The following is a 55610-nucleotide window of genomic DNA, read 5'->3' on the forward strand; positions in this document are numbered from 1 at the left end:
ACTTCAACTCCACTGACCTTCGGCGGCGTGGCTTGGCTAAGCCGTGCCGGCGTGGACAGCGGCTACCTCACTGACACCGCGCTGCCGATGGTGCTGATCCGCGCTGGCCAGGGCATCTGCTTTGGCCACTGACGGCGTCTGGCATCGCCCGCACGGCACAGCGGGACGCCGGCGCCGCCTCTGGCGCGGTGAACGTTGCGCACCAACTCGGCAACGCCGTGGGTCTTAGCCTGATGGCAGCGATCGCTGCCGCAGCCGAAACGGGCCTCACCGCTGCCTCGGCGATTGCCCAAGGTGCGGAAGCAGCCCTGACCGGCGCCAGTGCGTTGCTGCTGCTGGCGATCTCGGTGGCCTTGATGCTGATCCTGCCAGCCGGCGCGGTCGACGCAGCCAAGCCGTCGCCGAGCCGATTGAGCGATTCGGAAAGCTGTCAGGTGGCCGGTCGCAGAGCGCCCACAGGTTGTGCCCCGCGTGCATAGCCCTGATCCAGTGCCGCGATGGCGCCCTGCCGAGCCTGAGCTGCGCCTGATCGAGCTCTCCACGGTCGGGCTTGCCGGCACGCCGGACGAGGTGGCGAACGTCGGCGCGCTGCTGATGGGACCTGACGGCGGATTTACCACGGAGAACGCCGTGCTGACGCATGGGGCCGCCTCCTACTGGTTCGATAATCTCGCGCCTCGGTGATCGGACGGCGAATCCGCGCGTTCACACCGTCGGCCCTGCCGCGAGTGGCATTTCAAGACCGAAGAAGGATTTGATGTACGATGCAACATCCCGATGCACCCGCGGTGACCCGACGCGCCGCGATCACCGCCCCGGTCGCGTCCACGGTGGCCGCTTCTGCGGCGCCAGAAGCAGCTGCCCAAGGCATATCTGCGGGCGTTCCCGTCGCGGGAGTGCCTGCCCTTTCGCGGGTCTCACTCACCGTGAACGGCAAGGGCCGGACGATCGATCTCGATACGCGGACGACGCTGCTCGACGCCTTGCGCGAGCACCTGCAGCTCACCGGCAGCAAGAAGGGCTGCGACCACGGCCAGTGCGGCGCCTGCACGGTGATCGTGGACGGGCGGCGGATCTATTCCTGCCTGACCCTCGCCGTCATGCACGAGGGCGACGAGGTCACGACGATCGAGGGACTGGGTCAGCCTGGCAACCTCCATCCGATGCAGGCCGCCTTCGTGCGGCACGACGGCTACCAGTGCGGCTACTGCACGCCCGGCCAGATCTGCGCATCGGTCGCGATGCTGGAGGAGATCGAAGCCGGCATCCCAAGTCACGTCACCGCCGACCTGACGGCACCCCCGCGGCTCAGCGCGGAGGAAATCCGCGAGCGCATGAGCGGCAACATCTGCCGCTGCGGCGCCTATTCCAACATCGTTGACGCGATCACCGAGGTCGCGGGAAGGCCCGCATGAGACCCTTCACCTACGAGCGCGCGCGCAGCCCGGCCGAGGCAGCCTCCGCGGCGGCGCAGACCCCCGGTGCGCGGTTCATCGCGGGCGGCACGAACCTGCTCGACCTCATGAAGCTTCAGGTCGAGACGCCGGCCCACCTGATCGACGTGAACGGCGTCGGCCTCGACCGGATCGAGCCGACGCCAGAGGGCGGGCTGCGGGTCGGCGCGCTCGTGCGCAACACCGACCTCGCGGCGGATGCGCGGGTGCGGCGGGACTACGGCGTGCTGGCCCGCGCGCTGCTAGCCGGTGCGACGGGCCAGCTGCGGAATAAGGCCACCACTGCGGGCAACCTGCTCCAGCGCACGCGCTGCCCTTATTTCTACGATACCAACATGCCCTGCAACAAACGCCGGCCCGGATCGGGTTGCGCGGCGATCGGCGGCGCCACGCGGGGGCTCGCGGTCATCGGTGCGAGCAACGCCTGCATCGCGACGCATCCCTCCGACATGGCGGTGGCGCTCCGCGCGCTCGACGCGGTGGTAGAGACGGTCAAGGCGGACGGCACCACGCGGCGTATCCCGATCGCCGAATTCCACCGCCTGCCCGGCGACACGCCGCACATCGAGACGGCGTTGGCGACCGGCGAGTTCATCACCGCGGTCACGCTGCCGCGGCCGCCGGGCGGCACGCAGATATACCGCAAGGTGCGCGATCGCGCCTCCTACGCCTTCGCGCTGGTCTCGGTCGCAGCGGTCGTGCAGCGGGACGGCACGGGCCGCATCGCGCTCGGCGGCGTTGCCCATAAGCCCTGGCGGGTGGAGGATGCGGAGGCCGAGCTGCCGCGCGGCACCAAGCCTGTCATGGCGGCGATCCTGGCCGATGCGCGCCCCACCCGCGACAACGCCTTCAAGGTCATCCTGGCGGAACGTGCGCTCGCCTCCGTCCTGGTCGAGGCGAGGAACTGAGACGATGAGATTCGACACTCCCACCACCCGGAACCCGATCGACCAACTCCGCGTCGTCGGACGGCCGACCGACCGCATCGACGGACCGCTCAAGACCACCGGCACCGCGCCCTACGCCTACGAACGGCACGACGTCGTGCCGAACCAGGCCTACGGCGTCGTCCTCGGCGCAGCCATCGCCAAGGGCCGCGTGACAGCGATCGACACCGCGGCCGCCAGGGCCGCGCCCGGCGTGATCGCGATCGTCACCACGCTCGACATCGCCCCCCTGGCCAATGGGCCGATGAACGCCGCCGTCCTGTTCGGGGGTGCGGAGGTCCAGCACTACCACCAGGCCGTTGCCCTCGTGGTGGCCGAAAGCTTCGAGGAGGCCCGCGACGCCGCCGCCCGGCTCACCGTGGATTACGTCCGCGAGCCCGGGCGCTTCGATCTCGCCGCGGCTGCCAGTGCCGCCCCGCTGGTGAGCGGCGATAGCGGCGAGGGCAGTGGCGCACCGGCGGAGGACCGCATCGGCGACTTCGAGAGCGCCTTCGCCGCGGCGCCCGTGCAGCTCGACGCGACCTACACCACCCCCGACGAGAGCCACGCGGCGATGGAGCCGCACGCATCCGTCGCCGCCTGGGACGCCGGGAAGCTCACCGTATGGACCTCCAATCAGATGATCGCCTGGGCCAAGCGCGACCTCGCCAAGGCGCTCGGCATCGCTCCGGAGAACATTCGCGTCGACAGCCCCTATGTCGGCGGCGGCTTCGGCGGGAAGCTGTTCCTGCGATCCGACGTCGTACTCGCGGCGATCGGCGCGCGTGCCGCGGGCCGGCCCGTGAAGGTGGCGCTCACGCGCCCCCTCGTCGCCAACAACACCACGCATCGCCCGGCAACCATCCAGCGCGTTCGCCTCGGCGCGGGCCGGGACGGAAGGCTCACGGCCATCGCGCACGAGAGCACCTCGGGCAACCTGCCCGGGGGCAAGCCCGAGACGGCGGTGCAGCAGACGAAGCTTCTCTATGCCGGTGCCAATCGCCTGACCTCGATGCGGCTGGCCGAACTCGACCTGCCGGAGGGCAACGCCATGCGTGCCCCTGGCGAGGCGCCAGGCCTGATGGCGTTGGAGATCGCGATGGACGAGATGGCCGAGAAGCTCGGCATGGATCCCGTCGAGTTCCGCATCGTCAACGACACCCAGGTCGATCCGGAGCATCCGGAGCGGCCCTTCTCGCAACGCCAGCTCGTGCAGTGTCTCCGCCTCGGCGCCGAGCGCTTCGGCTGGCACGGGCGCAACGCCACGCCGGGTGCACGGCGCGAGGAGCGCCGGCTGGTCGGCGTCGGCGTGGCCGCGGGATTCCGCAACAACCTGCTGACGACGTCGGGCGCGCGCGTGCGGCTGGACGGTGCCGGCGTGGTCACGGTCGAGAGCGACATGACCGACATCGGGACCGGCTCCTACACCATCATGGCGCAGACGGCGGCGGAGATGATGGGCGTGGCGTTGGACAAGGTGGTCGTCCGGCTGGGCGACTCCGACTTCCCCGTCTCGGCCGGTTCGGGCGGGCAGTGGGGCGCCAACAACGCCACCGCCGGCGTCTATGCCGCCTGCGTGAAGCTGCGCGAGGAGATCGCGCGGAAGGTCGGCTTCAACTCGGCCGAGGCGGAGTTCGCCGACGGGCAGGTGCGGTCCGGCAACCGCGCCGTGCCGCTCGCGCAGGCCGCAGGCGAAGGCGGCCTCTCCGCCGAGGACGCGATCGAATACGGCGACCTCGCCCAGCGCTACCAGCAATCCACCTTCGCCGCCCACTTTGTGGAGGTTGGCGTGGACGCCTTCACCGGCGAGACGCGCGTCCGGCGCATGCTCGCGGTCTGCGCAGCCGGCCGCATCCTGAACCCCAAGTCGGCCCGCAGCCAGGTGATCGGCGCGATGACGATGGGCGTCGGCGCGGCCCTGACGGAGGCGCTGGAGGTGGACCGGCGCCACGGCTTCTTCGTCAACCACGACCTCGCGGGCTATGAGGTGCCGGTGCATGCCGACATCCCGCACCAGGAGGTAATCTTCCTCGACGAGGTGGACCCGATCTCCTCGCCGATGAAGGCGAAAGGCGTCGGCGAGCTCGGCCTATGCGGCGTGGGCGCGGCGATCGCGAATGCCATCCACAACGCTACCGGCGTGCGGGTGCGCGACTACCCGATCACGCTCGACAAGCTGATCGAGCGGCTACCCGCCGTCGCCTGAACCCCACACTGATCAGGAAGGCCATTTGAGGACTCCAGAGCGCAGACAGCGGCCGGACGCAACGCCGTCATGATTGTGCGCGACGGAACATCCGCGTGCCGGCGATCCCGTCCATGACCAGGGCCGCGGCGTCGCCTTCCGCGTCGCGGCCGAGCTCCTCGATGCAGCGCGCGTTGAAGTCGCGAACCGCCGCGCCGACCGGCATGGGCAACTCGCTCTCCGCGGCCAGCCGCGCCGCGGCACAGAGATCCCGGTGCATCACCTCGAGCGTGAAGCCTGAGGTGACCTCGCCGTCGAGCAGGCCGGAATTCGGTAGCGCTTCCAACCAGACGTTACGGCCGGCGCCGGCCAGCATGATCTCCACCGCGCGGCGCGGCGCGATACCGTTGCGCGCGGCCAGCGCCAGCGCTTCCAACGCCACGGCACGGTCGCTGGCCGAGACGACGTTGTTCGCGAGCTTCACGACATGCCCGGCGCCGACCTCGCCGGCATGGAACAGCTTTGGGCTGATGGCGCGCAGCACCGGCTCGGCACGCGCGAACTGCTCGGGGGAGGCGCCTACCATGATCCAGCGTTGGGTGCGCGACGGCTGGCTGAACGCGGCGCCGGGAAGGATGGTAGGGTTCGATTTCGTCGCGGCGCACCTCGCCGAGACGGTCGGCGTTTACGAGGTCAAGGCGCTGGCCTATGACAGCTATGGCTTTCGCAAGCACTTCGAGCCCGAGCTCGACGCGCTCGGTCTCGACCTGCTGCTGATGGAGCAGCAAGGCGGCAAGAAGAAAAGTGCGGAGACCGGGCTCTGGACGCCGGACAGCAAGCTGGCGCTCGAGCAGCTGATCCTCGAAGGTCCGATCCGGCTACGGCGCTCGCCGGTGCTGGTGGCCGCGATGATGTCGGCGCGATCGAATCGAACGCTGACGTGGGCGTCATCACGCAGGGCTTCGTGGCGCCTTGAGTCAGCCGACGTCGCGTCATTGGGAAGCCCACGCCTGTCCGGTGGCGTTCGGACTGACGCCGCCGGCGACGCTGCCAAGTGTCGCGCCGCGCAGCCGCCAGTCACGAAAGGAAGTCGAAATGGGTCTGTTCTCGAAGTCCATCAACAACCTGGACGATCTCTTCGTCCACACTCTGCAGGACATCTATTACGCAGAGCAGCAAATCGCGAAGAACCTGCCGACCATGATTCAAAAGGCCAGTGACCCGCAGCTGAAGCAGGGTCTCGAGCACCATCTCCGCGAGACGCAGAACCAGATCCAACGTCTGGAGCAGGTGTTCAAGATGCACGGCCAGACCGCGAAGGGCACGACCTGCGCCGCGATGGACGGCATCCTGGAGGAGGCGAGCGACATCCTTGGCGTCGCGAACGACAACGACGTAAAGGACGCCGCCATCATCTCGGCAGCGCAGGCGGTCGAGCACTACGAGATCACGCGCTACGGTACGCTGATCGCCTTTGCGAAGCAGCTCGGACGGCAGGACTGCGCCTCGGTGCTGCAGCAAACGCTCGACGAGGAGCATGCCGCCGACAGGAAGCTGACGCAGATTGCCGAAGCGCGCGTTAACCGGAAGGCCGCCTAACCAGCAAGGGGCGGCGCCGCGATTCAGCGCCGCCCCAAACTAAAGGATCAGCCTCGGCGACGGCGCTCGTTCTCGGGATGCGCGCCCGACGTTGGTGTTGGCGACCTCGTCGATGCCGCGGCTGAGCTCGGTGCCCGGCCATACGGTTCGGAGCAAGGCGAAGATGCGTGACAGCCTAGGGCTAGTTGCCCCGTGAGCGGGTATGGCCCTGGTCATCAAGCAAGAGGGCGAAGAACGGAAGGCGGGTTGCGGCAGCCGAACCTGAACCAAATATACGGCTTCCCCATGACACTGACGAAACTCGGGCTGTCGCTCTTCGCGCTGCTTTATATTCTTCCGCTCTGCATCGCTGCTGTCCTTCACCAGCGCACCAGCCTCGGCGCGGATTGGTGGAGCGCTGATCGCTCCAGCATCGGCCACCTTCCGCCTGCCGCTCAGCACTCGGCGGCCGTGGTCCGGGTGTTTGCGGCGCCGACGGTGAGCTGGCGCGGCGTCTTCGCCGTCCACAGCTGGATTGTCCTCAAGCCAGAAGGTGCGACGGAGTATATGCGCTACGACTACACGGCCTGGGGCGACCCGATCCGGGTAAACGGCTTCGCAGCGGACGGGCGCTGGTTCGGCCGCAACCCCGAGGTGATCTTCGCAGCGGATGGGGACACGGCCGCGGCTCTGATCCCGCGCATGCAAGCGACGATCGCGGGCTATTCGTGGCGCAATCGCGGTGACTACCGCGTATGGCCGGGGCCGAACTCGAATACGTTCGTCGCCGCGGTCCTCGATGCCGTACCTGAAGCGCAGGTGACGTTGCCTCCGACAGCCATCGGCAAGGATTATCCGCACGACGGCCGCTGGATCCGCCTCACGCCATCACGCACCGGCATACGCCTGACGATCGGCGGCTATGCCGGCGTCACGGTCGGCTGGGTCGAGGGCATCCAGGTCAACATTCTCGGCGGCGTTGCCGGCCTCGACTTACGGCGGCCGGCGCTGAAGCTACCGGGCCTCGGCCGCCCTGGCATGCCGAGCGCGTATCCGGCGTAATGCGCTGGAACCCATTCTCATAAATGGCCCGCGCCGTGGCGAACGCGCTCCATCACCTCGACCGTGATGCCCTGGCGCTTCGTCGGGCCGGCGAAAAGGCCTCGCACGGTGTGCTGCTGCCGACAACGACGCTTCGCTCCCTTCGCGCCATAAGGTGAGCTGATTGGGCGCAAGGCCGCTAGCTCGCCCCAGGGCAGAGTGAGGCAACCATGAAGCGCACGCTTGAAGCCGTGGCGGGCGAGCACCGCGCTGGCGTCATCGAGGGAGGTTGAACCGCCGGGCGTCGACGGTTGTCTGGTGCCGAAGCGTCGCGCGTGCCGGAGCTACTCCGCGGTCTGTAGCAGTGCGTGCCGGATGCGCGCGCCGGCGCTGCCCAGGACGAGGCCAATGGGTGTCAGCAGCAGGTAGCAGGCGGCACCGACCCACAGGCTCGCATTGATGGAGTGGAGGATGCTGATGCCGATCGCAACACTCGCCGCGAGCACGCCGGCGGCGCCGTTCACCGCCCAGAACCAGGGGGTGGGCCGATTGTCGATGGCATTTACCAGTCGCATCCCGGCCGGGAAGCCGAAGCCCATGAGGATCCCTGGCGGCATGATCGCGACCAGGGCCACGATGGCCCGCACCACCGTATTCTGGCCTTCAAAGGCCAGGACCAGGGCCGGGAACCACCACGTCATCAGCGCCACATAGGCCGCCAGCGTCGCCGCCCAGAGCGCGAAGCGGTTGCCGACATCGAGCGGCAGGCGCTCCGACAGCAGGCTGCCCAGCCCGGTTGAGAGGATGATCCCGAACAGGCCGATCGCCAGCCCGTAGATGGGATGGCCCAGAAAGACCGAAAGCCGCTGGATCAGCCCGATCTCGATGAACATAAAGCCCAGCCCGATCAGCCCGAAGTAGAGCGTGCCGAGCCAGGCTAGCTGCCCGGGCACCGCGCGCACCGTGGGAAGCGCCGGCACGACCATCGTCAACAGCACCAGGATCGCAGACAGCACGATGATGATCGCGACCGTCGCCGTGGCGAGCAGGTTGCCCCTGACGACGCCGCCGACCGCGCGTTGCGCGATGCGGATGGACTCGGGATCGGTGAGCACAAGCTGATTGAAGAAGAATGGACGGTCATCGGTCGGCGGCGCCATGTCCAGGTGATGCTGGCGCGACAGCGCGTGGTAGTCGGCGGGGGTGACGGCCTCGGCGATCTGCCGGAGCACGGCATTGCCCACGGCGCGGTCGGGGCTGAGCAGGACGGTGAAGCCCAGCTCCTGCACGCGCCGGTCGAGGACGGCCAGTTCCTGGCCCGTGAACGGCGCGTTCGAGACGATGAGCGTGGCGAGGTTGGACGATCCCGCCATGTAGACATGGCTCGCCGGCTGCGCGACGCCGCGGTCCCGCAGCGCGGCCATGGCGAGGCTCAGCAGGCGCCCGGTCTCGGTGACGTTCTGGGGATCGTACCAGCGGGAGACGGTGAAGACGCCGGCCGGAGCGAGCGCGCCCAGGAAATGCTGCCAGCCCTGGACGGTGTAGAGCCCGTTCTCGGACAGCGACATCGCGCCAGCACCGGTCGCGGCCCAGGTGTCGATCAGGCTCATCTGCACCACGTCGAAGCGTTCGGGCGTGCGGGCGAACCAGCTCCTCGCTTCGTCAACGATCAGGCGCATGCCCGGCAGGCTGGCTAGGCGGTTGTACTCGTGGAACCTGTTCCGTAGCAGGTCGATGAAGATCGGATTGAGCTCGACCCCCGTGACGTCGCGGAAGCCGAAGAGATAGGCCGAGAGCAGGTCGCGCCCGCCGCCGACACCGATGACGGCAGCGCGGCCTTGGTGCCGGATCGTATAGGCCAGGGTCGTCACGTCGTAGCGTAGGAAATCGACATCGGCGATATCGCCGCCGAAGCGATAGAGCGGCGTTCCCGCATCACCATCGATGTTCATGTTGAGCTGCGAGACCTCGCGCGGGGGCATGTTCGGCGACGCCCCCCACATCATCGGCGGGCCGTCCGACGGCCATTCCGCGCGAATGCGCGAGAACGAGTTCCAGTGCATCGCTGCGGGGAAGGTCATCTCGAGCCTGTTGTGCACCGAGGTGAGGACGAGACCGCGGGGATGAATGACGGCATTGATGCCGGCCGCCGCGACCAGGGCGACCGCCAGCCAGCCAGGACTGCGCAGGATTGCCATGCGTGCGATCGGAAGCTGCGCTGGTTGCCCTCCGCCGGCCCGTGCGGCCGCCGCAAAGCATACGGCCGCGACTGCGCCCACCGCGCCCACAGCCAGCAGCGTGGAGACGGCGTCCATCCAGGTCAGCAGCACGAGGACAAGCAGGCAGCCGCTCGCCGCCCCTAGCAGGTCCACCCCGTAGACGAGCCCGACCGGCCAGGGGCTCCTGGTAAGCGCGAGTGAGATCGCCATGCCGGCCAGGACGTAAGGCGGCAGCAGGATCAGGATGAGCTTCAGCCAAGCCAGGACCGTCATGACCTTGGCGCCGGACGAGGTGATCACGACCGTCGAGATTAGAAGGAGGCCGGAGGCGACAACGCTGATCGCGAAGGCCGAGGCGATCCAGGCGAGATTCGACAGCAGGCTGGCCGGTGCAAACCAATCGGAACGGAAGTGCATGAACAGCGCGCCAGCCGTCATGCCGAGCATAGCCATGCTGATGGCCAGGAATGCCAAGTGGTAGAAGGCGATCACGGAGAGCAGGCGCGTTTCCGTAACCTGGAGCATGAGCCCGCACATGCAGAACAGGAACAGTCCCGCAAGGAATAACCGCTTCGACGACTGCATCACGCCTTCCTTCCGGCAAACCTAGAGCCTACAGTCAGACGCGTAGGCGTGCGGGACTGCTCACGGGCTGTTGTGGGGAGCCTAAAGATGCGTCCTTGGGACGACGATGACGCTGCGCAGTCGCCGAGCTAGCTGGCGCGGCGCTAGATTGCCGTAAGACGACGGACACCCGAGAGAAATCAACGCGCATTGACGTGGGCGATGACTCGCGGCGGGCTTTCCCGACAAGCGCACGCTTGAAACGCGTCGCAGCTGCATCACGCTCGGCCCACTTTCGCACATTGCCGTGCCGCTGCTACTCGCCGTCGTTGCTACGATCGGTGACGCGTTCCTCGCCCTCCACCGCAGTGCCGCGGTGCTCGGGTAGCGGCGCGAGGATCGCGCGGCAGACACCGGTGATGAAGCCCGTCCAATCGCGACATCGCGATTGGAAGCAGGCTGCACCAGGCCGTCCGGTGGCCGCCGCGGCGGTCAGGATCTGCGTCCGGGTGTCCGTCAACTTCATCGTCGGGACTCCTGGTCGCGCACAACGGTGAGTCGGCGCCCTTCCCAACTTATTGGGTTGATGAATACGCCCTGGCGCCTGCCTGCCGTTGAGACGCTGCGCCCCTTTTGCGTGCTCCTACTCCGGCTCGAAGTTTGCGCTGCGCAGCAGGTCGGCGTTCCGGGCCACGTCGGCCGCGATGAAGCGACGGAACACCTCGCCACTTGCGTAGGTCGGCTCCAGGCCGAGTGTGGCAAGGCGCTCGACTGTCGCCGCCTCACGCATGATCTCCGCAACGTTGCCTTCCAGCACCGTCGTGACGGACGCCGGCAGGCTCCTGGGACCCCACAGACCGTACCACGACGCGAACTGCAGCCCCGACATGCCGGCCTCGGCGGCGGTCGGGATGGCCGGGGCGAGGGGGCTGCGGCGATCGGAGGTGATGGCGATGCCCTTCACGCCGCCGCTCTGCACCAACGGCAAGAGCGCGAGCAACGGGTCGATCATCATCTGCACGTTTCCGGCCGCGACATCCGTCAGGGCGGGGGCCGTGCCGCGGTATGGCGCGACGACAAGGTCGAGCCCGGCGAGCTTCAGGAACAGCACCGTCGCGAGGTGGCCCGCCGAGCCGAGCGCAGAGGCGCCGAAGGTCCAGCGGTTCGGGTTGCGGCGCGCATCGGCCACGATGTCGGTGATGTTCGATTGCGGCCGGTCCGGTGACAGGACGAGGAGGAGCGGCGCCGCCCCGACCTGCGCGATGGCTGCGAAATCGGCGACGGGGTCGTAGGGCGGGCGCCGCAGGACCTGGCGCGCCATCACGTGGGTGGAGGCAGAGAACAGCAGGGTGTAACCGTCCGGCGCCGCCGCCTGCACCGCTTGACCTCCGATGGTGCCGCTGCCGCCGGCGCGGTTCTCGACCACGACGGGAACGCCGAGACGCTCCGACAGACGTGCCGCGACAGTCCGCCCGACAGCATCCACCCCGCCGCCGGGCGCAAAGGGAACAATCATCCGGATTGGACGGCTCGGGTAGGCTCCCGTCTGGGTGCGCGCCGGAGCCGCGGCCAGCAACGCCGCCCCCGCGGCGATCGCCCCGCCTATCAGGTCTCGTCGATGCATCGCGTTCTCTCCCCGAGTTCGCCCGCCGCGCGCCATCGCCGACGGGGTTGCACCTCCCGCTGCTAGGGCGAGAGTTCCTCCAGCACGCGGCCCCGCGTCTCGATGGCGAAGGCCACGGTGACCGCGGCGCCGGCCAGCAGCACCGCCGCGAAGATCGCGAAGACATAGCGGATGCCGAGGCCCGAGATGACCGCGCCTACTAGGAGCGGGCCGGCGGAGGAGCCGAGCCGCAGCCATGCGCTGCCGAGGCCGGTGCCGATCGCGCGGAGCCGAGTCGGATAAAGCTCCGCGGAGTATAGGTAGAGCGAGAAGGTGATGGTCTGGACGACGGCGTAGGCGAGCCCCGCGAGGAGCAGCACCTGCATCGCAGACGTCGCGCCGAGGCTCGTCAGAACCAGGAGCGGCAGCGACGCCAGCAGGAAGGCCCAGGCGTACCAGCGCTTGCGGCCGACGCGGTCGATCAGCAGCGCGCAGATCACCGCAGCGACCACGCCGGCCGCCGATGTGATGAAGCCGTAGCCAAGGCTCGTCCGCAGATCGAGGCCGAAGGTCTCGCGGTAAAGCGTGGGCAGCCAGGTAATCGTCCCGTTCGCGACGACGTAGGAGCAGAACCAGAGAGCCCAGATCGTCAGCGTGCGCTTCAGATAGATGCCGCCGAAAAGCTCGCGCCAATCCGATCCGGCGGCCTTCGGCGCCGCGGTCGGGACAGGCGGCGGCAGGGGGCCGCCGCGTGCGACCGCGCTCTGCTCAAGGTCGGCGACGATGCGATCCGCTTCCGCGTAACGCCCCTTCGCGGCCAGCCAGCGCGGCGATTCCTTCATGAAGAACCGGAGCGGGATCATGATGACGGCGGGGACGAGGCCGACGGCAAACATCGCCTTCCAGCCATAGACGGGCACAAGGAGGTAGCCGATCAGGCCAGCGCCGAGCAGGCCGAAGAGGAACATCACCTCGTAGAGCAGGAAGAAGCGCCCCCGGCCCTTCGCGCCGATATACTCGTTGATGTAGGCGCTCGCGACCGGGACCTCGCCGCCCGTGCCGATGCCCTGGAGGAAGCGCAGGGCGATCATCATCACCGGCCCCGTGGCGAACAGACAGCCGACGTCCATCGCGACGAAGAGCAGGATCGTGAAGAGGAGGACGCGCAGCCGACCCAGGCGCTCCGCCAGCGCGCCGAAGACGACGGCGCCGATGAGCTGGCCGAGGTATCCCGCCGAGAGGATCATCCCGACCTGGCCCGGCGAGAGTTGCCACTCTCGCACCAGCACCGGCATCGCATAGGCGATGGCGAGGACGGTGTAGCCGTCGAAGAAGGTTGCCGCGCCGATGATGTTGCGCGTCCAGAAGACGCGCGGCGTGATCGGCAGCCGTTCGATGCGGGCCGCGATGTTGGCGGCGCCGTCAGAGATGCGGCCTTCGGGCGCAGCATGGGTCGCGGCGGACATCGCCGGTTCCTCCCTTGAGTTCGTTCGTCGTGACGTCACAGCAGTAGCGGGTGGCGCCGCCGCCACCCGCCGGCGGTGGTGTCAGGCCGCCTCGTCGGCGATTCCGTTGCGCAGCAAGCCGATGCCGGTGATCTCGACCTCGACGGTGTCGCCGGGCTTCAGCCAGAGTGGTGGTTGGCGCTTCGCGCCCACGCCGCCCGGCGTGCCGGTGGCGATCACGTCGCCGGGGGAAAGCGGCGTGAAGGCGGAGCAGTACTCGATGATCCGCGGCACGTCGAAGATCATGTGATCGAGCCCGGCCTGCTGCACGACCTGGCCGTTGACGCGGGTGGTCAGCGTCAGCGCGTCGAGGTCCGGCACCTCGTCCGGCGTGACGAGAAAGGGGCCGAAGGCGCCGGTCTGCGGGAAGTTTTTGCCCGGCGTGAACTGGATCGTGTGGCGCTGCCAGTCGCGGACCGAGCCGTCGTTGTAGCAGGAGTAGCCGGCAACGTGCTCGAAGGCCCGGTCGCGCGGGATGTAGCGGCCGCCCTTGCCGATCACCACGGCGAGCTCGCCCTCGTAGTCGAAGTCGGTCGAGACGCGGGGGCGCAGCAGCGGCTGGAGGTGCGCGGCCTGGCTGTCCGCGAAGCGCGTGAAGATCGTCGGGTTCTCAACGACCGCGCGGCCGGTCTCGCGCCGGTGGTCCTCGTAGTTCAGGCCGACGCAGAGGATCTTGCCTGGATTCGGGATGAGCGGAAGCAGCGTCGCGCCGCCGAGCGGCACGCGCTGGCCCGACCCTTCGCAGAGGCGCGCGAACTCCGCGACGGCGTCGGCCGCGATCACCGCCTTCAGGTCGGCGTAAGGCGTTGTCGGGGCGACGAGGATTGCATCTCCCTGGACCACGCCGCAGGCGGGGCGGTCGCCGTGGAGGAACGAGACGAGGCGCATGACGTGTCCTTCCGTTCTTGCGTTCAGGTGCAGATCAGTCCGCCGCTGCCGGCGGATGGGTCGGTTGGGGTGAAGGATTCGAGCGTCGCGGTGAGATCCGCGACGAAGCGGTCGAGCGCCGCGGGCTCCACGCCGGCGGAAGGCAGGCGCAGCAGCCAGGCACGGAAGGCGAGGGCGCGGATCTCCGTCGCCTCGCGCTCTCGCTCGCGCGCGTCCAGCAGGGCGACGAGCGGTGCGACGCCCTCCTCAGCGTAGCGGCCGCGCATGTAGTCCAGTATGTCGGCCTCCATGTCCGTCGGGTCCATTGCGGGGATCAGGAAATGGCCCATGCAGGTGCATCCGACCGGGTGGACGGGGCGGGAGACGACCGCGCGCCAGAGGTTCGCGACGCGCGAGACACGCTGCACGAGGCCTTCATTCGCCGTCGTCACGGCCCCGCTCCTCAGCCCGGGGTCATGTCGAGCTGCGGGCCGGTGTCCGCATCCTGCGTCGCGGCGCTCGGCGCCACGACATCCGTGCGGGCTCGGAGACCGCGCGTTGCCGCCTCGTCCACCTCGCCCCTGACATCGAGCACGACACGGTAGGTTGAAAGCGCTGCGCTGCGCGAGACGTAGCCCTGGCGCACGTCGTGGGCGACGCGGATGGGGTCGCGCTCCACCGGCGGGCCGAAGCCGCCGCCGCCGCCGGAGCGCATCATGTAGGCGTCGCCGGCCTTCAGGCGCACGTTGAAGACCTTCGCGTTCGGGAACTCGAACCCCCATTCGCCACTCCGGCGCAGGCCGATGCCGTTGCCCGCAGCGTCGTGCCCGCCATCCAGGCCCCAGGGCTTGCAATGCACGCGATCGATGCGCGTCGTCAGCTGGAAGGGGGCAAGGGCACGTACGACCTGCTCGCAGCCCAGGCCGCCGCGGTTCCGCCCGGCCCCGCCGCTGTCCTCGCGCAGAGCGTACCGCTCGACCAGCACCGGGTATTTGGCCTCGAGCTGCTCGGTCGGGCTGTTGTGGGTGTCGCCGTCGTTGATGCAGACGGTGGCGGAAACGCCGTCCTCGCTCGCCTTCGCGCCCCAGCCGCCGCCGAGCGGGCCGATACCGACGATGTAGAACTTGCCGTCGGCGGGGTTGATGCCGTGGATGTTCGGGAAGACCAGGTCGGCATGGTGGCCGGAGGCGACGCGATCCGGGATCGCCTTCGCCATCGCCTTGAAGATCGTGTCGATGACCGTCATCGGATACGTCATCCACACCCGCATCGGCGCCGGTCGCTCGGCGGAGACGACCGTACCCATCGGCATGATCACGTCGAGGTTGCGGAAGGACCCTTCGTTCACGGGATAGTCCGTCGGTGTCGCCAGGCACTTGAAGGCGACCTGGGCGCAGGCGATCCCTGTGGTGACGCCGGAATTGTAGAAGCCGCGGACCTGCTTCGCGACGTCGGAGAGGTCGACCGTCATGCGGTCGCCGCGCTTCTCCACGCGCACCCGGATGGGCACGGGCTCGCCAACCTCCAGCCCGTCGTCGTCCATGAAGCTCTCGGCCTCGTAGACGCCGTCGGGTATGTTGAGCGTGTTGGCGCGGGCCAGCGCCTCCGACTGGTCCATGATGACGGCAATGGAATCACGCACGGCCTGCCAGCCGTAGCGGGTGACGAGCTCGAGGTAGCGCCGCTCGCCCGTCGTGATCGCGACGATCTGGGCGCGCAGGTCGCCCATCGCCTTCTCGGACAGGCGGACGTTCATAGCGATGATGTCTACCAGCTCCTGGTTCACCTCGCCCCGGCGGCGGTACTTCACGATCGGGATCTGGATGCCCTCGGACCAGATGTCCGTCGTGACGGTGCCGAGCGTCCCGCCCACGTCGAGCCAATGGGCCATGCAGCAGGTGAAGCCGATCAGCTCGCCCTCGTGGAAGATCGGCATTGTGAAGGTGAAGTGGTTGAGGTGCGAGCCCGTCGTGTAGGCGTCGTTGGTGACGAGGATGTCGCCCTCGTGGATGTTCTCGTAGCCGAAGCGGCGGATCTTCGCCTTCACCGTCTCCGACATGCCGCGGATGAACATCGGCAGCCCGAGCCCGATGGAGACGGTGTCGCCCTCCTTCGTGAAGAGACCGACGGTGAAGTCCAGCGCCTCGTAGATGATGAGGTTGTAGGCGGTCCTCATCAGGTTGGTCTTCATCTCCTCCGTCACGGCGAGCAGGCCGCGGCGCACGATCTCGACGGTGACGGCGTCCACCTTCGCGGTGGCGGCCTTGGCGGTGTCGTTCATCACGCGTCGCTCCCGATGGCGATGAGAAGGTTGCCGGCGGCGTCCACCTCCAGCGCGTCGCCGGGCTGGAGGACGGTGGTGGAGGCATGCTCCTCGATGAGGGCAGGGCCGCTGATCCGGTTCCCGGCCTTGAGGCGGTCCCGCGTGTAGACCGGCGTGTCCATGAGCCGGCCGAAATAGGCCTGCTTGCGCCGGACCAGCGCCTCGGCGTCCGGATCCGGCCCGCCGGCGGGCACGGAATGCCGCGGCGGCTTGCGCATGACGCCGGAGACGGTGACGCGCAACGAGACGAGCTCCGCCGGCTCGCCCGGGGCGCTGGTGCCGTAGCGGACCTCGTGCTGGGCGTCGAAGTGGCGCTTGATCGCCTCGCGGTCGCCGCGCTCGAAGACCTCGCGCGGCAGCTCGACCGTCACCGCGTGTTCCTGGCCGACGTAGCGCATGTCGGCGGCGCGCTCGATCTCGATCCGCTCCGGCGTGACGGCGGAGGCCTTGATGGCCGTCCGTCCTTCGCTCTCCATGCCGGCGTAGATGCCTTCGATCTCGGCGAAGTCCGCCGTGGCGAGGCGGCGGAAGCAGGACCGGACGTAGTCGTAGCGGAGGTCGGAGAACAGCATCCCGTAGGCCGAGAAGTAGCCCGGCGCGTAGGGGATCATCACGCGGCGGATGCCGATCTCCCGCGCGATGGCGGAGGCGTGAAGAGGACCGGCGCCGCCATAGACCGCCATGACGAAACCGCCGACATCGAGGCCGCGCTCCGTCGTCACCGCCTTCACGGCGTAGGACATCGTGGTCACCGCGATGCGCAGGATGCCGTCGGCGGCCGCGTGCACGTCCATGCCGAGCGGGCCCGCGATTTTCTCATGCATCGCGCGCTCGGCGCCGGCGAGGTCGAGCGCCATGGTGCCGCCGAGGAAGTGGTCGGGGTCGAGGCGGCCGAGCAGGAGGTTGGCGTCCGTAACGGTCGGCTCGGTGCCGCCGCGGCCGTAGCAGACGGGGCCCGGCATGGAGCCCGCGCTCTGTGGACCGACGCGCAGTGCATTGCCCTGGCCGAGGCGCGCTATGGAGCCACCGCCGGTGCCGACCTCGAAGATGTCGGTCATCGGGATCTGGATCGGCAGCGCTTGGTCGTAGCCACCAAGCAGCGCGGATCCGGTGGTCAGCGGCTTGCCGCGGTAGATCACGCCCGCCTTGGCCGTGGTGCCGCCCATGTCGAAGGCGATGGCGTCGGAGAGCCCGAGCCCCTCGCAGATTGCCTGGGTGCCGATGACGCCGGCGGCGGGGCCCGATTCCAGCATGCGCACGCAGTCGCGCCGCGCATGCTCCACCGGAAACAGCCCGCCGGTGGACTGCACGACGAAGAACGCGCCGCCGAAGTCGTGGCGGGCGAGATGGTCGGAAAGCTCGCCGAGATAGGTCGCGACCCGCGGCCCGACATAGGCGTTGGCGGCGACTGTCGAGACGCGCTCGAACTCCCGGTATTCCTGGCTGAGTTCGTGAGAAGCGCTGACGAAGGCGCCCGGCAGCTCCTCCGTCACGATCTGCTTTACCCGGACCTCATGTGCGGGGTTGCGGTAGGAGTGGAGGAGCAGGATAGCGACCGCCTCCACCTGGCCCGGCTCGAGCGAGCGGAGGACGGAGCGCAGATTGTCCTCGTCGAGCGGCTTGTGGACCGCGCCGCTCGCCAGCAGCCGCTCATGCACCTCGAAGCGCGAGGAGCGGTCCACCAGGGGCACGTGCTTCTTGAAGAACAGGTTGTAGGCGTCGGGCCGGTTGACGCGCCCGATCTCGTAGATGTCCCGGAAGCCCTCGGTGACGAGCAGGACGGTCTTGGCGCCGGTCCGCTCGAGCAGCGTGTTGATGGCGATAGTGGAGCCGTGGAGGAAGAGGTGCGCGTCCGCGAAGGAGGCGCCGGCGATGTCCACGGTGTTTTGGATGCCGTCCACGAGCTTGCCGTGCGTGGTCAGGGCCTTGCCGAAGCGCAGCTCGCCGGCGGCTTCGTCGAAGGCCGCGAGATCGGTGAAGGTGCCGCCGATGTCCACGGCCATGCGGAGTTTCGGGCGGGCGCCGGCAGGGGCGTCGTCGAGCGGCATGGGGCGCTTCCTCCTGGTGGTCTTGACTGATCTTCGGAATGCGAAGTAGACTTCGCACTGGACGCCGATCGTGTATCGGCGCAGGCCGACCACTGTCAACAGAAAATCGAAGAGAACTTCGCATGCCGAAGATCGCGCAGGACGGGCCTTCCGGGACGAAGGACAAGAATCTCGTGCACTCGCTGGCCAAGGGCTTTCGCGTGCTGGAGGCGTTCACCGCCGAGGAGCCGGAGCTTCTGCAGAGCGAGGTCGCGCGCCGCGCCGGCCTCGACGACGGCACGACGTTCCGGCTGCTCAACACCCTCGTGTCGCTCGGATACGTCGCAAAGGTGTCCGGCACGCGACGCTTCCGCCTGACGCTCAAGCCGCTCGAACTCGGCTTCAATGCCATCGCCCGCACCGGCTTGCGCGACCTGGCTCGCCCGCTCCTCCGCTCCCTGGTCGAGGAGGTCAACGAAGCCGCGAGCCTGGGCGTGCTGGACGGGGACGACATCGTCTATGTCGAGCGCGTGCAGGCCGGGCTCGTGCGCATCGGCGTGGACATCCGAGTCGGCTCCCGCATCCCTGCGACGGCAACAGCGATCGGCCAGGCGCTGCTGGCCTTCCTGCCCGCGCCGGACCTCGACACGGTTCTCCGGACCGCGCGATTCGAACGGATCGGTCCGGACGCCCCTGCAAGCGCGGACGAACTGCGCGACCGACTCGCTGAGGTGCGGCGCAACGGCACCGCGCTGAGCGACTGGGCAAGCGTGAACGGCCTTCGCGTCCTTGCCGCCCCGGTTCTGGACCGTGACGGCTACTCGGTAGCGGCGCTGAGCGTCGCGGCCCCGGCCGTGCGTGTGCCGAAGGAGGACTTCGTCGAGGCGGTGCGGGCGCCGCTTGTTGCGCGCGCGCGGGAACTGGGATCGGCGTTCAGCGCCGCCGGATGAACGAGAGCGCGGTGCTGGGTTCAGGCAACCAGCAGTAAATCAAGATGCTTGCGTGTGCCCGCATCCACCGATTCTGAACTAAGGAACACATCAAGCCGGTTGGCACACGCCAACCGGCTTCTCGCGTCTGAGGTCGGGCCGCCCTCCCTCGCGAGCGCCTCCCGCAGTCGGGCGACCTCCTCACGGTAGATCTCGCCTAGATTCCCGTGCAGGCGCGGCAGTTCACCGTGAGCTCGCGATGTGGGTTCCCTTGATCCGTGCGGCGGGCGTCACCGCGGAGTAGAGGCGCTCCGCCTGCGATCACGGCAGGAACAGACCGCCATTCACATGGATGGTCTGCCCCGTAATGAAGGAACTCGCGGGGCGACACAGCAGGCGCACCACTTCCGACACGTCTTCCGGCACGCCCTCCCGACCGACGATCGGCATGCCGGCGATGCCCTTTCCGGCCGTCGCCGCGCGCTTACCGCCGATCTTGCCTGGGACCACGCAGTTGACGGTGACCCCCGTCGCCGCGAACTCGACAGCCAGCGCGCGTGTCAAGCCGATGATGCCGGCCTTCGCGGTGCCGACATGCGCGCGTTCCTTCGCGCCGAGATGCGAACTGACGCCGCCCATGCTGACGATCCGACCGTAGCCACGGGACGCCATCCGCCGGAGCGCGGCGCGGGAACACAGGAAGGCGCCGTCCAGCACCACGCCGGTGATCTCCTTCCAACGGGCATACGACATGTCGGTGAAAGGCTCCTCGCCGCGCAGCGCCGCGTTGTTCACCAGGATATCGAGGCGCCCAAAGACCAGGTCGATCTCGGCGAACATCGCCTCGACGCCCGCCTCGTTGGTGATGTCGCAGAGGGTGACCATTGCCCGACGCCCCCGGGCCTCGATCTCCTGCGCGAGGGCCTCCGCCTCCTCGCGGGAGGAGCGGGCATGCAGGACGATGTCCGCACCCTCCTCCGTCAGCGCCAGCGCGCAGGCGCGGCCGATGCGCCGCACGCCGCCGGTGATCAGGGCGACATGGCCCAGCATCGGGGTGGCTGTCATGAATGACCCTCCGGCATCGCGTCGATCCGCAACAGCGGACGAAGATCACGAACGCGACGCGCATCGATGGTGCGCACGGCCGAGATCAGGGCGCCGGCGCGGTCGCGCCCGAGCAGGGGCGTGCAGAGATCGAGAGCCTTGGCCTCCACCTCGATCTCCGGCATCGGGTTGTCCGGCGTGCCGCGCACCGCGACCGCGCGATGGCGGCGTTGCTGACCGCCGGTGAACCGGATCTCGACGATTGCCTGGCGGGCGGGCACGGCGGCCGTGAGCTCCGGACTCGGTACCAGCACCATCTTCGACCGCATCGCGAGCACGGCGGGATCCTTCATGCGCGCGACGTCGTGCGCGGCGGCGAAGCTCACCGTGCCGTCGAGCAGCACGACAGCGGCCATATGCTGCACGCAGACATCGGGCATCGAGCGGTCGTCGACGATGTGGATGCGGTCGTCCGGCACGGTCAGCGTGATCGCCTCGATGGCGTCGGGGCTTTGCGGCGCGCCGTCGGTAATGGCGACGATCGCGTCCAGTACGGCCTGAATCGGGCTGCCCACGCACCACCTCTTGATGGAGGCGCGCATGATCTCGAAGCGGCTGCCGAGGCCATTGACCAGCTCGGCGCGGTCCTGCCTGTCCGCAAAGGCCGCGAACAGGTTGTGCTGGCCGGTCAGCGGATCGTCCACGCCGGTGAAGCCCGACGCCACCATCAGCGCACCCAGCGTGCCGTTGCGCGCGGGCATGGCCGCAAAGTCGAAGGCCTTCTCGACGTGGTGGGGATCACGGTTCCAGAAAGGAATGCCGCTGGCCTGCTGGGCCGCGTAGGACAGCAGGTGGCGCATCTGCCGCGCGTCGAGCCTCAGCAGGACGCCCGCGGCGGCAGCGGCGCCGAAGGCGGGCCCGATGGAATGGGTGCTGTGCTTCGCCTTGGCGGGTGAGGGGAAGCCGAGCGCGACGTTCACCCGCACGCAAACATCGTAGCCCAGCGCGACTGCGCGCAGCAGCGCAGCGCCGTCGGCATTCTCGCGCTCCGCAACAGCGAGGGCGGCGGGCACGACGGCGCAGCCGGGGTGGCAGCGGCCGGCCAGGTGGCTGTCGTCCGTCTCGTCGCCATGCGCGGCCATGGCATTGGCGAAGGCGGCCTGTGCTGCCGGGAGCAGCACCCGCGCACCAACCGCCAGCGCCTCCTCGACCCCGCCCATCGAGGCCGCGAAGCGAGAGCCCAGGAGCCCCGCGGCCAACTGCGTGCCGGAGACGATGGCAGCGATGCTGTCCAGCAGGTGCAAGCGCGTCTTGCGCTCGACATCCTCGGCCAGCGGGCGATGCGCAGCATCCGCCATGTAGGTGGAGAGCGCGACGACTTCGTCCGACAGAGCCTGCTTTGACGGTGCGGCCATCGGCTTGCTTCCCTAGATGCGGCCCAGGCGTGGCAGCGCCGGGCCGCCGACGATCGCGGTGCCATGGCCCGCGATGTGGCCCGTCGCCCCGGCGACTGGGGCGATCACGCCTAGCGCGTCAGGCGCACGCCAGCTTCCTGCAGGATGCCGCGCAACTGCGCCTGGTATTCGCCGAAGAAGGTCGCGGTTTCCTGGGGGCCGAGCCAGGCTCCGTGGAATTGGTTGTCGTCGAGATACTTCTTCCAGCCCGCGCTGTCCGACAGCCGTCCGAAGAGCTCCGTGTAAAACTCGACGGCCTCGGCCGGCATGCCCGGAGGTGCAACGATCCCGCGCGCCTGCACCACGTCGTTCACGGGGAAGCCGGCCTCGCTCAACGTCGGCACGCCGGGGAAGCCGGGTAGGCGCGTCGGATTGAGCTGTGCGAGCACGCGCAGCCGACCGGCACGCACCTGCTCGCCTGCCTCGCTCGGCTCGATGATCATCATGTCGACATGACCACCGAGCAGCGCAGCCATCCGCTCCCCGCCCGAGGGAAAGGAGATGAAGGCCCAGCGTGCACCGGTGTGCTGCATCAGGACCTGGCGCATCATGCCGTCACGGGCGGTAGGAGACCCGCCGGACTGTCGCACGGAACCAGGGCGCGCCTTCGCGGCGGCGACCAGGTCGGCAAAGCTGCGGTGTGGGCTGTCGGCGCGGACCACGATCAGCGCCGGCTCGATCGCCATGCGGCAGATCGGCGTCATGTCCGCCAGCGTCGCACGCGCTTCCGCTTGCACGAGCGGCAGCGAGGTCCAGAGGCTCGTCCAGACGCTGATGACATGGGGGTCGCCTCGCTTCTCCACGACATAGTTCATGGCTGTCGCACCGCCACCGCCAACGCGGTTGGCAACCTGGATGCGGCCGCCGAATAGCCTCTCCTGCTCGATGGTGGAAATCAGCGCGCGGGCGAACACGTCGGGTCCGCTGCCCGGTCCGTTATGCGCGACGAGCTCGATCGGGCGGGACGGTCCCCAGGCCGCGCGCGCCGGCGTGATCAAGGCGAGCGCCGCACCGGCGGCGAGAAGCGGACGACGCTGCATGCTCTTCTCCCTTCTTCTTGTTCTAGCTTCCAGCGATGCGGCGCCGGCGCGCCATCTTCATAAGCACGGGCGATACCAGGATGAGCGCGGCCATTGCCAGCATGACGGCGGAGATCGGCCGCTCCACGAGGATCGATGGATCGCCCATGGACATGGTCAGGGATTGCCGCACCGCCCGTTCCATGGAATCGCCGAGCACGAAACCAAGGACCAGCGGCGCCGCGGGAAATCCGAACTTGGCCATGGCATAGCCGAGCAACCCGAACCCCGAGAGCAACATCAGGTTGAGCAGGTTGTCGGAGACCGAATAGGCGCCGACTAGCGACAGGCCGAGGATCATTGGAAAGAGGACGTAGAGCGGGATGCGCAGGATCTGCGCGAATAGCGGCACCAGGGGCAGGTTCAGCACCAGCAGCATGAGGTTGCCGATGTAGAGGCTGGCGACCAGCCCCCAGAAGACCTGCGGGCTTTCCTGCATCATCATCGGGCCAGGCTTCACGCCCCAGACCACCAGGGCCGCGAGCAGGATGGCCGTCGTCCCGCCGCCAGGGATGCCGAGCGTCAGCAGCGGCACGAGCGCGCCACCCGAATCCGCGTTGTTCGCGCCCTCCGGCGCCGCCACGCCTTCCGGCACGCCTGTGCCGAATTTCTCGGGGTGACGGGAGACGGCCTTCTCCACGCCGTAGGCGATAAAAGACGCGATGGCCGAGCCCGCCCCCGGCAGGACGCCCACGATGAAGCCGACGACGGAGCCGTTGAGGAAGGCGAAGCGGCAGGCCTTCAATTCCTCCCAGCTCGGCAGCAACGCCCTCAGGGTTCTGGGCACAGGGAGCGGCGTGTTCTCCTCGCCCTGCTGGATGCTTTCCAGCACGCCGGCAACGGCGAAGAGGCCGACCGCGATGATCATGAAGTCGATGCCGCCGAGCAGGAAGGAAGAGCCGAAGGTGAAGCGGCTCTGCGAGGTGAAGAGGTCGGTCCCGATGCTGGTCAGCCAGAGCCCTACCAGAAGCGACAGCAGCGCCTTCAGCAGCGAGGACCCACCGAGCACCACCACCAGCGACAGGCCCAGCACCATCAGCGCGAAATACTCGGGCGAGGAGAACCGGAGCGCGAAGGCAGCGACCGGCGGCGCCAGCACCGTCAGCGCCACGATGCCGAAGGTGCCGGCGACGAAGGACGCGATGGCCGCGATGCCGAGCGCCGCGCCCGCGCGCCCGTTGCGCGCCATCTGGTAGCCATCGAGGCAGGTGACGACCGAGGACGCCTCGCCCGGAATGTTCAGCAGGATCGAGGTGGTGGAGCCACCGTACTTCGCCCCGAAATAGATGCCGGCCAGCATGATGATGCCGCCCGTCGGGTCCATCCCGAAGGTCAGCGGCAGCAGCAGCGCGATGGTCGCCGCGGGCCCGAGCCCGGGCAGCACGCCCACGATGGTACCGAGCAGGCAGCCGACGAAGCACCAGAACAGGTTGATGGGCTGCAGCGCGACCGCGAAGCCCTGGCCGATGCCGGAGAGGACCTCCATCCCGTCAGAAGCCCCACGGCCCGGTAGGCAAGCCGACGCTCATGAGGGCATCGAACACAAGCCAGAACCCCGCCGCGCAGGCCAGACCCACCAGGACGGATTGCGTCAGGCCGCGCCGGAACACGAACGCCGCCACGAAGGCGGACAGGATCGCGAAACCCGCGAAGAAGCCGACCCACTGCATCGCGAAGGCGGTGCCGGCGAATGCGGCCCATGTCAGCAGCGCACGCGCATGGCCCGTCCAGTCCGCCTCCCCGCCTGGAGCAGGTCGCATGACAGCGCGCACCACCAGTAGAAGGGACAGCCCGACCATCAGCACGCCGTAGCCCAGCGGAAAGAAGCCGGGCCCGGGCCCGTCCTCGCCGAGGAGTTCCCAGTCCAGCGACCGCCAGGTGACGAAGCTGCCCAGCGCGGCCAGCGCGAGGCCCGGGAACACGTCGATATCGAAGCGGCGCGCGGCCGTCAAAGGCAGAGTGCCACGAGGTCACGCATGTCCGTTACCTCTTCCAGGCTCCAGATCCGGTCGGCGATGGCGCGCGCCCTTGCCTCGTCCCGCGCGATGGCTGCGTTGCCTAGGAACTTACGCTCCAACGCCGCATCCGACATCGGATTGTCCACCGTGCCCGAAGCGTGCGCGACCGGCGCCTCGAAGCGGCGTCCGTCGATCGCGATGAGCGTCGCCTTCGCCTGGTCCTTGCGAAAACGCTCGGCCGTGCTGACCTCGATCTTCCGGCGGAAGGCCAGCACGTCGGCCGCGCCGGCACGGGCGTCAGTGTACTGCGCGATGCCCGCCGCGCCGTCGAGATACGCGACCGAAGCCGAGTGGTTGATGCTGAACTTGGACATCAGCCCGGAGCCCGGATCGTCCACGCCGGTGATCTTCACGGCATGCGGGTGCACCTCGAGGTCCACGCGCAGGACCTGGTCTGCCGGAACGCCGGCCTCATGATGCAGCGCGATCATCGCATCGATCAGCGGATGCAGCACGACGCCGCAAGCATGGGGCTTGTAGCCGTTGCGCGAGAGTTCGAAGCGCTCGCCGAGCCCATCAGCGATGCGGTCGGGCTCGGCTGTGCCGCTGTAGATCCGGATGAAGCCGCGCCTGCCTTCCAGGATCTCGTCCGAGCTGTTGAAGCCGCGTGCGGCAAGAAGCGCGGCGAAGGCGCCGGAGGACGCGGCCTTGCCGGCATGAAGGGACTTGCACATGGTCCCGCGGTTCTGCTGCATGCCACCGGCCTGCGTCGCCGCGATGCCGATGGCATGCGTCACCTGCGTCGCGTCCAACCCGAGCAGCCGCGCCGCGCCCGCGCCGGCCGCGATGGCGCCGAGCGTCCCTGTGAGATGCCAGCCGCCGTCGTGGTGCGCCGGCGCGGCCTGGCCGGCACGTACGCCTGCCTCGAAGCCCGAAACATAGGCGGCAATGAGGTCGCGGCCGCCGACCGGCCTGTGCTCGGCCAGGGCGAGCAGCGCAGCGAGCAGCGGCGACGACGTGTGCAGGACCACGCCGCCCATATGCGTATCGTCGAAGTCCAGCAGATGCCCCATCTGGCCGTTCGCCACCGGCGCATCCAGGAGACCGAGCCGCAGCCCGCCCTGGCCGAGTACCGGCGCGACCGCGGCCGACCCTGTCGCGGCGAAGGTGTCGAGAAGGATGCGCATGGTGGGATGCCGGCTGGCCGCCAGCGCGCATCCCACCCAGTCCAGCACGCCGCGCCGTGCCTCGTGCACGACGGCGCTGGGCAGGTCCTCGAAGCGCAGATCGGCGATGAAGCTGGCGAGCTTGCGCGTCGCGCCGAGGCCGAGAGCGGCAACGCCGTATTCGGTCCTTGCCGATGGGGCTGACACGCGGGGTTTCCTCCTGCGAGCCGGCATTGGTGGCCCGCCACTGACCCGGGCTGGTCCACCTGTGTGCCGCTGTATACATTTCCAGTCAAGCAACCAAGGGGCAACGCCGTGTCGCAGGCAGCAACCGTCGCCGAACATCTCGCCGAGGCCGCGCTTGCCGCACGCCCGGATGCCGCGATGCGGGAAACCTGCGAGCGCCTGCTGATCGACATCATCGGCCTTTGCGTCGCGGCGCGCGGCACGGACTATGTCGCGGCAACGCTCGCCGCGTCAGAAGGGCAGGGGGTGTGCACGGCGTTCGGCCATGCCGGCGGCCTGGGGCCGTCCGACGCCTGCATCGTCAACGGCACGGCGTCCCACGGCGAGGATTACGACGACACCTTCGAAGGCGGGCCGATCCATTCTGGCGTGGTGATCGTGCCGGCCGTGCTTGCGGCCGCCGAGCGCTTCGGCCTGTCGGGAGAGGATGTGCTGCGCGGCATCGCCGTCGGTGCCGAGGCGGCCTGCCGGCTTTCGACCGTGGTGCCCAAGGCCGTCCACAAGTCGGGCTTCCATCCCACCTGCGTCTTCGGAGCGCCGGCGGCGGCGCTCGCCGTCGCGGTCGCGATGCGCATGACGCCGCGCCAGGTGGTCGATGCGCTCGGTGTCGCGGGTTCGATGGCGGCCGGCATCATAGAGTATCTGACCGACGGCGCCTGGACGAAGCGCCTGCATCCCGGCTGGGCGGCGCAGGCCGGGCTGCGCGCGGCACTGCTGGCCAAGGGCGGCTTCCTCGGCCCCCGCACTGTCTTCGAAGGCCCGCACGGCCTGTTCAACGGCTTCGCCCGCACCACCCAGGGCAATTGGCCGGCACTGCTGGACGGCTTCGGCACGGCATGGGTCGGTTCGACGATCGCCTTCAAGCCCTTCGCGAGCGGCACCATGACCCAGCCCTTCGCGGATTGCGCGATCCGCCTGGCGAAGCGCGGCGTGACGGCCGAGGACGTCGTTTCGATCACCTGCGAGACCGCCGAGGGGATCCTGCACCGGCTGTGGGAGCCGCTGGCCTCCAAGCAATCGCCGCCAAACGCCTATGCCGCGAAGTTCAGTGTTCCCTATTGCATCGCCGCGGGCCTGATCCTCGGCGGCGCGGGGCTGGAAGCCTTCACCGAGGAGATGGTCCAGCGGCCGGACCTTCGCGCCCTCTGTGCGAAGGTGTCCTACGTCGTGGACCCCGAGAACCCCTATCCCCGAGCCTATACCGGCCATATCCGCGCGACGCTGCGAGATGGATCGGTGGTGGAGGAGCGCCAGACCCATCTCCGCGGCGGCGCCGCCGACCCGCTGTCGCGCGCGGAGATCGAGGCTAAGGCCCGGGCCAACTGCCTCCATGGCGGCTGGGACGCCGGGCGTGCCGCGGCGCTGATCGCCTTCGGCGCGCGCGCCTTCGACCTGCCGCGGCTCGACCTCACGCCGTTCCGGGGCTGATCACGCGGCGCGCGGCAGGGCGCCCTTGCCGCGCATCTCCGCTTCCTCGAACTCGGCCGCGGCAATGGCGCGATCGAGTGCGGCACGCAGTTCCTTCGCGGTCTCGAGCGTGATCTCGACGCCCGCCCGCGCGCCGGGATCAAGCGCGCGATTGATGAAGTCGAGCGTGATGACATCGCCGAGCGGCGCGTGACGCGCGTGGTCATAGGCGACGACCGCGTGCGACAGCGCGAACCAGGCGTCTCCGCGCTTGGCCATGCCCTCGGCCGGCGCGATCTCCACGATGGAAGTGCACATGGCGCGCGCCCCTAGGCCAGATGCTTGCCGAAGAAGGCGAGGAGCTTGCCCCAGGCATCCATCGCCTGCTCGGGGCGGTACAGCGGGCGGTGCCAGTAGAAGAAGCCGTGGCCGGCGCCGTCGTAGCGGTGGAATTCGTGGTCCTTGCCGTGCTTCCGCAACTCCGCCTCGTGCTGGTTGACCTGGTCGGGATTCGGCGCGCGGTCGTCGTTCCCGAAGATGCCGATCAGCGGGCAGCTCAGATCCTTGGTCATCGCGATCGGCGCGACGGGCGTCTTGGCATTGAGCTCGTCGGGCCCCATCACGACGCGGCCGCCCCAGAGATCGGCGCAGGCATCCACGTCCTTGCGCTGGCTCGCATAGATCACGGCGTGCCGCCCGCCGGAGCAGGAGCCGAACAGGCCGACCTTGCCGTTGTGCTCGGGCTGCCCGCGCATCCAGGCAACGGCGCCCGCGGTGTCGCCAACCATCTGGGCATCGGGGATGCCGCCTTCCGCGCGGACCTTCGCGGCGACGTCGTCGGGATGGCCGGCGCCGGCACGCTCATAGAGATTGGCGCAGATCGCGACGTACCCGTGGTGGGCGAAGCGGCGCGTCGTCTCGATGTAGAACTCGCTCCAGCCCGGGAGGTGATGGATTAGCACGACGCCGGGGAAGGGGCCCTTGCCCTCGGGCTTCGCGACATACGCGGTGATCGGCATGCCGCCATCGCCGGTGATGCTGACATTGCCGCAGGACATGCCTCGGTAGAACGACATCGCGGTTCCTCCTTCACGCCACGGCATCCTGTCGCCGGCGGGTTCGTGCTGTCCAGGGCGCCGTGGCATTGGCGGACCAGGCGCGCGAGCGCATCATCGTCGGGCAGCCGATCGGGAGTGGTGCGATGAGCGAGGTCAGGAACGGCAACCTCGGGCCCTATGCCCTGGCGGGGAAGGTCGCGGTGATCACCGGCGGCAGCAGCGGGATCGGCGCGGCCAGCGCCCAGCGCCTGGCAGAGCAGGGTGCGACGGTCGCCATCGGCTACAATGCCGGCCGGGACCGCGCGGAAAGGCTCGCGTCGGAGCTGCCAGGCAGCGGGCACCTGCCGATCCACATTCCGATGACCGACAGCACCGCGATCCGGGCCGCGGCGGCGGAGGTCGAGGCGAAGCTCGGCCGCTGCGACGTGCTGGTGAACTCCGCGGGAACGACGCGCGGCGTGCCGCATGCCGATCTCGAGGCGATGGACGACGAGACCTTCGACCGCATCCTGATCACCAATGTGCGCGGACCTTTCTCCACCATTCGCGCCTTCGCGCCGCTGCTGCGGAAATCGGGGGACGGCGTAATCGTGAACATCTCTTCCCTGGCCGCGCTGAACGGGCTGGGCAGCAGCATCGCGTATTGCGCGTCCAAGGCCGCGCTCGACACCATGGCGATGTCGCTGGCGCGCGTGCTGGGGCCGGAGGTGCGGGTGATCGGCATCTCGCCGGCCGGCGTGGACACGGATTTCGTGCCGGGCCGCAGCCGCGACGCCGTGCTGCGCCAGGCCGGCAGCGCGCCGCTGAAGACCGTGACGCAGCCCGACGACGTCGCGCTGGCGGTGGTCTCGGCGGTGACGCATCTCCGTCTGACGACCGGCAGCATCCTGCTGGTGGACGGCGGAAAGCGGCTAACCTGACGTCGGCTTGCTGCCCTTGAACAGCGCCTTGGTCGTGCGCGCGGCGTAGCGCCACCTGCCGTCGGCGCCGCGCACGCATTGGTCGGTGACGGCGCCGATCAGGATCGCGGGTTCCGACAGCAGCGGCGGCTCGCCGTCGTCGGCGTAGAGGCACATCGTCCATTCGCAGGTCGCGTGGGCCGCGTCGTGGACGATTACATGGAAGTTGCTGATGAGGTGTCGCGCCACGCGCGGGCCCCGGGATTCGCGTTCGGTGTAGAAGGCACGGATGGCATCGCGGCCGACGCGCGGGCGGTGGCTGGTGGTGTAGACGCCGTCCTCAGTGAAGAACTCATGCGCGGTGCGGCCCCAGTTGGAATCCACATCGCGCCAAAACGCGATGTTCAGGATTTCCAGCTCCTGCCGGATGCGCAGCTCGTCAACGGCCATCAGGATCGTCCTTGGTCTGGAGTTGGTCCGTGGAGAGTCGGTTGACGTCCGCGGCGAAGCCCGCGACAGGCGATGTCTTCTTCCGGCTGCGCTGGTGCATGCAGGGCGACTCGCCAGTGGCGCCGTTCGTGAGACCGGGACCGATGAACACGAGGAGCGCCCTACTCGATCGCGATGCCGGCGGATTGGATGATGGGACGCCACAGCGCGACCTCCGACGCCATCCGGCGCGTCAGGTCCGCCGGCGTCCCGCCCAGCGGTGTCAGGCCGAGCGGCGGCAGGATGGACTTCGTTTCGTCCAGCGCCAGCCAGGCGTTAGACGCCGCGTTCAGCTTCTCCACAATCTCCACCGGCAGGTTGGCGGGGCCGAGGATCGAGATGAAGCCGGTGGCCTGGTAGTCAGGCACGCCCTGCGACTGCACCGTCGGCACGCCCGGCAGCTGCTGGATCGGCGCGGCGGTGGTCACGCCCAGCGCCCGCACGGTGCCCTGCTGGATATGCGGCAGATAGGTCGTCACGAGATCAAGCGCCATGTCCACCGAGCCCGCGAGCAGGTCATTGGTCAGCGGCGCGGAACCGCGATAGGGCACGACGTTCAGCTGGATGCCGGCCCGGTGCTGCAGCAGCTCCACCGCGAGATGCGCGACGGAGCCGAGCGGCGGCGTGCCGCAATTCACCTTGCGCGGATTCGCCTTTGCATAGGTGATCAGTTCCTGCACCGTGCGGTAGGGCATCTGGCTGCGCGCGACCATCACGGCCGGCAGTTCCGCCAGCAGCGCGATCGGGGTCAGGTCCGTCACGGGATTGAAGGGCATCGACCGGTAGAGCAGCGTGTTGTTGGTGATGGGGCCGTTGGTGGTGATCATCAGCGTGGCGCCGTCCGGCGTCGCGCGCGCCACCGCGGCTGCGCCGATGTTCCCGTTAGCGCCGGACCGGTTGTCCACCACGAAGGACTGGCCGAAGCGGTCGCCGTAGTACCTGGACGCGCCGCGCGCGAGGATGTCGGTCGATCCACCGGGCGGCCATGGCACCACCACCGCAACCGGCCGGCTCGGCCAGGCCTGCGCCTGCGCCCGGCCCGACGCCGCAAGTCCCGCGCCGAGCGCCACCGCGCCGAACTGCCGCCTGGCGATGCTGGTCATCGTCTTCCTCCTCATCTTGTTGTCACGCGCCGAAATAGAGCCGCATCGGCGTGTCGCCGCCGATCAGCCGGCGCTGCGCGGCGTCCGGCACCCAGTCATGGAAATCGGCGATGGTGCGGGCATAGGTGACCTTGTCTTCGAAGGCGGCGAAGGGCCAGTCGCTGCCCCACATCAGCCGCTCGCCGCCCGAGACCTCGAGCAGCGCCCTGGCATAGGCACGCGCGTGGTCGGGGGTGGCCATGCGGAAGCCGCCCGACATCTTGACCCAGGTCCGGCCGCGCTCCACCGCCGCCAGCAGCGCCCTGAAGCCCGGGCAGTTGACGCCGAGCGCGTCGTCCGGCTTGCCGAAATGGTCGATCACCAGCTTCACGCCGGCCCCTTCGATGGCGGCGATCACGCCGGCGAGCGCGTCGCCGCTGGCCAGCGTGTGGACGTGCCAATCCAGGTCCCGGACGCGGCGCAGCAGCACCCTGTATTCCGCGGCGTCGAGGTCGGGCGGATCGGGCACGCGGCGGAAGAACAGCCGGATGCCGACGATACCGTCGGCCTTCAGCCGCTCCATCGTGTACATGTCGGTGTCCGGCCGGAGATAGGCCGTGCCGCGCAGCCGCGGGTTCCGCCGCAGGCAGCGGATGACGTAGTCGTTGTACTGGCCATAGAGGCTGGCCGCCGCGACTACGCCGAAGCCAACGCCATGCGTGTCCATCGTCGCGATGAACTGCTCGGCCGTCGCATCCTCGGGCGGGTGGTGCCAGGCCCAGGCTTGGATCGGCATGTCTCGGGTGTAGAGATGGAAATGCGTGTCCACCAGCGGAGAGTCGGCAGGGGGCTCCGTCATGCGCGTGGCACGCCGGCGGCGTCGGCCAGCGATCTCCAGGGGGGCAGCATGCGTTTCCTCCGCGGCGCGTCACCGCGCGCCGTGTTGCGCAGCGTAGCAGCCCTGCCGTGCGTATCCAGCGTTGTCGGAGCGTGTTCCGTATGGCGGAATACGACGGACGTGGCGGGAACCGCCCTGCGCGGCATGTTGGCCCGGCGCGAAAGAACAAGGGCACGGTGATGCGCGCGATCGAGATCAGGGGCCAAGGCGGGCCGGAGGTGCTGGCGCTGACCGATCGCCCGATCCCTGCCATCGGCTCGGCCGACGTGCTGGTCCGTGTCGCCGCCGCCGGCGTGAACCGGCCCGACGTGCAGCAGCGCAAGGGGCTCTACCCGCCTCCGCCGGGCGTGACCGACATTCCCGGCCTCGACATCGCAGGCGTGGTCGAGAGCGTGGGCGATGGCGTCGCCTGGCCGCGCCCAGGCGATGCGGTCTGCGCGCTCGTGGCCGGCGGCGGCTATGCGGAGTTCTGCAGGGCGCCGGCACAGCAGTGCATGCCGATCCCGCGCGGCTTCACCTTCGCCCAGGCCGCGACGCTGCCCGAGGCGTTCTTCACGGCCTGGAACAACGTCTTCCGGCTCGGCCGCATTGCGGAAGGCGAGACGCTGCTGGTGCAGGGCGGGACTTCTGGCGTCGGGCTCGCCGCGATCCAGATGGCGCGCGCGCTGCGCGGCGCGACGGTGATCGCGACCTGCAGTTCCGGGGAGAAGAGCGCGGTCTGCCGCGATCATGGCGCGCAGCACGTCGTGAACTACCGTGCGGCCGATTGGCCCGACCAGGTTCGGGCCGCGGCCGGCGAGCGCGGGGTCGACGTGATCCTGGACAGCCAGGGCGGCGACTATGTCCCGCTGGAACTCGGCCTGCTTGCCCGCGATGGGCGGCTCGTGCTGATCACCAGTCATCGCGCGCCGACAGCGACGATCAGCACGCGCGAGATCTACATCCGGGGCCTCACCCTGACGGGCTCCACGCTGCGGGCACGGCCCGCTGCCTACAAGGGCCGCATCGCGAAAGAACTGGTGCAGCAGGTCTGGCCGTTGCTCGGGGACGGGCGTATCCGCACGCATATCTGCGGCGTCCACGCGCTCGAGGATGCGGCGGCAGCGCACTCCGTGCTGGATGCGAATGCCCAGATCGGCAAGCTCGTGCTGACCGTCTCCGACCTCGCGCAGACCGCTCCCTGACCGACCCGCTGGCGAGCTTCGGCGCCCCGCCGCGCTGGTGCACGGCCTGGCGGTAAACGACCGCCTCGACCGCGGCGATGCCGCGCATCATCCCTGCTTGGGCATGGGGTAGTCGGCGGCGTTTAGCACCCAGCCCGGCTTCATCGAGAAATCCATCCGAGGCGGGCAGAAGATGTCCACCATCTGGCCGGCCTTCTCGGCCCGCGAGGTGTGGATCGAGGGCGGCGGAATCACCGTGACCGACGGCGCGCCGCAATACTCGTGCTCGTCCTCGATCCAGTGGTTCATGTTGGTCGTCCAGGGCCAGCGGATGTGATGGGTGTAGCCGCCGTCCAGCACCAGCGAGCATTGCTCGAAATCGTCGTGATGGTGCGGCGACATCTTGGTGACGTCGCGCGGCCCCTGCGCGGGCTCGAGATAGTTCACCATGAAGGTGGTGCAACGCCAGATCTTGCCGAAGCGGCCAGGTTCGGGCGGGACGTCGAGCGTGTAGCTGCGAACCTTGAAGCCGTCGGGCGGCGTCGGCCAGTCCTGCAGCGGCGGGATGCGGGGATCGGGCTCCCTGAAGCCGTCGGCGTTGCTGCACTTCGCCGCCAGATCCTCCGACCGCGGGGTGAACAGCCGCACGATGCGGCCCGCGGCCTTGATCGTGATTCGGCTGTCGCCAGGTGGAACGAAGGTCACGGTGTAGCCCGGGACCTGCTTCGTCTCGGCGCCGGCGGAGACCTCGGCCGCGGTGCCGGCATCGGGCTGCAGCAGCACGTATTCGTCGACCTGGCCCCTTCGCTCGAGCACGGCGCCGGCCGGCACCTCGGAGTAGGCGATGATGAAGTTGCGGCCGCGCGCGAACCAGCTGCGCATCCCGTTCGCTTCCTCCTGCGGGGGCTGCTCGTAGAACTTCGCGTAATGCGCCCCGAAGAAGGGGCCGCTCACCGCCTTCGGCGCCGTGGCGGCGGCGAGCGCCGCGCGGGGATCGGACGCGTCATAGGCCATGGAACGTCTCCCTAGCGTGTATCGCATGGCGGGACAGCGTTCCCGCGAGGTGACCGGAGTGTGTTGTCACCGGGTCGTGCTGTCAACGCGAGCGGGCGCGACATAGCCGAGCTGCGCGGAAATCCGCGCGGCGGATTGCTTCACATGCGCGATCTGCGCGGCCGAGGGTTCCGCTTCCACGAACTGGATCGAGCCGAGGATGGCGATGGCGCCGACCATGTGCCCGCCGCCTTCGAAGATCGGCGCGGCCAGTGCGTTGACGCCGAGCATGCTTTCCCCCGGCGCCACGGCCCAACCGCGTTCGACGATCAGGGCAAGCTCCTCGCGCAGCGTGGTCGGGCTGGTGATGGTGTGGGGCGTGCGCATGTCGAGGCGCGAGAGCAGCACGCGTTCCCGCACCGCGGGCTCGGCATGGGCCAGGCCCAGCTTGCCCTGCGCCGTGCAATGAGGTGCCATCAGCGACCCCGGCTTCACGCCGATTTCGATGGCTTCCCGTCCCGGCAGCGTTGCCAGCACCACCGCACCGCCTCCGTCCGCCCGGCTGATCACGACGGATTGGCCCAGCGTGTCGCGCAGCGCGCGCATCTCGTCACGGGCGATGGCGGCGAGGTCGAAATTCTCCGCGACCGCGCGGCCCAGCGTCACCAGACGGCTCCCCACGCGGTACTTCTCGGTCTCCGGCGACTGCACGATGTAGCCGGTCTCCACCAGTGTCCGGAGGTGCCGGTGTACGCGGCTCTTCGTCGTGCCGAGCGAGCGCGCGAGTTGCGTCACGCCTACGCCGCCGCGCTGCTCCGCAAGGAATTCCAGGATCCGGAACGCCATCGTGACGGCCTGCAATCCATCGCCCGTCGGCTGTCCCTCGATACGCGGCATGGCGGATTCCCCATCGGCCTTGACTTCGGCCGGGCCTGACCGGATGTTCTGACCTACAGCAGCGTGTTCCTTCTATCGGAACATGAGCCGTGCGGTCAAACCGTTGGCTTCCAGACTGCCGGGTTCGGGGAGGGCGCATCGCATGAACACCACTGCCGGGGACACGACCCGCGATGCCGAGGTTGCCGAGCTGCTGGTCGGCGCCGTGGACCTGCACTGCCATAGCGGCCCTGCCGCCATGCCGAGGATCCTGGACCACCACGACGCGCTGCTGGATTGCGCCGCGGGCGGGTTCAGCGCGCTGGTCTACAAGGACCATTTCTACCTCGGCACCGCGCACGCCATCATTCTCGAGAAGCTCTTCCCCGAACTTGGCGTGAAGCTGTTCTCCGGCATCGCGCTGAACAACGCCAATGGCGGGATCAACCCGCATGCGGTGGATCACGCAATCAAGCTCGGCGCGAAGATCGTGTGGATGCCGACGCTGTCCGCCGCGAACCATATCGCCCAGCTCGAAACCGTAGGGAAGAACTTCCCGAAGACCGCGAAGAAGATGCTGGACCCGATCCCGCTGCGCGCCACCGACGCGGACGGGCAGGTGTCCGACGTCACGAAGCAGGTCCTCGACCTGATCGCCGAGGGCGACATCATCCTCGCCGGCGGGCACCTCGACGCGGCGGAGATGATCAAGGTCTTCGCAGAGGCGAAGCGCCGGGGCGTGAGGAAGATGCTGGTCAATCACCCGACCTACATGATCGGCTGCACCGACGACGATATACGGGAGCTGGTCTCCCTCGGCGCCCATATCGAGCATTCCATCTGCATGTGGGTGGAAGGCAAGTCGAAGAAGTTCACGCCGCAGCAACTGCTGCACCTCATCGAGGTGGCGGGCGTGGACCGCACGGTGCTCTCCTCCGACCTCGGCCTGGTGGGATCGCCGCGGCCGGTGGAGGGATTCCGCCAGATCGTGCGCATCCTGCTGGACCAGCAGGTGCCGAAGGCGGACATCCGCAGGCTCGTCGGCACGAACGCGCTGGGCCTGCTGAACCTCGCGCCGAACTAGAACGCCGGCGTTAGGCCAGCGAGGGTATGGAGGAAGAACGATGATAAAGCGTCGTGCCCTCGGCGCTGTGCCGGGGCTGGCTTTGCTGCCGGCTTCGTCGCGCAGGCTGGTGCAGAACTGACCATGACCGAGACCTTCAAGACCAGGCTCCATCGCGGCGACCGGCTGCTCGGCTTCTTCATCGGCACGCCATCCCCGGCGGTGGTCGAGATGGCGGGGTATTGCGGCTACGACTTCGTCATCATCGACACCGAGCACGGCCCCGCCGATATCGAGACCATCGAGAACATGCTCCGCGCCGCCGCCATGCACGGCATGGCCGGGCTGGTGCGTGTGCCCGACGGGTCCTATGCGAGCATCCAGCGCGTGCTGGACGCCGGCGCCGACGGGATCATGGTGCCGCACGTCATGAATGCCGACCTCGCGCGCGAGGTCGTGGACCGCGCGCTCTTCGCGCCCCAGGGCCGGCGCGGCGTCGCCTTGTCGCGTTCCTCGGCCTACGGGGCGGGCGACGCGAAGGAATACTACGCCACTCGCAACCGTCACACCGTGGTGATCGTAATGATCGAGGACGCGGAGGCCCTTCCCGTCGTGAACGACATCGTCGCGGTACCCGGCATCGACGCGGTCTTCATCGGTCCGGGCGATCTTTCGGCGTCGCTTGGCCACGCCGGCGACACGAAGCATCCCGTCGTCCAGCAGGCGGTCGCGCAGGTCGCCGCGGCGGCGAAGCGGCACGGCATCGCGCGCGCAACGGTCGGGCGCTCGGCGGAGGATGTCCGGCGGCTCAAGGCGGAGGGCATCGGCATGGTCTGCTTCAACACCACGGCGATGCTGGTCAATGCCATGCAGGCGCTGCAGAAGGAGCTGGCGCAAGATCCGGGCAAGGCTTCCTGACGCGGACGGCGCGAGGCGCCGCCGACTGGAAGCCTGATCCCGCGGGGCGCCGGAGGTCCGGCCAGACCGGGTCCGCGTCGCCTACGGCATCCGGGCCAGCATCGCCGCGACCGCCGCGCGGTCGGGCATGCCGTCCCAGCCTTCGCCGTTCATCGCCTTCAGCGCAGCCGTCGCGGTCGCGAAACGCGCGGCGTCCAGCACATCCGCGCCTTCCGCAAGCCGCAGCGCGAAGGCGCCATGGAAGACGTCGCCGCAACCCGTGGTGTCGCGCGCCGCGATGCCTGGCGCCGGGACGGCGACGATGCGCCCGCCCAGCCACCACAAGCTGCCGCGCGCCCCGAGCGTCACGGCGGCCACCGCCCCCAGGCCCGGCGCGACGCGCGCCAGCCCGGCCTCCGGCTCCGCCGTCCCGGCAAAGCTCGCCAGGCCATGCTCCGAGAAGACGACGTGATCGGCCTGCGGCACGAGGCGCGCCAGCACGCCTTCGGGGCTGATCTCGGCATCCAGCACGCGCGGGATGCCGCGCGCGGCGGCGGCGGCGAACAGGCGCTCCGCCCCGGTGATCCAGCGGGGATCGCCCAGCACCGCGCCGGCCCCGTTCAGCCAGGCGGGATCCAGCGGCGCGTCCTCCGGCAGCCTCTCGCCGGAGAAGACCGCGAGGATACGCTCGCCCTCCGCGTCCACCAGAATGCCGGAGGTCGGGGATCGCGCGCCCTCCGTCACCGTCGCGCCGCGCGTGTCAACGCCGTGCCGGCGCAGCATCGCCAGCAGCGTCTCGCCCACGGCATCGCGCCCGAGGCGGCCGCACCAGACGACCTCGCCACCCAGCCGCGAGATGGCGACGGCCGCCGTCGCTGCCATGCCGCCGCCGACCTCGCGGTAGCCGCGTGCGATCACCTTGCCGGGGCGGAAGGGCAGGGCGGCCAGGTCGTAGTTGCGATCGAGCACCGCGATGCCGGAGCACACGACCTTTCTGCGATCCATCCCTGCGATACCCCGATGCGCGTCGAAGCCCGATCATCGGATGGCCGCTGGGCGGCATCAATGCCCACACGGCCGGGTCTCCCCTGCCGGGATTGCGCGGCGTCGCGACACTCATCGGACGACGCCGCCCGTTGTGCAGGCATTCCTGGCGGCAGGTCGGCCACGCGGCCCAGCGAGACGCGTTGTCGCCCGGGGGCTTATCGCTATGCTGCGTCGGGTCGACCGCCGGAGAAACCGATGACGCCACGGCCTCTGGACACCCCGTGCCGATGACCGCCGCCGTCCTGCGCCATCCCCTGGGCGCTAGCGCGGCGGTCGCGCTCGCCGCAACGGCCGTGATCGCCGCCCTGGCGTCGGCGCCGGGCGGCGCGACGCTCGCGCAGCAGATCGTCTCCGGCCTGACGCTCGGCGGGGTCTATGTCGCTGTGGCCGTCGCCTTCACGCTGACGATCGGCGTGCTGAACTTCCTGAACTTCACGATCCCGACGCTCTTCATGCTGACCGGCATGGTCGCCTGGAGCCTGGCGCGCTGGGGCCTGCCCTTCGGCCTGTCGCCCGGCCTGCACTGGGCCCCGGCGCTGGCCGGCGGGATCGTGGTCGCGATCCTCGCCTCGCTGATCGTGGAGCGCTTCACCTTCCGCTACTTCCGCACGCGCCACGGCGACGCGACGGAGCATGCGATTCCGCTCGTCTCGTCGCTCGGCTTCCTGCTGATCTTTGAGCATCTCGTCCTGATCTTCCTGGGATCGGAGGCGCAGAGCTTCCCCGTGCGCTTTCGCCTGGACTGGCAGGCCGGCCCGCTGGTGGTGGGGCTGCCGCAGCTGCTGTCGCTTGCGGTCTCGCTCGCGGTGGTGTTCTGGCTGTCCTGGCTGCTCAAGGCGACGAAGGTGGGCCGCGCGCTGCGGAGCATCGCGGAGAATCCGGACACCGCGACGCTGCTCGGCGTGGATGTCGCGCGGATCGTGCCGGTCGTCTTCGTCCTCAGCGGGCTGCTCTGCGGGGTCGCGGGCGCGCTGTTCGTGGTGAACTACAGCGACGTGTCGCCCTTCATGGGCGACGACGTCGGGACAAAGGCGATCGCGGCCATGGTGTTCGGCGGCGTCGGCTCCATCTGGGGCGCGATCGCAGGCGGGCTGCTGGTCGGCGTGCTCGAGACCCTGGGCATCCACTTCTTCGGCGGCGACGCCGCGCAGCTGGTGGTATGGTCGGTCCTGCTGGCCACCCTGATCCTCCGGCCTCAGGGGCTGTTCGGGGGATCGCGGATCGGGAAGGGGAAGCTCTGATGTCGGGTTACTGGTCCGGCATCCTGGCGATCCTCGCGATCAACGTGATCTTCGCCTACGGGATCTTCATCCCCGCCGCGGCCGGGCAACTCAATCTCGGCGGCGCGGGCTTCATGGCGATCGGCGCCTATGCCGCGGCGATGCTGGGCGAGGCGCTGGGCTGGACGCCGGCGGAGACTATTCCCGCGGCCGTGGCCATCACGGGCTGCGTCGGCATCGCCATCGCCTTCCCGGTGCTGCGGACACGGGGCGTCTACATGGTGCTGGCGACCTTCGCCTTCGCCCAGGTCGTGACCGGCGTCATCCTCACCCAGCCGGCCCTTGGCGGCGCGATGGGGCTGGTGGTGCCGGACTATGTCGGCCTCGACGCCCTGCTGGGCGCCGCGGCCGGCGCGACGCTGCTGGTCTTCTGGCTCATGGCGTCCCGCTTCGGCCTGGCGCTGCGCGCGCTGCATGACGACGAGCTCGTCTCCACCATCATGGGCGTGCCCGCGCGCGCGATGCAGGTCGCGAGCTTCGCGATCGGCGCCGGGCTGGCCGGCCTCGCCGGCGGGCTCTACGCCCATCACTTCTCCTTCGTGGAGGCGCAGTACTTCAACCCGCTTCTCTCGATCTACGTGCTGCTCTTCGTGCTGATCGGCGGCACGCAGACCGCCTGGGGGCCGCTGGTCGGCGCCTCGTTCTTCACCATCGTGCCGGAACTGCTGCGCGTCGGCGGATCCTGGCGCTATGTCGCCTTCGGCGCGATCATCGTCGCCATGATGATCCTGCGCCCCGAGGGCATCGTGACGCGCACGGCGCTGGCGCGTCTGTCCGGCCGCCGCGCCGATGGCTGACCCGCTGCTGAGCCTGTCGGGCGTCTCGAAGTCCTTCGGCGGGCTGACGGTGGTGGAGGATGTCGGCTTCGACCTGCCGCGGGGTGGGCGGCTCGGCCTGATCGGGCCGAACGGCGCGGGCAAGACCACGGTCTTCAACCTCATCTCCGGCGTCTATCCCATCGACGCCGGCGAGATCCGGCTCGACGGCCGGCCCATCCAGCATCTGTCGCCCGGCGCGCGCGTGCGCGCCGGGCTGGCGCGGTCCTTCCAGAACATCCGCCTCATGCCGCATCTCTCGGCGGTGGAGAACGTGATGCTCGGCCAGCACGCGCGCGCCTCCAGCCTCGGCGCGCTGCTGACGCCGATCGGCTGGATGCCGCGCGGGCGCTGGCGGAGAGAGGCGGAGGCGCTGCTCGCTGAGGCCGGCCTCGACATCCATCCCGGCGCGGTCGTGGCGAACCTTCCCTACGGCATCCGCAAGAAAATCGAGGTCGTGCGCGCCCTGGCCGCCCGTCCCAAGGTCCTGATGCTGGACGAGCCCGCCGCCGGCCTGAACCCGGCCGAGACCGTCGAACTCGCGCGCTTCCTGCGCGGCATCGCGGATTCCGGCACCACGCTGCTCGTCGTCGAGCACGACATGGGCTTCGTCAACGAGGTCTGCGACCGCGTCGTCGTGCTGAACTTCGGCCGCAGGATCTTCGAGGGCACGCTGGCCGGCGCCCGCGCCGAAGCCGCGGTGCGGGAGGCCTATCTCGGCGCGGAGGTGAGCGATGCTGCTTGACGTCGAGGAGCTGCACGTCCGCTACGGCCGCACCCATGCCGTGCGCGGCGTTTCGCTGAGCCTGAATGAGGGCGAGGTCGTCACCGTCCTCGGCGCCAACGGTGCCGGCAAGTCGTCCCTGCTGCGCGCGCTGGCGGGCGTCGTGCGCCCCGCCGCCGGACGCATCCGCTTCGGGAAGGAGGAGGTCACCCATGCCGCCGCGCCCGACCGCGTCCGTCGCGGCCTGGTGCTGGTGCCGGAGGGAAGGCAGATCCTGGTCAGCCTGACCGTGCATGAGAACCTGCAGATGGGCGCGTATTGCCGCACCGACGCTGATGTCGGGCGCGACTTCGCGGCGATCTACGACCGCTTTCCCAACCTCGCAGGGCGGCGCGACATGCCGGCCTCCGTCCTGTCCGGCGGCGAGCAGCAGATGCTCGCGATCTCCCGCGCGCTGCTGGCCAGGCCCAGGCTCATGATGCTGGACGAGCCCTCGCTGGGGCTTTCGCCGCTGCTGGTCGCGCGTCTCTTCGACCTGATCGGTGCGCTGAACCGGGACGGCCTCGCGATCCTCCTGGTGGAGCAGAACACCGGCATGGCGCTGCGTGCGGCGTCCCGCGGCTATGTCATGGAACTCGGCCGCGTGGTGCTCGACGGCCCCGCCGACGCACTCGCCGACAACGACGCATTGGCCGCCGCCTATCTCGGCGCCCACTGAACCGAGACACACAGGGAGACATCCGATGAAGCGCAGGACACTTTTCGCCGCCGCGGCCGGCATCGTCGCCGCCCCTGCTTTGCATGCCCAGCCGCGAGAAGTCGTGCTCGGCCTCAGCATGGTGAAGTCCGGTCCTCTCAAGTCGCCGGGCGAGGCGACGGAGACGGCGGTGGACATCGCCATCGGCGAGATCAATGCGGGTGGCGGCATCGCCGGCCGCCAGGTCCGCCTGATCAAGTTCGACACGGGCTCCGATCCGCGCCAGGCCGCGACGGCCGTGCAGAAATTCGCGCGCGACGACAACGCGCTTGCCGTCATCGGGCCCTTCTCCTCCGGCGAGGCCGCGGTCGCCTTCCCCGTCGGCGAGCGGCTCGGCATCGTGCAGGTCTCGACCTCGTCCTCCGCCCCGGGCCTGACCGGCAGCAACACCTACGCCTGGCGAATGACGGAAGACGAAGGGAAGCAGTTCGGCCGGCTGCTGACATCCCTGCAGCGCAAGAACATCCCGGCCGCTCGCGCCGAGATCATCTTCATCTCCGACGAGCGCGTCTCCGCCATCACCGCAACGCAGTTCTACCCACCGCTGCTGCGCGAACGCGGCATCGCCTTCGGCGAGCCCGTCTCCTTCCAGTACCGCTCCTTCGACATCGCCCCCCAGGTCACCCAGATCCTGCAGCGCCAGCCGCAGGTCGTCGCGCTCGCCGCGACGCCGGACGGTGCGGGCAAGGTGCTGCGCGAGCTGCGCCGACAGGGCTTCCGCGGCCGCGTCATCGGCAGCCAGATCTTCGCCGACCCGAACTCGGTCGAGCTCTTCGGCCCGGAGGGCGACGGCATGCTGATCGTCGCGGGCTTCTGGTGGGACCGCAACGACGCCACGCGCGCCTTCACCGTGAAGTACCGGGAGGAGAATGTGCGCCGCGGCCTGCCGCAGAAGAAGATCCCGCACCATTCCGATGCGCAGGCCTACGACACCGCCTTCCTGCTGAAGCAGGCGATGGAGCGTGCCGGCATTACCGGCGATCCCGCGCGCCTGGCGGCCGAGCGTACCGCGATCCGCGACGCGCTGCAGGGCATCCGCTTCACCGGCGTCACCGGCGAGAACACCTGCTTCGACGCCGCGCGCGACGCCGAACTGCCGGGCTTCATCGTCGAGATCCGGAACCAGGAATGGTCGCTCTTCGACCAGTTCCCGGCCGATGCCTGCTCATGAGGCGCCTTGCCGTCCTCGGTGGGGCAGGGGGCATCGGCCGTTCGCTGGTCGCGCGCGCGGCGGCGGAAGGCTGGCAGGTCACCGTGCTCGACCTGCCGGCCTCCCTCGCGCGCCATCCCGTCCCGGCCGGCCTGCGCGCCATTCCGCTCGACGGCAAGGACGAGGCCTCGGTCGCCGCGGCGTTCGCGCAGCTCGGCGATGCGCTCGATGGCTTCGTGAACCTGGCGGGCTTCGCTTCGCCCATGCAGAAGCTCGGCGAGGTCGAACCCGCGGTCTGGGACGAGGTGATCGCCGGCAATCTCCGCACCGCCTACCTCTCCGGCCGCGCCGCGCTGCCGCTGCTCGCGAACGGCGAAAGCCCCGCCATGGTGCTGATGGTCTCGGGCCTCGCGGCGTACACCAGGCCCGGCTACGGACCCTACGCCGCGTGCAAGGCGGCGATGGTCTCCATGACCAAGACGCTGGCACTGGAGGCGGCGCCTGCGATCCGCGTCAACGCGGTCGGCCCCGGCGCGGTGGACACCGCCTTCCTGCGCGGCGGCACCGGCCGCTCCGCCGAGGCCGAGGCGCCCAGGCTCGACCTGGACGCCTATGCCGCGATGATCCCGCTGAAGCGCATCGCGGTGGCGGAGGACGTGGTCGGGCCGACGCTGTTCCTGCTCGGCCCCGACAGCGCCTACATGACGGGCCAGGTTCTCTGGGTGAATGGCGGGGCCTACATGCCATGAGCGACTGGGCGGTGGATCTCGGCGGCATGACGCTGCGCGGCGTGGCGGACGAGGACCCGTTCGAGCTGCCGCGCGACCTGCTGTTCCCCGGCACCGACGTGTCGCTCCTTGAACGCGCGGCGCAGCTCGATCCGCTCGGCGTGAACGTCGTGCAGGACCTGGTCATCCTGCGCGTGCAGGTCTTCGTGATCGAGTTCGGCGGTCATGTGGTCGTCGTGGATGGCGGCGTCGGCAACGGCAAGGACCGGCCCGCGCGCGCATCCTGGCACCATCGCCGGACCGATTTCCTCGATCGGCTGGGCGTGGCGCCGGACGAGGTCGACATGATGCTGTTCACCCACCTTCACGCCGACCACGTGGGCTGGGCGACGCGCTGGCTGGATGACCGCTGGGTCCCCACCTTCCGCAACGCGCGGCACGTCGTGACGGATGTGGAGTATGCGTACTGGGAGGCGAAGAACGCCGTCGCCCCCGCCAACCACGGCAGCTTCGACGACAGCGTTCTGCCGATTGCCGAGGCCGGGCTGCTCGACCGCGTTCCGCTGGACCACGTCCCGCTCCCCGGCCTGCGGTTCCGTCATCTGCCCGGCCATACGCCGGGGCAGGTGGGCATCGTGCTGGAGGGCGCGCGCCGGCCCGCGCTGATCGCCGCCGATGCCGTGCATCACCCCGCGCAGCTGCTGGTGCCGGCGCTGACCTCGCGCTTCTGCTCCGACCCGCAGGCCGCCGTGGCGACGCGCCTGGCGCTGCTGGAGGAGGCGGCGTCGGAAGGCACGACGCTCGTGCCGCACCACGCGCGCGGCCGGCGGCTCTGGCAGGTCGCGCGGGACGGCGAGGCCTACACGCTGCGGGACGCCTAGCTCAGCCGATATGCTCGGCGTGGTGCTGCAGGTACCACGCCGCGATCTCCTCCCGCGTCGTCCACCAGACGTCGGGGAAGGTCCTGGCGTAGTCCACGAAGTCGCGCAGCGCGCGGATGCGGAAGGGCTGGCCGATGACATGCGGATGCAGCCCGATGTTCATCAGGCGGCCGCTCGTCGCCCCTTCGCGGTAGAGCTCGTCGAACTGTTCCTTGAAGACGGCGAAGGCGCCGTTCACGTCCTTCCCTTGGCGCAGGAACACCGTGAAGTCGTTGACCTCCGAGGTGTAGGGGATCGAGACCATCTTCCGTCCACCCTCGCAGTGCATGAGGTAGGGCTGGTCGTCGTTCAGCAGGTCGGTGAAGAAGATCAGCCCTTCCTCCGCCAGGATGTCAGGCGTGTTCGGGGTGGATCGCAGCGAACAGGAAAGCCAGCCCCTGGCGGGCTTGCCGACGACCTCCCGGTAGACCTTCAGCGTCTCCCGGATAACCTGTCGCTCGCCCTCGATGTCGAACTGGTAGTTCGTCAGCAGGTCGGTCTGGACGTAGTTGTGCGCGACGATCTCCCAGCCGCGATCGAGCGCGTGCTTCACGACGGCGTGGCGCTCCAGCCCCATCTTGGCGTTCATCGTGCAGCTCGTCGGCACGCCGGCACCCTCGAACGTCTCGAACATGCGCCAGACGCCGACGCGTTGGCCGTATTCGCGCCAGGTCCAGTTCGGGTTGTCATAGACATTGCCCGGCAGCATGTCGGTGATGATGGACGGACCGCCGGGATAGAAGGGCTTGTCGGTGTCCTTGGTACGGTCCCAGTACTCGAAGTTGGTAGTCAGCAGCATCGCAATGCGCGCGCCGTTCGGCCAGCGCAGCGGCTTGCGGTGCGGCATCGGGACGTAATCGTAATGCATGGCGCAACCCTTCGGGCCAGGTCACGCGAGACGATGCCCGCGGCGCGGCGCCCCGGCAATCCGGCCCGGCCGGCTCCGCGAACACCCTGTTGCGACGCCGTTACGGCCAGCGTTAAGCTTGGCTAAAGGCTGCACCCGCCCAGAGGCCGCCATGCTTGAGGATCCCGGCCGGACGCCGGATGAGCTTCGCGCCTTCGCCCGGCGCTGCCGGACGCTGGCGGCGGGCGTGGGCTCGAGCCAGGACAGGCAGCATCTGCTCGACCTCGCCGTCACGCTCGAGTCCGAGGCACGCTCGGTGGAAGCCGTGCAGGGCGGCCCTCTGCCCGCCGGCGCCTATTCCTCGCAGAACACGGACTGAGCGCGACCGGTCAGCGGTTCCGGGACATCGCGCCGTCATTGCTGGCCGCCACTCCCGGGCGTGGATGGGCGGGACAGCGCGGCCTTCGCCGCGGCGACGGCGAGATTCGCCTCGCGCAGCGCGAAGGCCACGCGGTTGCGCGCGCGCAGCGCATCCACGGCGGCGTACCTCTCCTCATCCGATCCTGCCTCCGTGGCCGCGAGGTCGCGGATCGGCTGCAGCGTCGCCCAGTCCGGCATGGGCAGGGCGTGCGGGTGCAGGAAGCGGTCGCCATCCGTGTAGTCCGCCGGCACCAGCGCGCGCGACGCCCGCATCAGCGCGGCGTTCGCGGCCGCTGCCGCAGTGTCCGAGACAGCGCCGGCATGGGCCGCGACCGCTTCCGCCGCCGTCTTCAGCGCGGTCGCCGCCGCGACCAGCCCCGAGACGTCGAAGCGGCCTTCCAGCCTGCCAGCGACGGCCGCAATCTCCTGCAGCAGCGCATCCGCCGTCCGTGCATGGTCCAGCGGCAGGATGCGCGCCGTCAGCAGGCGCCAGTTCACCTGCAGCAGCACGCGCGTGTCGCGGACCAGATTCGCCTCGTCCACCTTGTCGAGGAGGTCGTGCGGCGTGTGCCACCACCACCCCAGCGCGTTGCGGGCCTGCGCGGGCTTGCCGGGCTGCTCGCTGATCGAGCCGAGCATGGACGGCACGCCGATCCCGACGAAGCTCTCGTCCGAATTCCGCGCCTTGCGCTTGCCCCTGTAGGTCTGGTTGGTGTGGGACTGCACGGCTTCCGCCGCGAGGTGCCACAGCTCCGACATGGACGCCGTGTTCTCCAGCACCGTCGCGCCGGCCCCGCCCAGGCTGTCCACGTTCACATGGGCGACGCAGCGGCGATCGAGCTCGTCCCAATGGCCGTCGGCATACCAGGCCGATCCGGAATAGCGCCCATGCGAATGCCCGGACCAGAAGCAGACGCGCAAGCCGCGTCGCAGCGAGGATTTCCGCTGAGCGACCAGCCGCGCGACCTCCATCATCCCCGCATTGGCGGAGCCGTTGTCCATCACGCCGAAATACCAGGTGTCGTGGTGCCCCGACATCAGCACGAAGGCCCCGTCGGGATCGGGCCCGTCCAGGTCGCATTGCAGGATCGGCGTCTTGCGCCAGCCCGTGTCCACCTCGGCGTTCAGCGTCACCAGCGGCGATTTCCCGGCCGCCAGCGCGTCCCGGATCGCGCCGCCATCGGCGGCGGACACGCTGCACACCACGGTGCTCGGCAAGCCGTCCCTCGTGCTCAGGCCCGGGTTGCCCCACACCGGCGAGATGCACATCTCGTGGATGTGCTCGTGATGGCTGATGTGAAGCTGGCCCGCCGCGCCCGCCTGGCTGGAACGCTGCGCCACGGCCGGCGTCGCCATGCCCTCCAGCAGCAGGATGCGGCCGGCGACGTCCTTGCCGGCGAAATCGGCCTCCGTTCCGTGGCCCATCGGGACCGGCACGCCGGACAGCCCGCCGGCAGGCGAGGGGAGGGAGAAAGAGTGCGTGATCGCCTTGAGCTCCCTCCCATCCACCAGCACGCTCGCCTTGCCCGGCAGCGAGATGAAGGCGTCGTGCAGCAGCACCTGCGTGCGGTAGCCGTAGTCCTTCATGCGCTTCTCGACGAAGCCCAGCGCCTCGCGCTCCTCCGGCGTGCCGGACAGCTTCACCCAGCGCGCGATCTCGCGCAGGTTCGCCATCATCTCGGCGCCGCTGACTGAATCCATCAGCGCTTCGGGCAAGGCGTCGGTCATGGTGCTCGCTTCCTCGATCCGTCCGCACGCCGGCGGTGCGGAGCACATGCGTTCATCGGGCGATGCCGGCGGCCAGCACCGACGCCGCGAAGGCCCGATCCCGGCCCCGTGACGCAGGAATGCTGGCATGGCTCGGCCCGCCCCGCAAAGAGTGCGCCGATGTCTTCGCGTCCGGTTTGACCGCCCCCGTCCAGGGCGCTAGCGAGGATGGGGGGAGGCACCGCGCCATGTCCGTCAGCGCCTATCTGCACCACCTGCAGCTGCTCAGCCCCGACCCGGAAAGGCTCGCCGCCTTCTACGGCGACGCGATAGACATGGCGGTGAGCAGGCGCGGCGACGTCTTTCTCTGCACCGGCGCACGCCGCCGCATTCTGGTTGCCGCGGGGCCTGCGAAGACGCTCGGCTTCGCCGGCCTGGCCTGCCGCGATGCTGGCGACCTGGCCGCGCTGCGCGCAAGGGCCGAAGCCGGCGGCATTCCGATCGAGCCCTCGCCCAGCCCGCTCCTGTCCGATGCGTTCTGCGTGCGCGACGCCGACGGCAACCGCATCGTCTTCGGCCTGCATAGCGGCGATCCCTCGGACGGCGCGCGCCGCCTGAACGGCCCGATCCAGCACCTGACCTTCGCCACCCGGGACCTCGACGCTTTCCATGACTTCTACGCCCGCAGGCTGGGCTTCTTTGTCAGCGATCGCGTCATCGACACCGCGGGCACAATGCGGACCTGCTTCACCACGTCGAACCACGAACACCACACCATCGCCGCGTTCCTGGCCGACCGCACCGGCATCGACCACCACAGCTACGAAGCCGGCGACTGGATAACGATCCGGGACTGGTGCGACCGTTTCGGCGCGCGCCGCATCCCGCTGATCTGGGGGCCGGGGCGGCACGGCCCCGGCAACAACCTCTTCGCCTTCATCGCCGATCCCGACGGCAATTGGATCGAGATCTCGGCCGAGCTCGAGATCATCCACGACCGTCCGGCGAAGGACTGGCCGCACGAGCCCCACACCCTGAATTCCTGGGGCCAGGCCATCATGCGGTCGTGACGCAGGTCCTTGTCGTCGGCGCCGGCCCCACGGGGCTGACGCTGGCCAACCTGCTCGGCGTCATGGGCGTCCGCACGCTGCTGGTGGAGCGCAACAGCACCACCGTGCAGGAACCGCGCGCCGTCTCCATCGACGACGAGGCGCTGCGCACGCTGCAGGCCGCCGGCCTGGTGGAGCAGGTGCTGAAGCATGTCGTGCCGGGCTACGGATCGCACTACCACGGCCCGGACGGGAGCCGCTTCGCGACGGTGGAGCCGACCGGCACGCCCTATGGCTATCCCCGCCGCAACGCCTTCCGCCAGCCGCGGCTGGAGGCGCAGCTTTCGGACGGCCTGGCCCGCTTCCCGCATGTCGAGACCCGCTTCGGCTGGCAGCTCGAGAGTTTTCAGGCCTTTCCCGACGGCGTGGAGGCGACGATGGCCGGCCCCATGGGTCGCCAGCGCATCGTCTGTGATTTCGTCGTGGGCTGCGATGGTGCGTCGTCCACGGTGCGCGCCAGCCTTGGCATCCAGCTCTCCGGCACCAGCTTCGACGAGCGCTGGCTGATCGTGGATCTCGAGAACAGCGCGAACACGACGAAGCACACCAGGGTCTTCTGCGACATCCGCCGCCCCTGCATCACGCTGCCCGGACCGGACCGCACGCGCCGCTACGAATTCAAGCTGCTGCCGGGAGAGAGCGATGCGCAGATGCTGGAGCCCGCCGTGATCGCGCGCCTCCTGCGCGAGCATGAGGCCGATCCCGACGCCACGATCCGCCGCACCGTCGTCTATCGCTTCCATGCCCGCGTCGCCCCGCGCTGGTGCGTCGGGCGCCGCATCTTCCTCGCCGGCGACGCCGCGCATCTCACGCCGCCCTTCGCGGGGCAGGGGATGAACAGCGGCTTGCGCGACGCGCAGAACCTGGCCTGGAAGCTCTCTGCGGTGCTGGACGGGCGCGCCGGCCCGGCGCTGCTCGACAGCTACGATGCCGAGCGCCGCGACCACATGTGGCAGATGATCAAACTGGCGCTGCGCATGGGCCGCATCATGGCGCCGCCTTCGGCGTTGCATGGCGTGCTGACCCGCGCGGCATTCCGCGCGCTGAACGTCTGGCCGCCGGCGCGGGACTATGTCGCGCAGATGAAGTACAAGCCGAAGCCGCGCTTCGAACACGGCTTCCTGGTGTCCGACCGCCGCGGCGCGCGGCGCACGCGGGTCGGGCGCCTGTTCCCGCAGCCGCGCGTACTGACGGGGCAGGGGCCGCGGCTGCTCGACGAGGTGCTGGGCAACGGCTTCGCGCTGGTCGCGCGCGATCCCGCGGGGCTCTCCGCGCTGCGCCATGCGCTGCTGGACCGGCTCCGCGTGGCGCGGCTTGCCATCCTGCCGCGCGGCAGCGCGTCCCGCGACGGCGCCGTCGCGCTGGACAGCGCGGAGGACCCGCTGGCCGACCATGACGCGGAGGCCCTTCTGCTGCGCCCCGACCACTACGTTGCCGCGGCACTTCCCTTTTCCGGCGCGGACCCCGTGCTGTCGCAACTGGAAGCGATGCTCGACGGCTGACTTGCCGCCGCGTCTGCGCCGTGCCTAGCATCGCGCACGGGGAAGGAAGCAGCGTGGCCACGGTCGAGCTCCGCGGAGTCCGCAAGACATTCGGCGACGTGCAGGTCGTGCATGGCGTGGACCTCGCCATCGCGGATGGCGAATTCGTGGTCCTCGTCGGCCCCTCGGGCTGCGGCAAGTCCACGATCCTGCGGATGGTCGCGGGGCTGGAGGAAGCCTCCGACGGCCAGATCGTTGTCGACGGCGCGGTGGTGAACGAACGCGATCCCAAGGATCGCGACGTCGCCATGGTCTTTCAGGACTACGCGCTCTACCCCCACATGTCAGTGGCCGAAAACATGGGCTTTTCGCTGCGCTGGCGCGGCGTGGCGAAGGGCGAGATCGCGCGGCGCGTCCAGCAGGCCGCGCAGGTCCTGGACATCGCGCACCTGCTGGACCGCCGCCCGCGGGAGCTCTCGGGCGGGCAACGCCAGCGCGTGGCCATGGGTCGTGCCATCGTGCGCGACCCCAAGGTCTTCCTCTTCGACGAGCCGCTGTCGAACCTGGACGCCAAGCTGCGGGTGCAGATGCGGACCGAGATCAAGCGCCTGCGCGACCGGCTGCGCGCGACGACGATCTATGTCACGCACGACCAGGTGGAGGCGATGACGCTTGCCGACCGGATCGTCGTGATGAAGGGCGGCCTGGTGCAGCAGCTCGGCACGCCGGAGGAGATCTACGACCGCCCTGCCACCACCTTCGTCGCGGCGTTCATGGGCGCGCCGGCGATGAACCTGCTGTCCGGCCGCGTCGAATCCGGCCGTGCGCTGCTGCCGGACGGCACGACCTTGGCGCTCGATCGCGCGGCGCCGGACGGACCTGCAACCATCGGCATCCGCCCCGAACGCCTGATCTGGCTGCCGCCCGGCAGCGCGGCGCCCGCCGCGATCGAAGGCCCCGCGGCGGTGGTGGAGCCGCTGGGCAGCGAGACGCTGGTGACGCTCGATCTCGCGGGATCGGACCTGCATGCCCGCGTACCCGCGCGCAGCGTGCGTCGGGCTGGCGAGCCGGTGCGCCTGGCGCTGGAAGCCGAAGACATCCACCTCTTCTCCACCGAAGGGGCGCGGCTGTGACTGATCCGCCCCGAATCCCTGCCGAGAAGCTCGTAGCGGGCACCCGCATCCGCCTCGCGGTCGTCCCCGACGCGCAGGCGCTGACTGCCGCCTTCGCGGAGACGCTGCTGGCGGAATATCTTGCAGCCAAGGCTGCCGGGCGAGGGACGGTGGTCTTCATCGTCCCGGTCGGCCCCGTCGGGCAGTACGACGTCCTGGCTGATCTGTGCCATGCGCGCGGCCACTCGCTGTCCGACCTGTTGATGATCGGCATGGACGAATACCTGACGCCCGCCGGCGACTGGATCGCGGAGGACGACCCCCTGTCCTTCCGCGGCCATATGCGCCGTCACATGACGGCGAAGATGCCGGACGGCGCCGCGCCTCGCATCGTCTTCCCCGATCCGCGCAGGCTGGATGAGGTTCCGTTGCTGGTTTCGCGCCACGGCGTGGATGTGGCCTTCGGTGGTGTCGGCATCCGGGGTCACCTGGCGTTCAACGAACCGCCGGAGCCCGGCGAGATCGTGTCAGTGGACGAGTTCGCGCAGCGGCCGACGCGCGTACAGGCGCTGAACCGGGAGACGCGCACGATCAACGCCGTCACCGCGACGCGCGGCGCCATCGACCTGATCCCGACGCATGCCGTGACCATCGGCATGAAGGAGATCCTGTCGGCGGGGAAGCTGCGGCTCTTCATGAACCGCCCCTGGCAGACCGCGGTCCTGCGCAAGCTGCTGCACGGCCCCGTCACGCCGGACGTGCCCGCGAGCTACGCGCAGCGCCACCCCGACTGCTCCATCACCGTCACCGAGGAGGTCACGCGTATGCCCGGGGCCACGCTCGCATGATGCGCGTCGCGCTGATCGGCTATGGCGCCTGGGGCCGGCACCACGCCCGCGCGCTTGACGCCGCGCCTTCGGCAGAGCTTGCCGCCATCGTGGCGCATGGCGAGACGGGCGCGGCGGCCGCCTCGGTCGAACGTCCGGGCGTGCCGGTGCACCGCGACCTCGGGCCGGTCCTGGCCGATCCGTCCATCGAGGCCGTGGTCGTCGCATCGCCGAACGCCACGCACGCCGCCATCGCGCTCGCCGCGCTGAAGGCCGGCAAGCATGTGCTGCTGGAAAAGCCGATGGCGCTGACCGCGACGGATTGCGACGCGCTGATCGCCGCGGCGCGTGACGCCGGCCGCGTGCTGACGATCGGGCATGAGCTTCGGGTCTCCACCCAATGGGGCCGCATCAAGTCGCTGATCACGGAAGGCGCGATCGGCGCGCCGCGGCATGCCAGCCTGTCGCTGTTCCGCTTTCCCTACCGCACGGGCTCCGGCGGCTGGCGCTACGATCTCGGCCGCGTGGGCTCCTGGATCCTCGAGGAGCCCGTGCACTTCTTCGACCTCCTGCTGTGGTACGGCGCGGCCTGGGGCCCGCCCGTCGCGCTGCGCGCGGTCGCGGAGGGAGATCCCGCCATGCCCCGCGCGCTGGCGGTCACACTGCGCTTCGCCAATGGCGCCTTCGCGAGCGTCAACACGATCGTCGGCGGCTTCGAGCATCACGTCGCGCTGCACGTCATGGGTGACAACGGGGCGATCCGGTCGCTCTGGTCGGCCGCCATGGACCGCAGCTTCGCGCCCAACGCCTCGCTGCACCTGTTCCGCGGGCGCGCCCAACCCGGCGAGATGGCGGAAGCCATTCCGATCACGGAAACCGGCGAGGTCTATGAACTCGTCACCCAGGCCGAGCAGGCGATCCAGGGTTTTCGGGCCGGCCAGGCGCTGGTGCCGCCCGAGGCCGGTCGCGATGCCGTGCGCTGCTGCCTGATGGCCGAACGCTCGGCCCGCGAAGGGCGCGAAATCCCGTGGAACGAAGGGGGCGGTACGCCCTAGGTTGACGCCAACGACACGAACGCAACAGGAGGAACGGTCATGCTGTCACGTCGCACGCTTCTGCAGGCCACTGCTCTTTCGGCGCTGGCCGCACCCGCCGTCGCCCAGGCCAGGCGGTCCATCAGCTTCCTCACCTGGAACATCGTGGACCAGGAACCGCTGATCCGCCGCTGGATCGAGAGCTTCCAGCGCGCCAATCCCGGCGCCGAGGTCGAGTGGATCGACAAGAAGGGGCCGGAACTGCCGCCCTTCTACCAGACGCAGCTCGCCGCCGGCACGCCGCCGGACGTCATCAACACGCAAGGCGCACTCTGGCTGGAATACGCGGCCTCCGGCGCGCTGCTGGACGTGACGCAGCGCATCCAGGCCGATGCCGACATACGCAACCGGTTCAACGCCAACTACCTCTCGAACTGGACGCTGGAGGGCAGGAATTGGATGCTGCCCTTCTACATCACCAAGACGCTGCTCTTCTACAACCGCACCATGTTCCAGCGCGCCGGCCTCTCGGGGCCGCCGCAGAGCTTCGACGAGATCCTGGCCCACGCCGGCAAGATGGCGCAGGGCGACGCGACGGGCTTCCTCACGCTGAACTTCGACTGGCTGTACTGGCCGCTCTTCGCCATGAACGACGTGCAGCTCCTGACCCCCGACCTGCGCCGCACCGCTTTCAATACGCCGAAGGCGATCGAGGTCGTGGAGAAGCTGGCCCGCGCCAGCGACACTGGCGCGATCAACAAGATCTCCTGGACCGGCCGCTGGGTGGAGCCGAACGGTGCCTTCGCCGCCGGCAATGTCGGCATGCTGCACGCCCACAGCCCCGCCTATTTCTTCATCCGCGGCCAGGGCAACTGGGTGAATGCCGACACGCTCGGCGTCGCGCAGATGCCGGGCTACTACTCCACGCCGAACAGCCACGGCCTCGGCATCTCCAAGGGGTCGCGCAACCCGGATCTCGCCTGGGCCTTCCTGAAGCACATCACCTCGGACGAGATGGCCGGGATGTTCGCGCGGGAGCGCCGCATCCTCACCGGCAACACCGCGGTGGACCAGGCGCTGCTCGCGCAGCTCCGCACCGAGGATCCGCTGGTGCACAGCGTGCTGCAGACCCAGCTGGAGCATACGGACAAGATGGTCGGCAACTGGCCGATCCCGCAGGACGCGCGCGTCAAGGATGCCTTCTGGCCGGAGCTGCAGAATGCGCTGCTCGGCCGCAAGACGGCACGTCAGGCGCTGGCGGATGCGGATCGCCGCGTCGCGCGGGAGCTCGGCCGGGCGTGAGCGGCTGGTGGGGCAGGAAGCGGACGCGCCAGGCTGCGCTGGTCTTCTGCTTCCTGCTCCCCTCGCTGCTGATCTTCATCCTCTACCGTGTCCTGCCGCTGGGCTGGAACGTCGTGCTGTCCTTTCAGTCCTGGTCGCCCATGCGCCCCGCGCGCTGGGTCGGGCTCGAGCATTACGAGGAGATGCTGTTCTACGACGACATCTTCTGGGAAGCGCTGTTCAACACGCTGATCTGGATCGGCGCCGCGCCGATCGCGATCGTCCTCGCGCTATGCATCGCGCTGCTGGTGAACTCCGACCTGAAGGGCGCGAGCGTCTACCGCACCATCGTCTTCCTCTCCTACCCCCTGATGACGGTCGCTGTCGGCATCATCTGGCGCTGGATGTATGACGAGCGCGGCGGCTTCATCAACTGGGCGCTGCGCAGCCTCGGCATCATCGACAGGCCCCTGGGCTTCCTGCAGTCATTCGACCTGGCAATGCCCAGCGTCATCCTGACCGACATCTGGCAGGTCTTGGGCTTCTACATGATCATCTTGCTGACGGGCCTCCAGCAGATTCCGCGCCACCTGTATGAGGCCGCGCAGGTAGACGGCGTGCCGCGCCACGCGGTGTTCCTGCACATCACCCTGCCGATGCTGCGGCCCTCGCTGTTCCTCTGCGCGGTCATCGGGCTGCTCAACAGCTTCACCAGCTTCGACCTGGTCTATGTCATGACGAACGGCGGCCCGGGCCATGCGACGGAGCTGCTGATCACCTATATCTACAAGCTCGGCTTCGGGCAGACGAAGTTCGACTACGCCGCCGCCGTCACCGTCGTGCAGTTCCTGCTGCTGCTGGTGCTGACCTTCCTGGCGAACCGCCTGTCCGGCGGCAATGCCGGCGCGGTGGAGAAGGAATGATGCGCCGCGGCTTTCCCTGGGCGCGCCACGCCACGCTGGTCGTGGTCTCCGTGCTGATGCTGCTGCCGTTCTACTGGGTGCTGAAAACCGCCATCACCAACGAGAACATATACGCGTACCCGCCGAGCCTCCTGCCGCGAGACCCGCATCCCTACAATTTCGTCGATGTCTGGTACCTCATTCCCTTCCCGCGCTACCTGCTGAACAGCATCATCGTCTCGCTGCTCGCGGTCGTCGGCAACGTCGTGCTGAACGCCATGGCGGCCTATGCGCTGACGCAGAATTTCGCGGGCAAGAAGCTCGTCGTGCTGCTGCTGCTGTCCTGCATGCTGATCCCGTTCCAGGCCACCATCATCCCGGCCTACCTCATCACGGCGCGGATCGGCGCGCTGAACAGCTATCTCGGCCTGGCGCTGCCGCTGCTCTCCACCATCGTCTGCATCTTCATCTACAAG

Annotated in this window: 55 protein-coding genes (1 of these 55 running past the window's edge); 30 read left to right on the forward strand and 25 right to left on the reverse strand. The window is 69.2% G+C overall.

Annotated features, from left to right (window positions below):
* Window positions 1-233: 233 nt before the first annotated feature.
* The 5 genes from ACLF3M_RS06960 to paoC all read left to right on the forward strand — a co-directional run bounded on the left by ACLF3M_RS06960 (window position 234) and on the right by paoC (window position 4586).
* Complete coding sequence (locus ACLF3M_RS06960; protein WP_430656152.1) at window positions 234-479, forward strand: hypothetical protein; 246 nt, start codon at window positions 234-236, stop codon at window positions 477-479.
* 10 nt (window positions 480-489) lie between these two features.
* Complete coding sequence (locus ACLF3M_RS06965; RefSeq protein ID WP_430656153.1) at window positions 490-684, forward strand: hypothetical protein; 195 nt, start codon at window positions 490-492, stop codon at window positions 682-684.
* Between the two features lie 80 nt (window positions 685-764).
* Entirely contained in the window at window positions 765-1415 is a 651-nt protein-coding gene (paoA, locus tag ACLF3M_RS06970; RefSeq protein WP_430656154.1) for an aldehyde dehydrogenase iron-sulfur subunit PaoA, read from the forward strand.
* Window positions 1412-2362 (forward strand): FAD binding domain-containing protein, encoded by a 951-nt coding sequence (locus ACLF3M_RS06975; protein ID WP_430656155.1) that lies wholly within the window; start codon window positions 1412-1414, stop codon window positions 2360-2362. The genes paoA and ACLF3M_RS06975 overlap by 4 nt, the downstream gene beginning before the upstream one ends.
* A gap of 4 nt (window positions 2363-2366) precedes the next feature.
* On the forward strand, window positions 2367-4586 hold the full coding sequence (gene paoC / locus ACLF3M_RS06980; RefSeq protein ID WP_430656156.1) for an aldehyde oxidoreductase molybdenum-binding subunit PaoC: 2220 nt from the start codon (window positions 2367-2369) through the stop codon (window positions 4584-4586).
* A gap of 67 nt (window positions 4587-4653) precedes the next feature.
* Here the strand turns inward: paoC and ACLF3M_RS06985 are convergent, their stop codons facing one another.
* On the reverse strand, window positions 4654-5151 hold the full coding sequence (locus ACLF3M_RS06985; protein WP_430656157.1) for an NAD-binding protein: 498 nt from the start codon (window positions 5149-5151) through the stop codon (window positions 4654-4656).
* On the opposite strand from ACLF3M_RS06985, the gene ACLF3M_RS06990 reads away from it, so the two are divergent.
* From ACLF3M_RS06990 to ACLF3M_RS07000, 3 genes are all read left to right on the forward strand, one after another.
* The gene (locus ACLF3M_RS06990; protein WP_430656158.1) at window positions 5150-5785 is read left to right on the forward strand and encodes a hypothetical protein; all 636 of its coding nucleotides are present in this window, start codon (window positions 5150-5152) and stop codon (window positions 5783-5785) included. The two genes, ACLF3M_RS06985 and ACLF3M_RS06990, sit on opposite strands and share 2 nt — an antisense overlap.
* Entirely contained in the window at window positions 5715-6164 is a 450-nt protein-coding gene (locus ACLF3M_RS06995; RefSeq protein WP_430656453.1) for a ferritin-like domain-containing protein, read from the forward strand. The genes ACLF3M_RS06990 and ACLF3M_RS06995 overlap by 71 nt, the downstream gene beginning before the upstream one ends.
* Window positions 6165-6449: 285 nt before the next feature.
* The gene (locus ACLF3M_RS07000) at window positions 6450-7205 is read left to right on the forward strand and encodes a DUF3750 domain-containing protein (protein WP_430656159.1); all 756 of its coding nucleotides are present in this window, start codon (window positions 6450-6452) and stop codon (window positions 7203-7205) included.
* Between the two features lie 323 nt (window positions 7206-7528).
* Here ACLF3M_RS07000 and ACLF3M_RS07005 read toward each other — a convergent pair whose 3' ends face one another.
* The 8 genes from ACLF3M_RS07005 to ACLF3M_RS07040 form a co-directional block, all read right to left on the reverse strand.
* Window positions 7529-9928, reverse strand: coding sequence for a hypothetical protein (locus ACLF3M_RS07005; protein ID WP_430656160.1), 2400 nt, complete (start codon window positions 9926-9928; stop codon window positions 7529-7531).
* 355 nt (window positions 9929-10283) lie between these two features.
* Entirely contained in the window at window positions 10284-10493 is a 210-nt protein-coding gene (locus ACLF3M_RS07010; protein ID WP_430656161.1) for a hypothetical protein, read from the reverse strand.
* 117 nt (window positions 10494-10610) lie between these two features.
* Entirely contained in the window at window positions 10611-11627 is a 1017-nt protein-coding gene (locus ACLF3M_RS07015) for a Bug family tripartite tricarboxylate transporter substrate binding protein (protein WP_430656162.1), read from the reverse strand.
* A 26-nt stretch (window positions 11628-11653) separates the two neighbouring features.
* On the reverse strand, window positions 11654-13036 hold the full coding sequence (locus ACLF3M_RS07020; protein WP_430656163.1) for an MFS transporter: 1383 nt from the start codon (window positions 13034-13036) through the stop codon (window positions 11654-11656).
* Between the two features lie 81 nt (window positions 13037-13117).
* Complete coding sequence (locus tag ACLF3M_RS07025) at window positions 13118-13963, reverse strand: fumarylacetoacetate hydrolase family protein (RefSeq protein WP_430656164.1); 846 nt, start codon at window positions 13961-13963, stop codon at window positions 13118-13120.
* 23 nt (window positions 13964-13986) lie between these two features.
* Window positions 13987-14394: a hypothetical protein gene (locus ACLF3M_RS07030; RefSeq protein WP_430656165.1), complete on the reverse strand. Its 408-nt coding sequence runs from the start codon at window positions 14392-14394 to the stop codon at window positions 13987-13989.
* Window positions 14395-14405: 11 nt separating this feature from the next.
* Entirely contained in the window at window positions 14406-16223 is a 1818-nt protein-coding gene (locus ACLF3M_RS07035; RefSeq protein WP_430656166.1) for a hydantoinase B/oxoprolinase family protein, read from the reverse strand.
* The gene (locus tag ACLF3M_RS07040) at window positions 16223-18313 is read right to left on the reverse strand and encodes a hydantoinase/oxoprolinase family protein (RefSeq protein WP_430656167.1); all 2091 of its coding nucleotides are present in this window, start codon (window positions 18311-18313) and stop codon (window positions 16223-16225) included. Before ACLF3M_RS07040 ends, ACLF3M_RS07035 begins: the two co-directional genes overlap by 1 nt.
* 122 nt (window positions 18314-18435) lie before the next feature.
* On the opposite strand from ACLF3M_RS07040, the gene ACLF3M_RS07045 reads away from it, so the two are divergent.
* Complete coding sequence (locus tag ACLF3M_RS07045) at window positions 18436-19242, forward strand: IclR family transcriptional regulator (RefSeq protein WP_430656168.1); 807 nt, start codon at window positions 18436-18438, stop codon at window positions 19240-19242.
* Between the two features lie 300 nt (window positions 19243-19542).
* Here the strand turns inward: ACLF3M_RS07045 and ACLF3M_RS07050 are convergent, their stop codons facing one another.
* The 6 genes from ACLF3M_RS07050 to ACLF3M_RS07075 all read right to left on the reverse strand — a co-directional run bounded on the left by ACLF3M_RS07050 (window position 19543) and on the right by ACLF3M_RS07075 (window position 26129).
* On the reverse strand, window positions 19543-20286 hold the full coding sequence (locus tag ACLF3M_RS07050) for an SDR family NAD(P)-dependent oxidoreductase (RefSeq protein ID WP_430656169.1): 744 nt from the start codon (window positions 20284-20286) through the stop codon (window positions 19543-19545).
* On the reverse strand, window positions 20283-21680 hold the full coding sequence (locus ACLF3M_RS07055; protein WP_430656170.1) for an MmgE/PrpD family protein: 1398 nt from the start codon (window positions 21678-21680) through the stop codon (window positions 20283-20285). Before ACLF3M_RS07055 ends, ACLF3M_RS07050 begins: the two co-directional genes overlap by 4 nt.
* Window positions 21681-21790: 110 nt before the next feature.
* Window positions 21791-22759, reverse strand: coding sequence for a Bug family tripartite tricarboxylate transporter substrate binding protein (locus tag ACLF3M_RS07060; protein WP_430656171.1), 969 nt, complete (start codon window positions 22757-22759; stop codon window positions 21791-21793).
* 22 nt (window positions 22760-22781) lie between these two features.
* Window positions 22782-24284 (reverse strand): tripartite tricarboxylate transporter permease, encoded by a 1503-nt coding sequence (locus ACLF3M_RS07065; RefSeq protein WP_430656172.1) that lies wholly within the window; start codon window positions 24282-24284, stop codon window positions 22782-22784.
* A 4-nt stretch (window positions 24285-24288) separates the two neighbouring features.
* Entirely contained in the window at window positions 24289-24750 is a 462-nt protein-coding gene (locus ACLF3M_RS07070; protein ID WP_430656173.1) for a tripartite tricarboxylate transporter TctB family protein, read from the reverse strand.
* A complete protein-coding gene (locus ACLF3M_RS07075) occupies window positions 24747-26129 on the reverse strand; it encodes an MmgE/PrpD family protein (protein ID WP_430656174.1) in 1383 nt (460 codons plus the stop codon). The genes ACLF3M_RS07070 and ACLF3M_RS07075 overlap by 4 nt, the downstream gene beginning before the upstream one ends.
* A 108-nt stretch (window positions 26130-26237) precedes the next feature.
* Between ACLF3M_RS07075 and ACLF3M_RS07080 the strand changes: the two genes are divergently transcribed.
* On the forward strand, window positions 26238-27596 hold the full coding sequence (locus ACLF3M_RS07080) for an MmgE/PrpD family protein (RefSeq protein ID WP_430656176.1): 1359 nt from the start codon (window positions 26238-26240) through the stop codon (window positions 27594-27596).
* Here the strand turns inward: ACLF3M_RS07080 and ACLF3M_RS07085 are convergent, their stop codons facing one another.
* A complete protein-coding gene (locus ACLF3M_RS07085) occupies window positions 27597-27893 on the reverse strand; it encodes a DUF6295 family protein (protein WP_430656177.1) in 297 nt (98 codons plus the stop codon). It abuts the gene before it with no gap.
* Between the two features lie 11 nt (window positions 27894-27904).
* On the reverse strand, window positions 27905-28651 hold the full coding sequence (locus ACLF3M_RS07090; RefSeq protein ID WP_430656178.1) for a dienelactone hydrolase family protein: 747 nt from the start codon (window positions 28649-28651) through the stop codon (window positions 27905-27907).
* Window positions 28652-28776: 125 nt separating this feature from the next.
* Between ACLF3M_RS07090 and ACLF3M_RS07095 the strand changes: the two genes are divergently transcribed.
* The gene (locus tag ACLF3M_RS07095) at window positions 28777-29553 is read left to right on the forward strand and encodes an SDR family NAD(P)-dependent oxidoreductase (RefSeq protein WP_430656179.1); all 777 of its coding nucleotides are present in this window, start codon (window positions 28777-28779) and stop codon (window positions 29551-29553) included.
* Here ACLF3M_RS07095 and ACLF3M_RS07100 read toward each other — a convergent pair.
* The 3 genes from ACLF3M_RS07100 to ACLF3M_RS07110 all read right to left on the reverse strand — a co-directional run bounded on the left by ACLF3M_RS07100 (window position 29545) and on the right by ACLF3M_RS07110 (window position 31962).
* Window positions 29545-29982 carry a YybH family protein gene (locus tag ACLF3M_RS07100; RefSeq protein WP_430656180.1) on the reverse strand — a complete coding sequence of 146 codons (438 nt, stop codon included), beginning with the start codon at window positions 29980-29982 and terminating at the stop codon, window positions 29545-29547. The two genes, ACLF3M_RS07095 and ACLF3M_RS07100, sit on opposite strands and share 9 nt — an antisense overlap.
* A gap of 161 nt (window positions 29983-30143) precedes the next feature.
* Window positions 30144-31124 carry a Bug family tripartite tricarboxylate transporter substrate binding protein gene (locus ACLF3M_RS07105; RefSeq protein WP_430656181.1) on the reverse strand — a complete coding sequence of 327 codons (981 nt, stop codon included), beginning with the start codon at window positions 31122-31124 and terminating at the stop codon, window positions 30144-30146.
* A 22-nt stretch (window positions 31125-31146) separates the two neighbouring features.
* Window positions 31147-31962, reverse strand: a complete 816-nt coding sequence (locus ACLF3M_RS07110; protein ID WP_430656182.1) for an amidohydrolase family protein — start codon at window positions 31960-31962, stop codon at window positions 31147-31149.
* A 140-nt stretch (window positions 31963-32102) separates the two neighbouring features.
* On the opposite strand from ACLF3M_RS07110, the gene ACLF3M_RS07115 reads away from it, so the two are divergent.
* Window positions 32103-33185 carry an NAD(P)H-quinone oxidoreductase gene (locus tag ACLF3M_RS07115; protein WP_430656454.1) on the forward strand — a complete coding sequence of 361 codons (1083 nt, stop codon included), beginning with the start codon at window positions 32103-32105 and terminating at the stop codon, window positions 33183-33185.
* Window positions 33186-33272: 87 nt separating this feature from the next.
* Here the strand turns inward: ACLF3M_RS07115 and ACLF3M_RS07120 are convergent, their stop codons facing one another.
* Together ACLF3M_RS07120 and ACLF3M_RS07125 are read right to left on the reverse strand one after the other, a co-directional pair.
* On the reverse strand, window positions 33273-34178 hold the full coding sequence (locus tag ACLF3M_RS07120) for a hypothetical protein (RefSeq protein ID WP_430656183.1): 906 nt from the start codon (window positions 34176-34178) through the stop codon (window positions 33273-33275).
* 66 nt (window positions 34179-34244) lie between these two features.
* The gene (locus ACLF3M_RS07125; RefSeq protein ID WP_430656184.1) at window positions 34245-35054 is read right to left on the reverse strand and encodes an IclR family transcriptional regulator; all 810 of its coding nucleotides are present in this window, start codon (window positions 35052-35054) and stop codon (window positions 34245-34247) included.
* Window positions 35055-35196: 142 nt separating this feature from the next.
* Between ACLF3M_RS07125 and ACLF3M_RS07130 the strand changes: the two genes are divergently transcribed.
* Together ACLF3M_RS07130 and ACLF3M_RS07135 are read left to right on the forward strand one after the other, a co-directional pair.
* On the forward strand, window positions 35197-36117 hold the full coding sequence (locus tag ACLF3M_RS07130) for a DUF6282 family protein (protein ID WP_430656185.1): 921 nt from the start codon (window positions 35197-35199) through the stop codon (window positions 36115-36117).
* 123 nt (window positions 36118-36240) lie between these two features.
* Window positions 36241-37014, forward strand: a complete 774-nt coding sequence (locus tag ACLF3M_RS07135) for an HpcH/HpaI aldolase family protein (protein ID WP_430656186.1) — start codon at window positions 36241-36243, stop codon at window positions 37012-37014.
* Between the two features lie 81 nt (window positions 37015-37095).
* On the opposite strand, the gene ACLF3M_RS07140 is transcribed toward ACLF3M_RS07135, so the two are convergent.
* Window positions 37096-37998, reverse strand: a complete 903-nt coding sequence (locus ACLF3M_RS07140) for a PfkB family carbohydrate kinase (protein ID WP_430656187.1) — start codon at window positions 37996-37998, stop codon at window positions 37096-37098.
* 269 nt (window positions 37999-38267) lie between these two features.
* Between ACLF3M_RS07140 and ACLF3M_RS07145 the strand changes: the two genes are divergently transcribed.
* Genes ACLF3M_RS07145 through ACLF3M_RS07175 form a run of 7 tightly spaced genes read left to right on the forward strand, consistent with a single transcriptional unit; the run spans window position 38268 to window position 44375 of the window.
* On the forward strand, window positions 38268-39281 hold the full coding sequence (locus ACLF3M_RS07145) for a branched-chain amino acid ABC transporter permease (protein WP_430656188.1): 1014 nt from the start codon (window positions 38268-38270) through the stop codon (window positions 39279-39281).
* Window positions 39281-40117: a branched-chain amino acid ABC transporter permease gene (locus ACLF3M_RS07150; RefSeq protein ID WP_430656189.1), complete on the forward strand. Its 837-nt coding sequence runs from the start codon at window positions 39281-39283 to the stop codon at window positions 40115-40117. The genes ACLF3M_RS07145 and ACLF3M_RS07150 overlap by 1 nt, the downstream gene beginning before the upstream one ends.
* Window positions 40110-40880: an ABC transporter ATP-binding protein gene (locus ACLF3M_RS07155; protein ID WP_430656190.1), complete on the forward strand. Its 771-nt coding sequence runs from the start codon at window positions 40110-40112 to the stop codon at window positions 40878-40880. The genes ACLF3M_RS07150 and ACLF3M_RS07155 overlap by 8 nt, the downstream gene beginning before the upstream one ends.
* Window positions 40870-41577 (forward strand): ABC transporter ATP-binding protein, encoded by a 708-nt coding sequence (locus ACLF3M_RS07160; protein ID WP_430656191.1) that lies wholly within the window; start codon window positions 40870-40872, stop codon window positions 41575-41577. The genes ACLF3M_RS07155 and ACLF3M_RS07160 overlap by 11 nt, the downstream gene beginning before the upstream one ends.
* A gap of 25 nt (window positions 41578-41602) precedes the next feature.
* Complete coding sequence (locus ACLF3M_RS07165; protein WP_430656192.1) at window positions 41603-42787, forward strand: ABC transporter substrate-binding protein; 1185 nt, start codon at window positions 41603-41605, stop codon at window positions 42785-42787.
* Complete coding sequence (locus tag ACLF3M_RS07170; RefSeq protein WP_430656193.1) at window positions 42784-43515, forward strand: SDR family NAD(P)-dependent oxidoreductase; 732 nt, start codon at window positions 42784-42786, stop codon at window positions 43513-43515. Before ACLF3M_RS07165 ends, ACLF3M_RS07170 begins: the two co-directional genes overlap by 4 nt.
* On the forward strand, window positions 43512-44375 hold the full coding sequence (locus tag ACLF3M_RS07175; protein WP_430656194.1) for an MBL fold metallo-hydrolase: 864 nt from the start codon (window positions 43512-43514) through the stop codon (window positions 44373-44375). The genes ACLF3M_RS07170 and ACLF3M_RS07175 overlap by 4 nt, the downstream gene beginning before the upstream one ends.
* 1 nt (window position 44376) lies before the next feature.
* Here the strand turns inward: ACLF3M_RS07175 and ACLF3M_RS07180 are convergent, their stop codons facing one another.
* Window positions 44377-45282 carry a hypothetical protein gene (locus tag ACLF3M_RS07180; protein ID WP_430656195.1) on the reverse strand — a complete coding sequence of 302 codons (906 nt, stop codon included), beginning with the start codon at window positions 45280-45282 and terminating at the stop codon, window positions 44377-44379.
* Between the two features lie 151 nt (window positions 45283-45433).
* Between ACLF3M_RS07180 and ACLF3M_RS07185 the strand changes: the two genes are divergently transcribed.
* Complete coding sequence (locus tag ACLF3M_RS07185) at window positions 45434-45640, forward strand: hypothetical protein (RefSeq protein ID WP_430656196.1); 207 nt, start codon at window positions 45434-45436, stop codon at window positions 45638-45640.
* A 35-nt stretch (window positions 45641-45675) separates the two neighbouring features.
* Here ACLF3M_RS07185 and ACLF3M_RS07190 read toward each other — a convergent pair whose 3' ends face one another.
* Window positions 45676-47409 (reverse strand): M28 family peptidase, encoded by a 1734-nt coding sequence (locus tag ACLF3M_RS07190; protein WP_430656197.1) that lies wholly within the window; start codon window positions 47407-47409, stop codon window positions 45676-45678.
* A gap of 227 nt (window positions 47410-47636) precedes the next feature.
* Between ACLF3M_RS07190 and ACLF3M_RS07195 the strand changes: the two genes are divergently transcribed.
* The 8 genes in view from ACLF3M_RS07195 to ACLF3M_RS07230 are tightly spaced (at most 53 nt apart) and all read left to right on the forward strand, a layout consistent with a single transcriptional unit that may run on beyond the window.
* Entirely contained in the window at window positions 47637-48458 is an 822-nt protein-coding gene (locus tag ACLF3M_RS07195; protein ID WP_430656198.1) for a VOC family protein, read from the forward strand.
* Window positions 48455-49999, forward strand: a complete 1545-nt coding sequence (locus ACLF3M_RS07200) for a bifunctional 3-(3-hydroxy-phenyl)propionate/3-hydroxycinnamic acid hydroxylase (RefSeq protein ID WP_430656199.1) — start codon at window positions 48455-48457, stop codon at window positions 49997-49999. The genes ACLF3M_RS07195 and ACLF3M_RS07200 overlap by 4 nt, the downstream gene beginning before the upstream one ends.
* Before the next feature lie 53 nt (window positions 50000-50052).
* Complete coding sequence (locus ACLF3M_RS07205) at window positions 50053-51111, forward strand: ABC transporter ATP-binding protein (protein WP_430656200.1); 1059 nt, start codon at window positions 50053-50055, stop codon at window positions 51109-51111.
* A complete protein-coding gene (locus ACLF3M_RS07210; RefSeq protein WP_430656201.1) occupies window positions 51108-51938 on the forward strand; it encodes a hypothetical protein in 831 nt (276 codons plus the stop codon). Before ACLF3M_RS07205 ends, ACLF3M_RS07210 begins: the two co-directional genes overlap by 4 nt.
* Complete coding sequence (locus ACLF3M_RS07215) at window positions 51938-52972, forward strand: Gfo/Idh/MocA family protein (protein ID WP_430656202.1); 1035 nt, start codon at window positions 51938-51940, stop codon at window positions 52970-52972. Before ACLF3M_RS07210 ends, ACLF3M_RS07215 begins: the two co-directional genes overlap by 1 nt.
* Before the next feature lie 39 nt (window positions 52973-53011).
* Complete coding sequence (locus ACLF3M_RS07220) at window positions 53012-54253, forward strand: ABC transporter substrate-binding protein (RefSeq protein ID WP_430656203.1); 1242 nt, start codon at window positions 53012-53014, stop codon at window positions 54251-54253.
* Window positions 54250-55155: a carbohydrate ABC transporter permease gene (locus ACLF3M_RS07225; RefSeq protein WP_430656204.1), complete on the forward strand. Its 906-nt coding sequence runs from the start codon at window positions 54250-54252 to the stop codon at window positions 55153-55155. The genes ACLF3M_RS07220 and ACLF3M_RS07225 overlap by 4 nt, the downstream gene beginning before the upstream one ends.
* A protein-coding gene (locus ACLF3M_RS07230; protein WP_430656205.1) for a carbohydrate ABC transporter permease crosses the window boundary here: on the forward strand, window positions 55152-55610 show its 5' portion. The gene runs 357 nt beyond the window's last position; only the first 459 of its 816 coding nucleotides appear in the window; it begins with the start codon at window positions 55152-55154; the stop codon falls past the right edge of the window. Before ACLF3M_RS07225 ends, ACLF3M_RS07230 begins: the two co-directional genes overlap by 4 nt.

Source organism: Falsiroseomonas sp. HW251 (assembly GCF_050563545.1).
In the GTDB taxonomy this organism is placed as follows: domain Bacteria; phylum Pseudomonadota; class Alphaproteobacteria; order Acetobacterales; family Acetobacteraceae; genus Falsiroseomonas.

Coding starts and splice junctions, on each gene's coding strand:
- ACLF3M_RS07155 (WP_430656190.1), top strand. CDS start 40,110: ATGGCTGACCCGCTGCTGAGCCTGTCGGGCGTCTCGAAGTCCTTCGGC.
- ACLF3M_RS07140 (WP_430656187.1), bottom strand. CDS start 37,998: ATGGATCGCAGAAAGGTCGTGTGCTCCGGCATCGCGGTGCTCGATCGC.
- ACLF3M_RS07105 (WP_430656181.1), bottom strand. CDS start 31,124: ATGACCAGCATCGCCAGGCGGCAGTTCGGCGCGGTGGCGCTCGGCGCG.
- paoA (WP_430656154.1), top strand. CDS start 765: ATGCAACATCCCGATGCACCCGCGGTGACCCGACGCGCCGCGATCACC.
- ACLF3M_RS07160 (WP_430656191.1), top strand. CDS start 40,870: ATGCTGCTTGACGTCGAGGAGCTGCACGTCCGCTACGGCCGCACCCAT.
- ACLF3M_RS07090 (WP_430656178.1), bottom strand. CDS start 28,651: ATGTCGTTCTACCGAGGCATGTCCTGCGGCAATGTCAGCATCACCGGC.
- ACLF3M_RS07025 (WP_430656164.1), bottom strand. CDS start 13,963: ATGCGCCTCGTCTCGTTCCTCCACGGCGACCGCCCCGCCTGCGGCGTG.
- ACLF3M_RS06975 (WP_430656155.1), top strand. CDS start 1,412: ATGAGACCCTTCACCTACGAGCGCGCGCGCAGCCCGGCCGAGGCAGCC.
- ACLF3M_RS07055 (WP_430656170.1), bottom strand. CDS start 21,680: ATGGCCGCACCGTCAAAGCAGGCTCTGTCGGACGAAGTCGTCGCGCTC.
- ACLF3M_RS07000 (WP_430656159.1), top strand. CDS start 6,450: ATGACACTGACGAAACTCGGGCTGTCGCTCTTCGCGCTGCTTTATATT.
- ACLF3M_RS07135 (WP_430656186.1), top strand. CDS start 36,241: ATGACCGAGACCTTCAAGACCAGGCTCCATCGCGGCGACCGGCTGCTC.
- ACLF3M_RS07110 (WP_430656182.1), bottom strand. CDS start 31,962: ATGACGGAGCCCCCTGCCGACTCTCCGCTGGTGGACACGCATTTCCAT.
- ACLF3M_RS07185 (WP_430656196.1), top strand. CDS start 45,434: ATGCTTGAGGATCCCGGCCGGACGCCGGATGAGCTTCGCGCCTTCGCC.
- ACLF3M_RS06990 (WP_430656158.1), top strand. CDS start 5,150: ATGATCCAGCGTTGGGTGCGCGACGGCTGGCTGAACGCGGCGCCGGGA.
- ACLF3M_RS07165 (WP_430656192.1), top strand. CDS start 41,603: ATGAAGCGCAGGACACTTTTCGCCGCCGCGGCCGGCATCGTCGCCGCC.
- ACLF3M_RS07035 (WP_430656166.1), bottom strand. CDS start 16,223: ATGAACGACACCGCCAAGGCCGCCACCGCGAAGGTGGACGCCGTCACC.
- ACLF3M_RS07115 (WP_430656454.1), top strand. CDS start 32,103: ATGGCGGAATACGACGGACGTGGCGGGAACCGCCCTGCGCGGCATGTT.
- ACLF3M_RS07065 (WP_430656172.1), bottom strand. CDS start 24,284: ATGGAGGTCCTCTCCGGCATCGGCCAGGGCTTCGCGGTCGCGCTGCAG.
- paoC (WP_430656156.1), top strand. CDS start 2,367: ATGAGATTCGACACTCCCACCACCCGGAACCCGATCGACCAACTCCGC.
- ACLF3M_RS06985 (WP_430656157.1), bottom strand. CDS start 5,151: ATGGTAGGCGCCTCCCCCGAGCAGTTCGCGCGTGCCGAGCCGGTGCTG.
- ACLF3M_RS07175 (WP_430656194.1), top strand. CDS start 43,512: ATGAGCGACTGGGCGGTGGATCTCGGCGGCATGACGCTGCGCGGCGTG.
- ACLF3M_RS07020 (WP_430656163.1), bottom strand. CDS start 13,036: ATGTCCGCCGCGACCCATGCTGCGCCCGAAGGCCGCATCTCTGACGGC.
- ACLF3M_RS07005 (WP_430656160.1), bottom strand. CDS start 9,928: ATGCTCCAGGTTACGGAAACGCGCCTGCTCTCCGTGATCGCCTTCTAC.
- ACLF3M_RS06960 (WP_430656152.1), top strand. CDS start 234: ATGGCAGCGATCGCTGCCGCAGCCGAAACGGGCCTCACCGCTGCCTCG.
- ACLF3M_RS07195 (WP_430656198.1), top strand. CDS start 47,637: ATGTCCGTCAGCGCCTATCTGCACCACCTGCAGCTGCTCAGCCCCGAC.
- ACLF3M_RS07150 (WP_430656189.1), top strand. CDS start 39,281: ATGTCGGGTTACTGGTCCGGCATCCTGGCGATCCTCGCGATCAACGTG.
- ACLF3M_RS07120 (WP_430656183.1), bottom strand. CDS start 34,178: ATGGCCTATGACGCGTCCGATCCCCGCGCGGCGCTCGCCGCCGCCACG.
- ACLF3M_RS07100 (WP_430656180.1), bottom strand. CDS start 29,982: ATGGCCGTTGACGAGCTGCGCATCCGGCAGGAGCTGGAAATCCTGAAC.
- ACLF3M_RS07010 (WP_430656161.1), bottom strand. CDS start 10,493: ATGAAGTTGACGGACACCCGGACGCAGATCCTGACCGCCGCGGCGGCC.
- ACLF3M_RS07045 (WP_430656168.1), top strand. CDS start 18,436: ATGCCGAAGATCGCGCAGGACGGGCCTTCCGGGACGAAGGACAAGAAT.
- ACLF3M_RS07170 (WP_430656193.1), top strand. CDS start 42,784: ATGAGGCGCCTTGCCGTCCTCGGTGGGGCAGGGGGCATCGGCCGTTCG.
- ACLF3M_RS07040 (WP_430656167.1), bottom strand. CDS start 18,313: ATGCCGCTCGACGACGCCCCTGCCGGCGCCCGCCCGAAACTCCGCATG.
- ACLF3M_RS07190 (WP_430656197.1), bottom strand. CDS start 47,409: ATGACCGACGCCTTGCCCGAAGCGCTGATGGATTCAGTCAGCGGCGCC.
- ACLF3M_RS07095 (WP_430656179.1), top strand. CDS start 28,777: ATGAGCGAGGTCAGGAACGGCAACCTCGGGCCCTATGCCCTGGCGGGG.
- ACLF3M_RS07125 (WP_430656184.1), bottom strand. CDS start 35,054: ATGCCGCGTATCGAGGGACAGCCGACGGGCGATGGATTGCAGGCCGTC.
- ACLF3M_RS07130 (WP_430656185.1), top strand. CDS start 35,197: ATGAACACCACTGCCGGGGACACGACCCGCGATGCCGAGGTTGCCGAG.
- ACLF3M_RS07220 (WP_430656203.1), top strand. CDS start 53,012: ATGCTGTCACGTCGCACGCTTCTGCAGGCCACTGCTCTTTCGGCGCTG.
- ACLF3M_RS07015 (WP_430656162.1), bottom strand. CDS start 11,627: ATGGCGCGCGGCGGGCGAACTCGGGGAGAGAACGCGATGCATCGACGA.
- ACLF3M_RS07060 (WP_430656171.1), bottom strand. CDS start 22,759: ATGCAGCGTCGTCCGCTTCTCGCCGCCGGTGCGGCGCTCGCCTTGATC.
- ACLF3M_RS07180 (WP_430656195.1), bottom strand. CDS start 45,282: ATGCATTACGATTACGTCCCGATGCCGCACCGCAAGCCGCTGCGCTGG.
- ACLF3M_RS07215 (WP_430656202.1), top strand. CDS start 51,938: ATGCGCGTCGCGCTGATCGGCTATGGCGCCTGGGGCCGGCACCACGCC.
- ACLF3M_RS07050 (WP_430656169.1), bottom strand. CDS start 20,286: ATGACAGCCACCCCGATGCTGGGCCATGTCGCCCTGATCACCGGCGGC.
- ACLF3M_RS07085 (WP_430656177.1), bottom strand. CDS start 27,893: ATGTGCACTTCCATCGTGGAGATCGCGCCGGCCGAGGGCATGGCCAAG.
- ACLF3M_RS07145 (WP_430656188.1), top strand. CDS start 38,268: ATGACCGCCGCCGTCCTGCGCCATCCCCTGGGCGCTAGCGCGGCGGTC.